Source organism: Lacrimispora sp. 210928-DFI.3.58 (assembly GCF_020554865.1).
Classification (GTDB): domain Bacteria; phylum Bacillota; class Clostridia; order Lachnospirales; family Lachnospiraceae; genus Enterocloster.
Map to the genome: position 1 here is coordinate 229,241 of NZ_JAJCIC010000001.1, position 54,657 is coordinate 283,897.

The 54,657-nt window shown below is 49.1% G+C and carries 52 protein-coding genes, 1 tRNA gene, 1 pseudogene and 1 riboswitch (1 of these 55 running past the window's edge); of the genes and pseudogenes, 31 read left to right on the forward strand and 23 right to left on the reverse strand.

Annotation, left to right across the window (positions count from 1 at the left end; all coding sequences use genetic code 11):
- The 3 genes from LIZ87_RS01105 to LIZ87_RS01115 all read left to right on the forward strand — a co-directional run.
- A protein-coding gene (locus LIZ87_RS01105; RefSeq protein ID WP_227144853.1) for an MBL fold metallo-hydrolase crosses the window boundary here: on the forward strand, positions 1-558 show its 3' portion. 489 nt of this gene lie to the left of the window's left edge; 558 of the gene's 1,047 nt are visible here — the last part of the coding sequence; its start codon lies off the left edge, out of view; it ends in the stop codon at positions 556-558.
- A gap of 208 nt (positions 559-766) precedes the next feature.
- Positions 767-878: riboswitch (THF riboswitch) on the forward strand.
- 61 nt (positions 879-939) lie between these two features.
- On the forward strand, positions 940-1,509 hold the full coding sequence (locus LIZ87_RS01110; protein ID WP_178317229.1) for a folate family ECF transporter S component: 570 nt from the start codon (positions 940-942) through the stop codon (positions 1,507-1,509).
- Between the two features lie 30 nt (positions 1,510-1,539).
- Positions 1,540-2,391, forward strand: a complete 852-nt coding sequence (locus LIZ87_RS01115) for a sugar phosphate isomerase/epimerase family protein (RefSeq protein WP_178317228.1) — start codon at positions 1,540-1,542, stop codon at positions 2,389-2,391.
- A 207-nt stretch (positions 2,392-2,598) separates the two neighbouring features.
- Here the strand turns inward: LIZ87_RS01115 and LIZ87_RS01120 are convergent, their stop codons facing one another.
- A complete protein-coding gene (locus LIZ87_RS01120; protein WP_227144855.1) occupies positions 2,599-3,969 on the reverse strand; it encodes an MATE family efflux transporter in 1,371 nt (456 codons plus the stop codon).
- Between the two features lie 221 nt (positions 3,970-4,190).
- Here LIZ87_RS01120 and LIZ87_RS22315 point away from each other — a divergent pair, with 221 nt between their 5' ends.
- From LIZ87_RS22315 to LIZ87_RS01130, 3 genes are read left to right on the forward strand one after another with little or no spacing between them, the layout of a single operon-like run.
- Positions 4,191-4,319, forward strand: coding sequence for a hypothetical protein (locus tag LIZ87_RS22315; protein WP_264467835.1), 129 nt, complete (start codon positions 4,191-4,193; stop codon positions 4,317-4,319).
- 33 nt (positions 4,320-4,352) lie between these two features.
- Complete coding sequence (locus tag LIZ87_RS01125) at positions 4,353-5,291, forward strand: DUF1848 domain-containing protein (protein WP_178316640.1); 939 nt, start codon at positions 4,353-4,355, stop codon at positions 5,289-5,291.
- A 15-nt stretch (positions 5,292-5,306) separates the two neighbouring features.
- Positions 5,307-6,131 (forward strand): Cof-type HAD-IIB family hydrolase, encoded by an 825-nt coding sequence (locus LIZ87_RS01130; protein WP_178316639.1) that lies wholly within the window; start codon positions 5,307-5,309, stop codon positions 6,129-6,131.
- On the opposite strand, the gene LIZ87_RS23035 is transcribed toward LIZ87_RS01130, so the two are convergent.
- The 5 genes from LIZ87_RS23035 to LIZ87_RS01155 all read right to left on the reverse strand — a co-directional run bounded on the left by LIZ87_RS23035 (position 6,077) and on the right by LIZ87_RS01155 (position 9,751).
- Entirely contained in the window at positions 6,077-6,331 is a 255-nt protein-coding gene (locus tag LIZ87_RS23035; RefSeq protein WP_178316638.1) for a helix-turn-helix domain-containing protein, read from the reverse strand. The two genes, LIZ87_RS01130 and LIZ87_RS23035, sit on opposite strands and share 55 nt — an antisense overlap.
- Positions 6,276-7,061, reverse strand: a complete 786-nt coding sequence (locus tag LIZ87_RS01140; protein ID WP_178316637.1) for a protein-ADP-ribose hydrolase — start codon at positions 7,059-7,061, stop codon at positions 6,276-6,278. Before LIZ87_RS01140 ends, LIZ87_RS23035 begins: the two co-directional genes overlap by 56 nt.
- Before the next feature lie 209 nt (positions 7,062-7,270).
- Positions 7,271-8,332, reverse strand: coding sequence for a Fic family protein (locus tag LIZ87_RS01145; protein WP_178316636.1), 1,062 nt, complete (start codon positions 8,330-8,332; stop codon positions 7,271-7,273).
- Positions 8,333-8,417: 85 nt separating this feature from the next.
- On the reverse strand, positions 8,418-9,272 hold the full coding sequence (locus tag LIZ87_RS01150) for an SIR2 family NAD-dependent protein deacylase (RefSeq protein WP_178316641.1): 855 nt from the start codon (positions 9,270-9,272) through the stop codon (positions 8,418-8,420).
- 77 nt (positions 9,273-9,349) lie between these two features.
- On the reverse strand, positions 9,350-9,751 hold the full coding sequence (locus LIZ87_RS01155) for a pyridoxamine 5'-phosphate oxidase family protein (RefSeq protein WP_178316635.1): 402 nt from the start codon (positions 9,749-9,751) through the stop codon (positions 9,350-9,352).
- Between the two features lie 473 nt (positions 9,752-10,224).
- Here LIZ87_RS01155 and LIZ87_RS01160 point away from each other — a divergent pair, with 473 nt between their 5' ends.
- Positions 10,225-10,572, forward strand: a complete 348-nt coding sequence (locus tag LIZ87_RS01160) for a winged helix-turn-helix transcriptional regulator (protein WP_178316634.1) — start codon at positions 10,225-10,227, stop codon at positions 10,570-10,572.
- Here the strand turns inward: LIZ87_RS01160 and LIZ87_RS01165 are convergent.
- From LIZ87_RS01165 to LIZ87_RS01175, 3 genes are read right to left on the reverse strand one after another with little or no spacing between them, the layout of a single operon-like run.
- The gene (locus LIZ87_RS01165; protein WP_227144859.1) at positions 10,492-10,920 is read right to left on the reverse strand and encodes a DUF2000 domain-containing protein; all 429 of its coding nucleotides are present in this window, start codon (positions 10,918-10,920) and stop codon (positions 10,492-10,494) included. The genes LIZ87_RS01160 and LIZ87_RS01165 overlap by 81 nt on opposite strands.
- The gene (locus LIZ87_RS01170; protein WP_227144861.1) at positions 10,904-11,815 is read right to left on the reverse strand and encodes a DMT family transporter; all 912 of its coding nucleotides are present in this window, start codon (positions 11,813-11,815) and stop codon (positions 10,904-10,906) included. The genes LIZ87_RS01165 and LIZ87_RS01170 overlap by 17 nt, the downstream gene beginning before the upstream one ends.
- On the reverse strand, positions 11,805-12,650 hold the full coding sequence (locus LIZ87_RS01175; RefSeq protein WP_227144863.1) for an AraC family transcriptional regulator: 846 nt from the start codon (positions 12,648-12,650) through the stop codon (positions 11,805-11,807). Before LIZ87_RS01175 ends, LIZ87_RS01170 begins: the two co-directional genes overlap by 11 nt.
- A gap of 326 nt (positions 12,651-12,976) precedes the next feature.
- Here LIZ87_RS01175 and LIZ87_RS01180 point away from each other — a divergent pair, with 326 nt between their 5' ends.
- The 4 genes from LIZ87_RS01180 (at position 12,977) to LIZ87_RS01195 (ending at position 19,000) form a co-directional block, all read left to right on the forward strand.
- A complete protein-coding gene (locus tag LIZ87_RS01180; protein ID WP_227144865.1) occupies positions 12,977-13,837 on the forward strand; it encodes an HAD family hydrolase in 861 nt (286 codons plus the stop codon).
- A 28-nt stretch (positions 13,838-13,865) separates the two neighbouring features.
- On the forward strand, positions 13,866-15,785 hold the full coding sequence (locus LIZ87_RS01185; RefSeq protein WP_227144868.1) for a PTS beta-glucoside transporter subunit IIBCA: 1,920 nt from the start codon (positions 13,866-13,868) through the stop codon (positions 15,783-15,785).
- A 19-nt stretch (positions 15,786-15,804) separates the two neighbouring features.
- On the forward strand, positions 15,805-17,664 hold the full coding sequence (locus tag LIZ87_RS01190; protein WP_334300988.1) for an amylosucrase: 1,860 nt from the start codon (positions 15,805-15,807) through the stop codon (positions 17,662-17,664).
- A 352-nt stretch (positions 17,665-18,016) separates the two neighbouring features.
- The gene (locus tag LIZ87_RS01195; protein ID WP_227144872.1) at positions 18,017-19,000 is read left to right on the forward strand and encodes a LacI family DNA-binding transcriptional regulator; all 984 of its coding nucleotides are present in this window, start codon (positions 18,017-18,019) and stop codon (positions 18,998-19,000) included.
- Between the two features lie 39 nt (positions 19,001-19,039).
- Here the strand turns inward: LIZ87_RS01195 and LIZ87_RS01200 are convergent, their stop codons facing one another.
- The gene (locus LIZ87_RS01200; RefSeq protein ID WP_227144874.1) at positions 19,040-20,587 is read right to left on the reverse strand and encodes a polysaccharide biosynthesis protein; all 1,548 of its coding nucleotides are present in this window, start codon (positions 20,585-20,587) and stop codon (positions 19,040-19,042) included.
- Between the two features lie 176 nt (positions 20,588-20,763).
- Between LIZ87_RS01200 and LIZ87_RS01205 the strand changes: the two genes are divergently transcribed.
- From LIZ87_RS01205 to LIZ87_RS01245, 9 genes are all read left to right on the forward strand, one after another.
- The gene (locus LIZ87_RS01205; RefSeq protein ID WP_178316131.1) at positions 20,764-21,276 is read left to right on the forward strand and encodes a ferritin; all 513 of its coding nucleotides are present in this window, start codon (positions 20,764-20,766) and stop codon (positions 21,274-21,276) included.
- A gap of 11 nt (positions 21,277-21,287) precedes the next feature.
- A complete protein-coding gene (locus LIZ87_RS01210) occupies positions 21,288-21,476 on the forward strand; it encodes a (2Fe-2S)-binding protein (RefSeq protein WP_178316132.1) in 189 nt (62 codons plus the stop codon).
- A 162-nt stretch (positions 21,477-21,638) separates the two neighbouring features.
- Complete coding sequence (locus tag LIZ87_RS01215) at positions 21,639-23,087, forward strand: SPFH domain-containing protein (RefSeq protein ID WP_227144876.1); 1,449 nt, start codon at positions 21,639-21,641, stop codon at positions 23,085-23,087.
- Between the two features lie 194 nt (positions 23,088-23,281).
- Positions 23,282-24,463, forward strand: a complete 1,182-nt coding sequence (gene nifS, locus LIZ87_RS01220; RefSeq protein ID WP_178313177.1) for a cysteine desulfurase NifS — start codon at positions 23,282-23,284, stop codon at positions 24,461-24,463.
- Positions 24,464-24,623: 160 nt separating this feature from the next.
- Positions 24,624-25,061, forward strand: coding sequence for a Fe-S cluster assembly scaffold protein NifU (nifU, locus tag LIZ87_RS01225; protein WP_227144878.1), 438 nt, complete (start codon positions 24,624-24,626; stop codon positions 25,059-25,061).
- On the forward strand, positions 25,058-26,134 hold the full coding sequence (mnmA, locus tag LIZ87_RS01230) for a tRNA 2-thiouridine(34) synthase MnmA (RefSeq protein ID WP_227144880.1): 1,077 nt from the start codon (positions 25,058-25,060) through the stop codon (positions 26,132-26,134). Before nifU ends, mnmA begins: the two co-directional genes overlap by 4 nt.
- Positions 26,131-27,441: an N-acetylmuramoyl-L-alanine amidase gene (locus LIZ87_RS01235; protein ID WP_330664509.1), complete on the forward strand. Its 1,311-nt coding sequence runs from the start codon at positions 26,131-26,133 to the stop codon at positions 27,439-27,441. The genes mnmA and LIZ87_RS01235 overlap by 4 nt, the downstream gene beginning before the upstream one ends.
- Positions 27,442-27,562: 121 nt before the next feature.
- On the forward strand, positions 27,563-28,378 hold the full coding sequence (locus tag LIZ87_RS01240; protein WP_178314810.1) for a DUF6612 family protein: 816 nt from the start codon (positions 27,563-27,565) through the stop codon (positions 28,376-28,378).
- Between the two features lie 76 nt (positions 28,379-28,454).
- Positions 28,455-28,543: transfer RNA gene (locus tag LIZ87_RS01245), tRNA-Ser, on the forward strand.
- Between the two features lie 70 nt (positions 28,544-28,613).
- On the opposite strand, the gene LIZ87_RS01250 is transcribed toward LIZ87_RS01245, so the two are convergent.
- Both LIZ87_RS01250 and LIZ87_RS01255 read right to left on the reverse strand, forming a co-directional pair.
- Positions 28,614-28,781 (reverse strand): hypothetical protein, encoded by a 168-nt coding sequence (locus LIZ87_RS01250; protein ID WP_178314812.1) that lies wholly within the window; start codon positions 28,779-28,781, stop codon positions 28,614-28,616.
- A gap of 5 nt (positions 28,782-28,786) precedes the next feature.
- A complete protein-coding gene (locus LIZ87_RS01255; protein WP_178314814.1) occupies positions 28,787-28,969 on the reverse strand; it encodes a hypothetical protein in 183 nt (60 codons plus the stop codon).
- 194 nt (positions 28,970-29,163) lie between these two features.
- Here LIZ87_RS01255 and LIZ87_RS01260 point away from each other — a divergent pair, with 194 nt between their 5' ends.
- Positions 29,164-30,051 carry a peptidoglycan recognition protein family protein gene (locus tag LIZ87_RS01260; protein WP_178314816.1) on the forward strand — a complete coding sequence of 296 codons (888 nt, stop codon included), beginning with the start codon at positions 29,164-29,166 and terminating at the stop codon, positions 30,049-30,051.
- A 117-nt stretch (positions 30,052-30,168) separates the two neighbouring features.
- Here LIZ87_RS01260 and LIZ87_RS01265 read toward each other — a convergent pair whose 3' ends face one another.
- On the reverse strand, positions 30,169-30,978 hold the full coding sequence (locus LIZ87_RS01265; protein WP_178314819.1) for a histidinol-phosphatase HisJ family protein: 810 nt from the start codon (positions 30,976-30,978) through the stop codon (positions 30,169-30,171).
- A 232-nt stretch (positions 30,979-31,210) separates the two neighbouring features.
- Between LIZ87_RS01265 and gap the strand changes: the two genes are divergently transcribed.
- From gap to gpmI, 4 genes are all read left to right on the forward strand, one after another.
- The gene (gene gap, locus LIZ87_RS01270) at positions 31,211-32,242 is read left to right on the forward strand and encodes a type I glyceraldehyde-3-phosphate dehydrogenase (RefSeq protein WP_178314821.1); all 1,032 of its coding nucleotides are present in this window, start codon (positions 31,211-31,213) and stop codon (positions 32,240-32,242) included.
- Between the two features lie 184 nt (positions 32,243-32,426).
- A complete protein-coding gene (locus tag LIZ87_RS01275) occupies positions 32,427-33,653 on the forward strand; it encodes a phosphoglycerate kinase (RefSeq protein ID WP_178314823.1) in 1,227 nt (408 codons plus the stop codon).
- Between the two features lie 241 nt (positions 33,654-33,894).
- Positions 33,895-34,647, forward strand: coding sequence for a triose-phosphate isomerase (gene tpiA, locus LIZ87_RS01280; RefSeq protein ID WP_227144883.1), 753 nt, complete (start codon positions 33,895-33,897; stop codon positions 34,645-34,647).
- A gap of 96 nt (positions 34,648-34,743) precedes the next feature.
- The gene (gpmI, locus tag LIZ87_RS01285) at positions 34,744-36,285 is read left to right on the forward strand and encodes a 2,3-bisphosphoglycerate-independent phosphoglycerate mutase (RefSeq protein WP_178314827.1); all 1,542 of its coding nucleotides are present in this window, start codon (positions 34,744-34,746) and stop codon (positions 36,283-36,285) included.
- Positions 36,286-36,400: 115 nt separating this feature from the next.
- Here gpmI and LIZ87_RS01290 read toward each other — a convergent pair whose 3' ends face one another.
- Positions 36,401-37,678: a cation:proton antiporter gene (locus tag LIZ87_RS01290; RefSeq protein WP_227144885.1), complete on the reverse strand. Its 1,278-nt coding sequence runs from the start codon at positions 37,676-37,678 to the stop codon at positions 36,401-36,403.
- Between the two features lie 119 nt (positions 37,679-37,797).
- On the opposite strand from LIZ87_RS01290, the gene LIZ87_RS01295 reads away from it, so the two are divergent.
- The 6 genes from LIZ87_RS01295 to LIZ87_RS01320 all read left to right on the forward strand — a co-directional run bounded on the left by LIZ87_RS01295 (position 37,798) and on the right by LIZ87_RS01320 (position 46,808).
- Entirely contained in the window at positions 37,798-38,688 is an 891-nt protein-coding gene (locus tag LIZ87_RS01295) for a LysR family transcriptional regulator (protein WP_178316262.1), read from the forward strand.
- 372 nt (positions 38,689-39,060) lie between these two features.
- On the forward strand, positions 39,061-40,836 hold the full coding sequence (locus LIZ87_RS01300; protein WP_178316261.1) for an ABC transporter ATP-binding protein: 1,776 nt from the start codon (positions 39,061-39,063) through the stop codon (positions 40,834-40,836).
- A 51-nt stretch (positions 40,837-40,887) separates the two neighbouring features.
- Positions 40,888-41,757 (forward strand): DegV family protein, encoded by an 870-nt coding sequence (locus tag LIZ87_RS01305; protein WP_227144887.1) that lies wholly within the window; start codon positions 40,888-40,890, stop codon positions 41,755-41,757.
- A gap of 18 nt (positions 41,758-41,775) precedes the next feature.
- The gene (locus LIZ87_RS01310; RefSeq protein WP_264467847.1) at positions 41,776-43,227 is read left to right on the forward strand and encodes a sensor histidine kinase; all 1,452 of its coding nucleotides are present in this window, start codon (positions 41,776-41,778) and stop codon (positions 43,225-43,227) included.
- Positions 43,224-44,183: a GerMN domain-containing protein gene (locus LIZ87_RS01315; RefSeq protein WP_178317309.1), complete on the forward strand. Its 960-nt coding sequence runs from the start codon at positions 43,224-43,226 to the stop codon at positions 44,181-44,183. Before LIZ87_RS01310 ends, LIZ87_RS01315 begins: the two co-directional genes overlap by 4 nt.
- 36 nt (positions 44,184-44,219) lie before the next feature.
- A complete protein-coding gene (locus LIZ87_RS01320; RefSeq protein WP_227144891.1) occupies positions 44,220-46,808 on the forward strand; it encodes a DNA internalization-related competence protein ComEC/Rec2 in 2,589 nt (862 codons plus the stop codon).
- Between the two features lie 35 nt (positions 46,809-46,843).
- Here LIZ87_RS01320 and LIZ87_RS01325 read toward each other — a convergent pair whose 3' ends face one another.
- The 9 genes and pseudogenes from LIZ87_RS01325 to LIZ87_RS01360 all read right to left on the reverse strand — a co-directional run.
- Positions 46,844-47,317: a low molecular weight protein-tyrosine-phosphatase gene (locus LIZ87_RS01325; protein ID WP_227144893.1), complete on the reverse strand. Its 474-nt coding sequence runs from the start codon at positions 47,315-47,317 to the stop codon at positions 46,844-46,846.
- A gap of 266 nt (positions 47,318-47,583) precedes the next feature.
- Positions 47,584-49,467, reverse strand: a complete 1,884-nt coding sequence (locus LIZ87_RS01330) for an AAA family ATPase (protein ID WP_227144895.1) — start codon at positions 49,465-49,467, stop codon at positions 47,584-47,586.
- Positions 49,468-49,542: 75 nt separating this feature from the next.
- Positions 49,543-50,382, reverse strand: coding sequence for a DUF6602 domain-containing protein (locus LIZ87_RS01335; RefSeq protein ID WP_227144897.1), 840 nt, complete (start codon positions 50,380-50,382; stop codon positions 49,543-49,545).
- 578 nt (positions 50,383-50,960) lie between these two features.
- Positions 50,961-52,214, reverse strand: a complete 1,254-nt coding sequence (locus LIZ87_RS01340) for an ATP-binding protein (protein WP_227144899.1) — start codon at positions 52,212-52,214, stop codon at positions 50,961-50,963.
- Positions 52,215-52,416: 202 nt separating this feature from the next.
- Positions 52,417-52,512 (reverse strand): annotated as a pseudogene (locus LIZ87_RS23040) (DUF7695 domain-containing protein); the annotation flags it as partial.
- A 162-nt stretch (positions 52,513-52,674) separates the two neighbouring features.
- A complete protein-coding gene (locus tag LIZ87_RS01345; RefSeq protein WP_227144901.1) occupies positions 52,675-52,992 on the reverse strand; it encodes a type II toxin-antitoxin system RelE/ParE family toxin in 318 nt (105 codons plus the stop codon).
- Positions 52,993-52,994: 2 nt separating this feature from the next.
- Entirely contained in the window at positions 52,995-53,273 is a 279-nt protein-coding gene (locus LIZ87_RS01350) for a type II toxin-antitoxin system Phd/YefM family antitoxin (RefSeq protein WP_227144902.1), read from the reverse strand.
- A gap of 151 nt (positions 53,274-53,424) precedes the next feature.
- Complete coding sequence (locus LIZ87_RS01355) at positions 53,425-53,598, reverse strand: hypothetical protein (RefSeq protein ID WP_227144904.1); 174 nt, start codon at positions 53,596-53,598, stop codon at positions 53,425-53,427.
- 348 nt (positions 53,599-53,946) lie between these two features.
- Positions 53,947-54,657, reverse strand: a 711-nt coding sequence (locus LIZ87_RS01360; RefSeq protein ID WP_227144906.1) for a DUF4143 domain-containing protein, incomplete at its 5' end; no start/stop codon positions are given.

Consider the following 54,657-nt stretch of genomic DNA (forward strand, 5'->3'; position numbering starts at 1 on the left):
CCCTATATGCCGGTGATGGAGGGGCAGGTTTTGAACTATGGGAATCTTACCTTTGAGGCAGTGCTCTTAAAGGGACATACCTATGGACAGATGGGGCTGTATGAGAGAAAGCACAGGATCTTATTCTGTGCAGACCAGGTCATTGATGGGATCGTCCCCATTGTGGGAACCACCTATCCGGATGAGCATCTTCTGGAAGGGTATTTTAAGTCCTTAGAGCGGTTTAAGCATGAATTTGCAGACTGCACGCTGTTTCCTGCCCACAGGGAGCCCATTACCGATGTCAAAAAGGTGGTAAACCGCATTATTTTTGCTTATCTTGACAAGACAGATATCATGAAGCATATCTTAGACAGGAGTAAGCGCCGGATGACCACAAAGGAGGTGGCCTGCCTGGCCTATGGCATGGAAAATATCCCGGAGGACACCAAGGAGTTTATCAAGCTCAAGATGGTGATGAGCAAGACCTTCTCCTGCCTGGAATATCTCAGGGATATGGATTTTGCCATCAGGACAGAGGAAAACGGCACCTACTACTGGCAGTCGCCGGAGCTTTAGGAGCATTTAAAAAAATAATCCTTGCATATTCGCAGAAAACGTGTATAGTAGAACTAACGTAACTATTCAGCAGGTCTGCGCACTTGCTGCGCTGACCGTAAGATAACTTGAGCCAGAAGGCAAAAATCCCATCGGCGAAGCCGATGTTAAATGGATTTTTGCTCGTAACTGTGAAGGTGCTGAACAGTTATGAACGAACAAAATAAAAAGCAGAGTAGGCTTATGTGCGTTAAGTGCCGGCTGAACAGGGAGTTGTCAGCTGGACGAAAGGGACAAGGGGGTCCTTGTTACCTGCGGTACATAGGCCGCATCCCGCTGCAACAGAGAGTATTATTATCTCCGATTGTGGTTTGAGAGGTCTGCAAAGGAGGTAATTTTTTTATGAAGAGATTAGCAACTTTGTTTACCTGTTCGTACAATGAGCTGAAGCAGGTAAGAACTGTCACTGTCTGCGCCATGCTGGGAGCACTGGCCATTGTCCTCGGCTCCTTCAGCATTCAGGTAACGGAGACCATCCGGGTAGGATTTTCAGGGATCCCGAATGAAATGGTCCATTATCTGTTCGGCCCCGTTGTGGGAAGCCTGTTTGCAGGGGCCCTTGATATCCTCAAGTACATGCTGAAGCCGGTGGGAGCATTTTTTCCTGGGCTGACCCTGGTGACCATGCTGGCAGGAGTGATCTACGGCAGCATTTTCTACAAAAAGCCCATCACCCTGGCACGGGTGCTGGCCGCCCATTTTATCGTGTCCCTGGTGTGCAATGTGATCCTTAACACATGGTGCCTTTCCATTCTCTACGGAAAGGGCTTTCTGATACTTCTGCCCCCCAGGATCATGAAGAATCTGATCATGTGGCCCATTGATTCCCTGATCTTTTTTAACATTGCAAAGCTTCTGGAGACAGCGGGGGTATTCCGTATCCTGGGAAAGGGAAGGACTGCGGCTTCATAAAAGGTATTTCCAATATAGGAGGATGGCAATATGAAACTGAACACAGGTATGAGGTGTCACGATTTGTGTCCGAAGATGGAGATGGAAAAGGTGTTTGCAGAGGCAAAGGCAAATAACATCCATCAGATACAGCTTGCCTTTGGCAAATCCATCAGCAACTATGATTTTTCCACCGGCCATTACAGCCCCGGTTTTGCCCGCTACATTGCCTCCGAGCTTCAGAAAAATGATGTTCATGTGGCAGTGCTGGGCTGTTATATCAACCCTACCAATCCCATTGAGGAAAAGCGGAAAGCGGCGGTTGCCCGCTTTATTGAGCATTTAAAATACGCCCGTATCATAGGGGCGGATATGGTGGGAACAGAGACAGGGCGGCTTGATCCTGATTTTAAGGTGACGGAGGAATCCTACACAGAGGATGCCTACCAGCTCCTCCTAAAGAGCATGAGGGAGATCGTGGCGGCAGCGGAGAAGCTGGGTGTGATCGTGGGCGTGGAAGGCGTGTTCAACCACACCCTGTACAGCCCTGCCAGAATGAAGCGTTTCCTGGAGGATATCGATTCTCCCAATGTGGAGGTCATCCTGGACGCAGTGAACCTGATCCATCCGGACGAGGTGGAGCCGGAGGCCCAGAAGCGGGTGATCGACAAGGCATTCTCCTATTACGGGGATAAGATCAGCGTGCTCCATGTAAAGGACTTTGTATTTGATGGCGAGGAGCAGCTGTTCCGCCATGTGGGCGACGGCCTGTTCCATTATGAGCCGTTAATGAAGCAGGTAAAGGAGAAAAAGCCCCGGATCACCATGCTTCTTGAAAATTCCAGCAGGGAGCGGTTCCACGGGGATGTGGCATTTTTGCAGGAGATCTATGACAGGGTGTAGAAAAGCTGCTGAAGACTGAGAGAGAATAGAAAACGTGTCCGAAAGACATCCGGTGGCCTTTGGAGCTCCGGATGGTCCGGGCACGTTTTTTGCTGCCAGGTATCCGGAAAAAACATGCCGTTGACGCGTTTTGCCGGATCATGCATCTGTGCGTGAAATGCAGCAGTATAAAGGCGTGAGCAGCAGCTTCTGGGAAGCGCTGCTGTACTAAGCTTTCGTCCGCTTCAGCTTTCGGAAGGAGGCTGTAAACAAGGTCACGGTGGTGCACACAGCCAGAGCATCTGCAACCGGCTCTGCCAGAAACACAGCGAATACCTTATCCCCAAAGAAATTTGGAAGGATATAGATAAGCGGAATCAGAAGGATGACCTTCCTCAAAAGGGCGAGAAACAGGGATGTCTTGCTGTTGCCCAGGGCAATAAAGGTCTGCTGGCAGGCGATCTGTGCCCCGAAGATCAGGGAGGCAGCCATATAAATGCGGATGGCCCATGTACTGAAGGCAGTGAGACCTGCGTCCTGGGTGAAGATAGCGATGAACAGTCCGGGAGCAAACATGCTCACTGCCCAGATCAGGGAGGAGAACCCCAGGCAGACAGCGAGGAGGATGCGGAAGGCGCGGTCCACCCTGCCGATCTTCCCGGCACCGAAGTTAAAGCTGATAATGGGCTGGGCTCCCTGGGTCATACCCTGGAGGGGCAGCATGGAAAACTGCATGACACTGCCTAAGATCGTCATGGCACCCACGGCTACATCGCCTCCGTATTTTAACAGGGACGTGTTAAAACAGATATTTAAAATGCTTTCCGTAAACTGCATCACAAAGGGAGCAGCCCCCAGGGCGATGGCCGGAGCCAGGATATCCCTCTGAGGCTTCATATACCTGGGCTTTATGTTCAGATAGCTCTTTCCGGAGAGGAGAAAGCAAACCACCCATACGGCAGAGATCCCCTGGGAAATAATAGTGGCCAATGCAGCGCCCCTGACGCCCATGTGGAAGCCGAACATGAGGATCGGGTCTAAGATGATATTGGATATGGCTCCGATCAGCACTGTGAGCATGCCTGTCTTGGCATAGCCCTGGGCGTTGATAAAGGCATTGAGCCCCAGGGAGAGCTGCACAAAAACAGTGCCCAGGGAGTAGATCTGCATGTAAGCCCAGCCGTATTCGATGGTATTGCCGCTGGCACCGAACATGAGAAGGATGGAGCGTCCAAATATCTGGAAGAACAGGGTCAGGGCAAACGCAACGATCAGAAGGGCCGCAGTGCAGTTGCCCAGGATGTGCTCTGCCTCCTCCTTCCTCCCTTTTCCCAACATGATAGAGGCTCTGGGAGCGCCTCCCATACTGACAAGGGCAGCAAAGGCGGAGATCGCCATAATGACCGGGAAGGTAACGCCTACGCCGGTGAGGGCATTGGCCCCCTCGCCCGGCAGATGGCCGATGTACATGCGGTCTACCATATTGTAGAGCACGTTGATGATCTGGGCCGTGATAGCGGGCAGGGCCAGCTTAAAAAGAAGCTTTCCCACACTGCCTGTACCAAGATCGATCTCTTTTGCCTGCTTTTTTATCTCCATGTCTGTTATTCCTTTCTAAACCTACATGCGTCCGGACGGCGGACGCGCCACCGCGCCGCGAAAGTCTGGTGGACGCATTTGACATACCTGAATACATGCCGCCTATCCGGCGGCAGGACTTTTATAGTAAAAGTCCAAGAGGGCCGTTTAATAACTATATCGCTCTTGGGGCGGAATGTCAATTGACACATTGGAGCTGGTTGTCATTTCCGATCTGCATTGTGTTTTGGCATTTTGTGCCGTGGCCGTCGGGAGGAGGGCTGGATGCTTTCGTTTTGGACGCAGGGACCTCTGTAGGTTTTGAACGCAGGGATATCCTGCTTGCAGAGAGCAGCAGCCAGGAGTTATAATAGGGAGAACGGAAAAGAAGAGGAGGCAGGCTGGTGGTCATCAACACGGGGAGCAGGACTGATATTCCCGCCTATTACAGCAGGTGGTTTTACAACAGGATAAGGGAGGGCTTTGTCCTCGTGAGAAATCCCTACAACCCGGAGCAGGTAACGCGCTACCGCTTAAACCCGGATGTGGTGGACTGCCTTGCCTTCTGTACGAAGAACCCGGAGCCTATGCTGGAGCGCCTGGGGGAGCTGAAGGGCTTTCGGCAGCTCTGGTTTGTGACGATCACGCCCTATGGAAAGGAGATCGAGCCCCATGTGCCGGATAAAGCGCGGGTGATGGAGGCCTTTAAGAGGCTGTCGAAAGCCGTGGGGCGGCAGGCTGTGGGATGGCGCTATGATCCCATTTTTATAGACAATACCTATTCCCTGGAGTTTCATCTGGAGAGGTTTGAACAGATGGCAGAAAAGCTTTCCGGGTATACGGACTACTGCATTATCAGCTTTATTGACCTGTACCAAAAGACAAAGCGGAATTTTCCCGGAGTAAGGGAGGTAACAAGGGAAGAACGGCAGGTGCTTGGCAGGGAGTTTGTGAGGATTGGAAAAAAATACCTCATTTCCATAAAAAGCTGCTGCGAGGGAGAGGATTTAAAGCCCTGGGGAGTGGACACCTCCGGATGTATGACAAAAGAAGTGATCGAACGGGCCACAGGCCTCACCTTAAGCCTGCCGGGCAGAAAGCAGCCGGCCAGAAAGGGCTGTGCCTGTCTTTTGGGAGATGACATCGGCGTTTACAATACCTGCGGACACGGCTGTCTCTACTGCTATGCCAATGAGGACCGGGAGCAGGCTGCCGCCAATTTAAGATACCACGATCCGGATTCGCCCCTTTTGGCAGGAAGACTCCTTCCAGGTGAGAAGGTGCGTGATGCAGAGCAGGTGTCCTGGGCAGACGGACAGATGCGGCTGCTGTTTGATATATAATACAAGGAGGATAGCATGGTAAAGGCTATATTTTTTGATATTGACGGTACACTTAGGGAATTTGACGGCGGCGGTATATGTGGGAGCACAAAGAGAGCTTTGGCCGAGGCAAGGAAGGCAGGTATACGGCTGTTTATTGCCACAGGACGCCATTATCTGGAGATAGAGGAAGAAAACCTGCTGGAGGATCTGGAATTTGACGGCTATGTGACCTTAAATGGCCAGTACTGCTTTCTGAAGGATCCGGGGAAAGAAGCACAGAGGGTAGTCTACAAAAATCCCATCTGCCAGGAGCAGGTAAAGCAGATCCTGGACCTGATTGAGGAGGATCCTTTCCCCTGCCTTTTCATGGAGGCCCACAGAATGTATATCAATTACGCGGATGAGCGGGTAGAGCGCGTGCAGAGGGGAATAGGAACAGCTATTCCACCTGTGTCGGACATCCAAAGAGCAGCCCGGCATGAAATATTCCAGATCATACCCTACATGGACAAGAAACGCATTGCAGAGCTGGTGGGAAAGCTCCCCTACTGCGATGCCTCCCTATGGCACGACGGAGATGCCGTAGACCTGATGCCAAAGGGAAGCAGCAAGGTCACAGGTATCCGGAAGATATTGTCCCATCTGGGTATCTCCCGTGAAGAAACAGCCGCCATCGGAGACGGCAGAAACGACATCACCATGCTCCGCTTTGCCGGAACCGGCATCGCCATGGGCAACGCCTTCCCGGAGACAAAGGAAGCCGCGGACTACGTGACGGGAGATATAAAAGAGGATGGGCTGGCTCAGGCAGTGAGGTGGCTGATGGAATTGTTTCCTTTCCGTACCTCCTCTAAATAGCTATAGACAGTTACACGGGAAATTCCTAATTTTTCTGCTACCCGGTCAACGGCTCCTTTCACTAGAAAAAGCCCTTTGCTGTCCATAAATGCAATAACATTCAGACGTCGCGGTAAGACCCCGATTTGATCATGTGGGGTATTTTCAACGGTTTGCCAGCAGCCGTTCATAGATGTCAAAATCTTTATCTGTAAAGACATTAAATATTACCTGGCGGATAGAGCTGTCTGTCTCCAGAAAATGGGCCACGGTTTCTGTTGCTATTTTTGCTGCTCTATCCTGGGGGAAGTGGAATACGCCAGTTGAGATACAGCAGAAGGCAATGGACTGGATCCCATTGGCAGCAGCCAATTCTAAACAGGAACGGTAGCAGCCTGCCAGCAGCTCACAATCCTTTCTGCGTAAGGGACCGGAAATGATCGGCCCAACTGTGTGGAGCACATAGTTACAGGGGAGATTGTAGCCTTTTGTGATTTTGGCGGTTCCGGCTGCCTCCGGATGCCCCTGGGCCTGCATGATTTCATTGCACTCGATCCGTAGCTGGATACCAGAATATGAGTGGATCATATTGTCGATGCAGGAATGGCAGGGCTGCCAGCATCCTAATAGGGCGCTGTTTGCGGCATTTACGATCGCATCACAGCGCAAGGTGGTAATGTCTCCCTGCCAGAGACAGATCCGGGGATCTGTGCCGGCCGGAGCCAGGGACTTACAATCTACAATACCGCGCTTTCTGATCTCCAGAGATAAATACTCATCCTGCATTTGGAGAAAGTCCAAAGATGCCGGATAAGGGGGACGGATATTAAAAAGAGAGCGCAATAATTGCCTCTGTCCTGATTCATTATCAGGAATTTCTGCGTTTTTGTACTGCGGCATTTCATCCAACAGTGCTTTGATCAAATAAAGCCGTCGTTCTTCCTGGTTCATTTTCTCCCTCCTTCTTTTATTATCATGGTAAACCTACATGCGCCCGGCAGCGGACGCGCCACCGCATTATGAAAGTCTGGTGGGCGTATTTGGCATACCTGAATGCAAGCCTCCTATTCGGCGGCAGGACTTTTATAGTAACGTACATGTCGCCTGCCGGTCAACACTTTCATAGTAATTTTTGAAATGCGGGAGATGGAGATAAAATTTTATATGCGGACATATCCGGTTGCAGGACCTGCGCCAACTTTTGCAATGTAGCCGCTTTTTACGAAAGCCGTCAGAGTGCGTTCCACCGTAATCTTACTGATATCCGGACAAAGCTCCATAATTTCTTTCTTCGTGATCTTACCGACCTTTTGATCGATTACTGCTTTAATCCGTTCGGGTTTGGAAAGGCCTCGATGTTTCAAATGCTCTACCCGGTTTTCAAACTCATTATAGGCCTTCAGGATAATTCCTAGGTAATATTTTACAAATGGCTCATAGCTGTTTGTGCATATATGCCAACCAGCTGAACTGGCCTGCAGCGCCTCATAGTAAGTCTCTTTCGTTTTTTCAATCAACGTTTCCATACTGATATATTTTCCTACAAGATATCCCGCTTTGTAAAATAGCAGTAGTGTCAGCAGCCGGCTCATACGCCCATTGCCATCGTTGAAGGGGTGGATACAAAGAAAATCAAGGATAAACATGGGAATAAGAAGCAATCTATCTATTTTATCGGCATTCCAGGCTTCCCAAAATCTGGTGCACATTTCTTCCATCGCATCTGCTGTCTGAAATGCAGAAACAGGAATAAATCTCGTATTTTGATGACCCTCGGCATCTATTTCTGCAATCACATTGTCTGCATTTTTGTAATTTCCGCCAGCAGTACCGTGCGAATAAGAATACAGATCCCTGTGAAGCTGTAAAATAAGGCTCGGTCTGGGGGTGATGTATTCGTAGCTTTCATGGATCGTGGCCAGCACTTCCCGATAACCGGCAATTTCCTGCTCGGAACGGTTACGGGGTTCAGCTTTCTGACTTACCAATTCTTTCAGACGCTTATCACTGGTGAAAATACCCTCGATTCTGTTAGACGCGCCGGTGCTCTGAATCAGCGCGACTTCCAGAAGAGCCTTCAATTCATCCGTGTTCGCCTCCAGAAATAATTCCTGCTTGCCTTTATGTTCGTGGATACTTCCTGTCATCTGAACAATTTCAGGTGTCAGCAGTTTCTCAGGAGTTTTTGTATAGTCGAATTCCCGCATAGTAATCTCCTTCATTTCAGTTTATCTCCATCATTATACCCTGGAATGATGGAGATTACAATAGCGATGATGGAGATAGGATGCCCGTTTTCCATATGTTTCATGTATTTTTGTCATCAGAACGGTTTATTTTTTTGAGTACCTCTCCAATGTCTCCGTCGATGCAGACAGAACGTTCCGCAATTTCTTCTAGCGTGCAGGCTTCCCCCAGGTTGACACAAGCGTATACTGCCTTTGGATTCTCTGCTGTCATTCTCCGGAAAGAAAATTTCACTATGCCTGGTGTATTGCTGCCGACGCCTAACTCAAGAAACAGCACATGGAGCTGGTCATGTCTGCGCAGAAATTCAGAATACCGTTCTGCCGCCCGGTGCCATCCCTCGTCTTCAACAAAGGTATTGTCAGTTCGGAGGTTCATAGTCATAGGCTTTCCGCAAACGGGACAATGGGGAATCAGCTCTTTTGGCACCCGCATATGTTTCTGCTCTGCTACCATCCGCCGCACTGCTTCCTCATTATCGTAGGTCTGCTGGTGACAGGGCTTCATACATTGCCATAAACCATAGTCGCCCTGCGTATAAAAGAGGCGGTGTTTATCAAAGCCAGCTTTCTGAAACTGGTGGTCTACGTTGGTGGTCAGGACAAAATAGTCCTTATCTGTTACCAGCTCCAGCAGGCTGGAGTATACTGGTTTAGGGGCGTCCACATAACGGTTATAGTAAATGTGGCGGCTCCACCATGCCCAATATTCTTCAAGGGAGTCAAAAGGATAAAACCCACCCGAATATATATCAGGGATATGGTACTTTTCAATGAAATCAGAAAAGTGCTGTTCAAATCGTTCTCCGGAGTAGGTCAGGCCTGCTGACGCAGACAGTCCTGAACCTGCACCGATGACAACTGCATCAGCAGTTTCTATTTGATGGGCAAGTCTTTGAAGTTGTCTTGTATCCAATGATATCGCCGCCTTTCCCGATTTTTCCACAGCCTTTACCGGACAGATGCCGTGTGCAGTCATCCTATACCTTTCTGCTACAGGCGGTATTCACGGGGAGGATTCCCGGAGAAGTCAGCGATGACGGCATGGGCATCTGCCAGATAGAATACCTCAAAAATGGGATTGTCAGCAGTCTGGTACTGGCCCTTGACGATGGGATTAGCGATACACATCTCTTTGACGGCCATGTTATTTTCAAATACGGCCCTGCCATTTAAGCGGATCCAGGCATAGGTAGGGCTGGATACGGAAATCTCCGTATAGGGATTGGCCTGGAGATCCTTATAGACGTCCTTTGTGCTGTTGGTACAGAACCACAGCCTGCCATCCTTTTCCCCGGCAAACATAAAGGGGCGGCATTTGGCTTTGCCGTCACGTCCTATGGTGGCTAAGTACTGTACAGGATTTTCATTCAGAAAGGTTACAACTTCGTTCATGGCAATACCTCCAATATAATTTAAAATAGCTTTTTTCAGGGTGAGTTCCCTTTGATGATTGGATTGTAACAGCACTTGCCTGACCTGAGAAGTACGCACAATATTGTGGCATAGTTACCTGGAGGTAACCAATAACTTGAGTTTCCGCATTTTGTGCCGTGGCTGCTGGGGAGACGGCTGGATGCTCCGGCTTCGGACATAAGAAGCACTAAGACACCTGATTATTTCTAAGAGCCAGAGCCACATCAAAGGAACTCGCTGCGCTCAAACATCCATTGATGTGGCTCTGAACGAAAAAAACAGCTGCCTAAGTGCTTCTAATGTCCTGCAAAGTCGCACCAGCCGTCTCCCCGGCAGCCACGGCACAAAATGTGGAAGCTCAAAAACCGATAATACTTGACATCTGTTTGCTCTGTACAATAATATAAAGCCATACATCCCTAAAAGGAACAAATACAAAAAGGAGGTATTATATGGCGTCTGAAGCAAAGGAGCTTCCGAACTGTCCGGTGGAGACTACCCTGACTATGATCAGCGATAAGTGGAAGGTGCTGATCCTGCGAGATCTGCTTGCAGGTACAAAGCGGTTCGGAGAGCTTAAAAAATCCATTGGACAGGTATCTCAGAAGGTACTCACGGCCCAACTGCGCGAGATGGAGGCAAACGGACTGCTTACGAGGACAGTCTATGCAGAGGTGCCTCCCAGGGTGGAGTACACATTAACGGAATTAGGATACAGTTTAAAACCGATCCTTGATGCCATGTGGAGCTGGGGAGAGGAGTACAAGGCCAGTAAAGCAATCCGCAATAATCGGGCCTGATTCCCTGTAAAATGCTGCAGGGAATTTCATCTTCTCTATAAATTCATTATAAGTCTTGCAGCCTTGGGCTAAATCAGAAAAATCGACCACCGTCAAATCCGAAAAATCCGGCTCATAAAGTTTTTCACGAATTGCCTTAATGCTTTCGAGGTTCCCTTTCAAGATAGGTACAGGAAATTCAATAATTCCTAAATGCTCATTTCCTGTTTTGTCGGTCACATCTGCGCCGACTACTTCCGGCATTTTCTTTCCCAGCGTAATACCCATGATAGCCGCTGTATTTGCGATAATTCCCAGCGGCAAGTGTCCATCAATTATCATGACGCATTTTTCATTCTGTAAATCCATTTTTGGCACCTTTCCTTTCTGGCTTGTACTCCGACAGGAATAACCCTATCAAAGTCAGGACTGTTCCTATTCCCGCTAATACAGTCAACTGTTCATGCAAAATCAGAACTGACGTAACGACAGTTATCACGGGAACCATATAAATATACACACTTGTCTTTACTGCGCCCAGCTTCTTTACTGCAAAATTCCATGTGACAAAGCAAAGAGCAGAGGCCCCTAATCCCAAATACAAAATATTGAACAGGTACGTCATATTTGCAAACCGGGACAAATCTAACCGAAAATCAAAGAAGAACAGCGCTGGTATCATAAACAAGATCCCGTAAAAAAACGTGCGGCGGGTTGAAAGAAGAACAGGATAGCCGAAGCTGCCGATTTTCCTTGTCAATATGGAATAGCAAGCCCACACAAGAGCCGCGGCAACTGCAAGTAAATCGCCCATAGGGTTAAGCTCTAATTTTGAACCATTAAAGCTGATTAAAATTATCCCTACCATTGCAACAACAAATCCAACGAAGAATTGTGCCCGCAATTTTTCTTCTGATTTCATAAACAAGTGCGACAGTATTGCTGTAAAGAATGGGGCGACGGATATAATCACGCCTACATTAGAAGCCAGCGTAAAGGTCAAAGCGATATTTTCCAGCAGATAATAGAAACATATTCCCCATAGTCCCGCAGCTGCAAAAGTCAATTCCTGCTTATGATCTGCGGTCTTTAATTGTTTCGGGTATGCCATAAGTAAAACGAGAAATCCCATAACAAAACGGAAAAATAAAATTTCTACGGGCGGAAAATCCACTAATAGGATTTTTGTGGAGATAAATGTAGTTCCCCATATCACGATCGTTAATAATGCCGCTAAATGTCCGGCGGTCTTTTTATGCTCCATATCGCTGCTCACCGTCCTTGCTCTTGTCAAAAAATATGTCACGATAAACGCCCGGGGCAAGTCCGATAAAGCTGTTGAAATAATTGGTAAAATGACTTTGGTCTGAAAATCCTGTCTGCATGGCAGCTTCTACGGGCTGCACACCTTTTCGCAACAATGCCTTTGCTTCATTGATACGGATCGTTTCTAAATATCGGTACGGGGTAACGCCCTTTGATTTTGTAAATGCCCGGAGCAGGGTGGATTTACTCAATCCGGCATAGCGGCATATCTGGTCTAAATAAATCCGCTCATTGAAATGCTGCCGGATAAATTCACAAGCCCTTTCTATTTTCTGTGGACACTCCGGCACACAACTTTCAAATGGCTGTCCATAATTCTGTATCAGTGTGGAGATAAGGAACAATAAAGTTTCCTCTTTTCCAAAATCAGAAATGCCGTTCATCACCATTTCGTGAAGTGGGCGCAAATAACAGGCAATTTCATCATCACGAATGACAGCTTTTGAAAAGCCGGGAAGCTGCCTCTTTCCAGTTACTTCTTCCGCTAAATCAAGCATGGTACTCTTGGAAATATGAAATCCACGATAATCAAAAGTTCCGTCGTCACTCTGAACGCAAGCATGATTATCCCCCGGATTAAAAAGAAGGATGTTTCCCCTCTCTATGCTGTATTCTCTGTTTTTACAGGATAGGCAGCGTTCCCCGTCCTCAACAAATCCTATCACATAATGCTCATGGAAATGGTTTGGGAATGGCTGCCGGGTCCCCTCAAAACGGTAGGCTTCAATACGCAGCTCATCATCATAGACTACCGTCCTTGTTTCTTTCTTCATGTATTTTTCACTCCTTTCCGCACATATTGTATCGCCGGAACATCAGAAAGTCTTGTAAAATATCTTCAAATTTTCGGAATAGTGCAGGCTGACTGCCTGCTCAACGGTTTTAAACACAACGTACACACTTCGTTACAGCATGAAAGAAGGATGATGCGATGGCTGGCGTTCTTTTCTTTCTACAAATGTGAAATCAATTTCATCATTATACACAATAAAGCACACGATAATCTATGAAAAATGCCAGTTTACAAAATAAAAATATGGATGTAATATAGTAAATGAAAGTGAGAACGATTTCACATAAAAAGAAAGGAGGATGCTTTATGAAGCAGCAAACGGTGAAAAGGATCGTTTTTCTGGATATCGATGGAACCTTGACAGAGCCGGGGAGTAATGAGCCGCCGGAATCTGCTGTTCAGGCGGTCCGCCGGGCCAGAGCACAGGGACATTACCTGTTTTTGTGTACGGGAAGAAACTACGATATGTTATCGCCCTTATTGAGATATGGATTTGATGGAGTCATTGCCAGCTCCGGAGGATATATCGAATGCCGGGGCGAGGTGATCTATGACTGCCCCATGACGGAAGGACAAAGACAGAGAGCCATGGAGGTCCTGAAGGAAAATGGAGTGTTCCGGACAGTGGAATGCATGGACGGCTCTTATACGGATGAAGGCTTTAAGGAATTTCTCCGTGCAAATGCCGGAAAAGGAAGCAACAGCGAGCTGCTTCGCTGGAGAGAGCAGATCGAGAAATCCCTAAACATCCTTCCGATGAAAGCGTACCGGGGGCAGCCGGTATATAAAATTGTATTTATGAGTCAGTCAAAAGAGCAGCTCATCCATCCTCAGAAAGAGCTGTCCTCTGATTTTGATTTCTGTATCCAGGGTGAAGATAAGCATGGCTTCATCAACGGCGAAGTGGTAAACAGGCAATTTGATAAGGGCAGAGCAGTAAAACGGGTATGTGACCATTTGCACATCCCACTCTGTGACTCGGTTGCGATCGGGGACAGCATGAACGACAGGGAAATGCTGGAAACGGCAGGGATCAGTATCTGCATGGAGAATGGCAGCGAGGAGTTGAAAAAGCTGGCAGATGATATCTGCCCATCCGTGCAGAAGGATGGGATCTTGCAGGCTTTTTTGAAATATCATTTAATTCCTTCATCAATGAAACAATGAACTAAAAATAATAAAAGGGGAAAAGAACATGGCTATGGATTATGGGAGATGTGCAAAAGAGATTTATGAGACATTGGGCGGAAGAGATAATCTGGTAAGCGCAGCACACTGTGCGACCAGGCTCCGTCTTGTTACGGTGGACAACAGTAAGATCGATATGAAAAAACTGGAAAACATTGACGGAGTAAAGGGGGTTTTCAGCAATAACGGACAGCTTCAGCTGATCATAGGCACAGGAACAGTCAACAAGGTATACGATGAATTTTTAAATATAAGCGGGATGACCGCAGCTACGAAGGAAGAGGTGAAGGCGGCAGCGGCTGCAAAGCAGCCATTTTTTAAGAGGATGATAAAGGCCCTCGGCGATGTCTTTGTCCCGATCCTTCCGGCTATTGTGGCATCCGGGCTGATGATGGGTCTGGTGGAAGCCCTCGGCAAGGCGATTCCCACGTTTGCGGGAAGCGATTGGTATGGTATCCTCGATCTGATGGCCAATACAGCCTTTACCTTCCTTCCGGTGCTGATCGCAGTATCAGCAGCAAGGGTGTTCGGCGGTAATATTTTCCTGGGCGCTGTGATCGGTATGATCATGATACATCCGGGCCTGGTCAATGCATGGGCTGTGAGTTCTATGGAGGCAGCAGAGATCCCGGTATGGCATCTGTTCGGTTTCCCGATCCGGCAGGTAGGATATCAGGGCCATGTGATCCCTGTAGTGATTGCCGTATGGATAATGTGCAGAGTGGAAAAATGGCTGCACGGGCATGTCCCGGAGATGATCGACCTGTTTGTGACTCCTCTTTGCACGGTGCTCATAACCGCGTTTGTGACTCTGGGTATCGTAGGACCGGTATTTTCAACAGCTGAAAGTTATGTCCTGGCGTTCGCAGGCTGGATCATCACCGTTGGATACGGAGTTGGGGCCATGATCATGGGTGCCCTGTACCCGCTTACCGTGGTATGCGGAATTCATCATATGTACAACGTTATTGAAGCAGGAATGCTCTCTGCAGCTGATGGGCTCAATATTTGGATGCCGATCGCATCCGCAGCCAATTTTGCACAGGGCGCAGCATGCCTGGCAGTTGGTTTAAAGGCAAAAAATGTAAAGACAAAATCAGTGGCGATCCCTTCTTCCATATCAGCAGCTCTGGGGATTACAGAGCCAGCTATTTTTGGTGTGAATCTGCGGTTTGTAAAGCCTTTGGTGTGCGGTATTATTGGAGGGGCAGTTGGAGCACTCCTTGGCTCCCTGTTTCATATTGGCGCTACCTCCTATGGCGTGACCGGACTGCCGGGATTTCTGATCACATTAGATTACACCCTGCAGTATGCGATCGTGCTGGCAGTATCCTTCGGCATTTCCTTTACTCTTACCTGGTTTACATGGAAGGAGGAGGCAGAGGATGGAAGCAGCTCCGGGAATACGAAAGCTGCGGCAAAGGAAAAGGCGGAGCCGGCAGAGACGGAAGGCCCGAAGGGAGCAGAGGGAGCAGGAAAGGCTGTGCTTGCGCCTTTGAAGGGGACTGTCATCGCCAGGGAGGAGATCCCGGATCCCACATTTGCATCCGGTATTCTCGGAGACGGCGCTGGAATCATCCCGGAGGTTGGCGAGGTCGTTGCACCCTTTGATGGCGAGATCGCCTCTGTTACAGATACCCGCCATGCCATAGGATTGACAGGCCCTGAAGGGATGGAGGTATTGATCCACGTAGGTATTGATACGGTAAAAATGAATGGTGACGGCTTTCAGCTGCTTGTCTCCCAGGGGGAAAAGGTAAAAGCAGGACAGAGACTGCTGACCTTTGATATTTCAAAGATCGAGAAGGCAGGTTACAGCACGGTAACGGCGGTGCTTATGGCAAACAGCGCCTGCTATCCGGACTTTAAGGTGGTAAAAACGGGAAAGACAGATCAAATGGAAAAATTGTTCACAATTGAAGGATGAAATACATATAACGGTGAGAATGATGGAAAAGGCAAATAGACATAAGGATGCAGATGTGATCTTTCTGAAAAGAATGGAGCGCCATCACGATGAGCTCCGCTGGCTGTATATGGAGTTATATGGAAATGATTCCATGTTTGCCGAGCTGTGTGATAATCTGAGGAGGTTCTACCTGGAGAGAAAGGAAGAACTGAAGGCAATGGACCGGAAGCGGGAGGCTGATCCGAACTGGTACAGGCAGAATGATATGCTGGGCATGATGTTTTACATTGATAATTTTGCAGGCAATATGAAGGGCGTGGAAGCCAAACTGGGTTATATTGAGCAGTGCAATGTCAACTATATCCATCTGATGCCGTTTCTTGATACCCCTGAAGGGCGCTCTGACGGCGGGTATGCAGTATCCGATTTCAGAAAGGTGCAGGAAAAGCTTGGTTCAATGGAGGATTTAGAAAGTCTGACAGCCGCCTGCCATAAAAAGGGTATCAACGTCTGCATGGATTTTGTGATGAATCATACATCAGAGGACCACGAATGGGCAAAAAGGGCGCGCCGGGGAGAGGGCGAGTATATGAGCCGTTACTTTTTCTATGACAATGCAGATGTGCCCTCCATGTACGAGAGGACCGTACCCCAGGTGTTCCCCACAACAGCGCCGGGCAATTTCACATGGCTTCCCGATGCCGGCCATTTCGTAATGACCACATTTTACCCCTACCAGTGGGATCTCAATTACAAAAACCCGCGGGTGTTCAATGAGATGATGTATCATTTCCTCTATCTGACAAATAAGGGGATCGATATCATCCGCATTGATGCGGTTCCCTATATATGGAAGGAGCTGGGGACACAGTGCAGGAACCTGCCCCAGGTACACACCATTGTGCGCATGATGCGCATGATCAGCGAGATCGTATGCCCCGGTGTTCTGCTGCTGGGCGAGGTGGTCATGGAGCCGGAGAAGGTGGTGCCTTATTTTGGCACAGTAGAAAAGCCGGAGTGCCATATGCTGTACAATGTTACGACCATGGCGACCACATGGCATACCGTAGCCACAAGGGATGTCAGGCTGCTGAAAAAACAGCTTGACATTGTAAACTCCCTGCCAAAGGATTACGTATTTCTGAATTACCTGCGCTGTCATGATGATATCGGATGGGGACTGGACTATGGTACTCTGCTGGCAGACGGCATGGAGGAACGTTCTCATAAGCAATATCTGAATGATTATTTCCAGGGATATGCAGGAGGAAGCAACAGCCGGGGCGAACTATACAATGCAGACCCAGTCACAGGTGACGCCAGATTCTGCGGAACGACGGCATCCATGTGCGGTATCGAGAAGGCAGGTTTTACTCAGGACGGTCTGGCGATGGAAAAAGCCATCAAGTTTGATGTGATGCTCCATGCCTATATGTTCATGCAGTCGGGCATTCCCGTTTTATACAGCGGGGATGAGATCGGGCAGGTGAACGATTATACTTACAAGGATGATCCCAATAAGGCAGCAGACTCCAGATATATCCACCGCGGGGCCATGAACTGGGAGCTGGCAGGGAATATATCAGACCCGGATACGGTGGAGGGAAAACTGTTTCACAGGCTGGGACAGCTGGAGCAGATCCGGAAAACAGAGAAGGTATTTGTGTCAAATGCAGATACCTGGACCATTGAAACCTGGGATCCGTCCGTACTATGTATCGGCAGATACTTTGAGGGAGAGAAGCTCATAGGCCTGTTCAATTTCAGTGAATTTGACAAAACGGCGTGGATCAATGAAACAGATGGAGACTATGTGGAACTGATCACAGGAGCAGAGATGAAGCCGATAGGGGTGAATATCCCGGCATATGGATTTTATTACCTGAAGAAGAAATGATATGTTCTTCTGCACCGTAGCCGTCCTCCCGGCAGCCCCAGCACAAAATGCGGAAACTCAAGAACAGATGTCTGGAAAAAACCAGCCGACCATGCTATAATGTGAGAAGGATTTCATAATAAACCTACATGCGCCCAGCAGCGGACGCACTACCACACCATAAAAGTCTGGTGGGCGCATTTGGCATACCTGAATACATGCCGCCTGTCGGCGGCAGGACTTTTATAGTAAACCTACATGCGCCCGGCAGCGGACGCACTACTACACCATAAAAGTCTGGTGGGCGTATTTGGCATACCTGAATACATGCCGTCTGTCGGCGGCAGGACTTTCATAGTAAGGAGAAGCAGGAATGAATATCACAGATATCGCGAAAATGGCAGGCGTATCCAGAGCAGCCGTTTCCCGCTATTTTAATAATGGATATATTTCAGAGGAAAAGCGCGAGGCAATTCGGAAGGTAGTGGAGGAAAGCGGATACCGTCCTTCTCCCCAGGCTCAGACGCTGCGGACAAAAAAGACAAAGATGGTAGGGGTGATCGTACCTAAGATCGCCTCTGCTTCCATCGGAAGAGTGGTGGAAGGGATCCTTTCCGTATTAAATGCCAATGGCTACCAGATGCTTCTGGCAGTTACCCAAAATGATCCGGGAAAGGAGCTGGAGTACCTGTCTGCTTTTGATGACAGGCAGGTGGATGGAGTGGTCCTGGTTGCCACTATATTTAACGCAGAGTACAAACGCGCGCTTAAAAGCCTGACAGTTCCGCTGGTGATCGTAGGTCAGCAGCTGCCGGGCTATTGCTGTGTATTTCATGATGATTATCATGCGGCCTATGATCTCACAAGCCTGCTTTTGGAAAAGGGAAGAAGAAAACTGGGCTATATCAGCGCCATCCAGCAGGACAAGGCCGTGGGCGCAGAGCGGTACCGCGGTTTTAAGGATGCTGTCTGTGATATGGGACTGGGGGAGCTTGCTGAAAATGTTGTCACTGCGGCGTTTACGGTTGCCTCCGGCTATGAAAAGGCAGGAGAGCTGCTGGAAAAATGCGGACTCTTGGATGGGCTGATCTGTGCCACTGATTCCATGGCAGCCGGTGCTGTACAGTATTTGCGGGAAAAGGGAATCAAGGTTCCAGGGGAGATCCTGGTGGCCGGGCAGGGAGATTCGGACATGGCAAAAGTTATGGATCCCCCCCTTGTGACAGTTCACTACTCCTATGAGAAAAGCGGGGAGCTGGCTGTCCGGATGCTGATGGAGATATTGGAAGAAAAAGATACTGCAGTGAGGGAAGTGAAGCTGGGGTATCATATCGTTGATAAGGCTGTAACCCATTGATTTTCAGGTTACAGCCCTTGTCGTATATGAGGCTCTGGTTCATGGCAAAGGCCTCCTGCGGTGAAAAAGCAGCAGAAGTCCCATATAACACAGCGAGATCACCCCAATGTGGCAGGAGGTCTCCACAAATACGGGCAGGGCCCTTAAAAACCCCAGCCACTGGGACGCAGCCAGCCAGATGCCGATGGATAGGAGCAGCAGCAGGGCAGGCTTCACCACCATCTGCATGGTATCCCACCGGAAAGGCACCAGCCGCTTGACGGAGAGAAAGCACATAAGAGCCAGGGAGAGCTCGCTGACGAGCATCCCCCAGAGATATCCCATGATCCCAAATCTGGGGATGGCAAAGAGCACGAAGGCCAGGCGCACGGCCATGGCAAAGATATTCTGCAAAAAAGTGGTGGAGGTGCGTCCAAGGCCGTTTAATATACTTCCCATGGTAGTGGCAAGGTACATAAACGGGCAGAGCCAGGATAAAATAGCAATAAAAGCACCGGCGCTGCCATCGTGGAACACGCCGGTTCCCAGCTGCTCCCCGAACATGGTGAAAATACCGATGCAGAGGATCCCCATATAACAGCTGTAGCGCAGGGACATGGATATCATGGAGGAGATACGCCCCTCATTTCCTTCCGCCTGGGCCTCAGCCACAGAGGGCAGAAGGAGAACTGCCATGGAATTGGTAATGGCGGAGGGGAACATCACGAAAGGCAGCGCCATACTCGTGAGTACGCCGTACACGGACAATGCCTCCGGCCCCGTAAGGCCAAAGGCCGTGAGCCTGTTGGGAATCCAGATGGACTCGGCGCTTCCCATGACATTGAGTATCAGGCGGTTTCCCATAAGGGGGAGAGCCAAAGCCATGAGTGCTTTGGCTGCCCCCGAAAAGGCCAGGTTCGCCCCCTCTGTCCTGCCGGGATTTGGCGGGAAAAACCCCATACAGAACATGGTAAAGCCGGCAGAGGCCATTTCCCCGATCAGATGTCCATAGACGGCCAGATCCACAGAGAGCTCCCTGCCGGCTGCCATCCAGATATCAGCGATGAGGAACACGGCTCCCATCCGTATCACCTGCTCCGCCACCTGGGAAAATGCAGGCACTTTTGATTTCTGCATCCCATAATAATACCCGTTGATGCAGGCATGAAGGGCGGCAAAGGGCACAGACAGGGCGATGGCCGGCAGGAAGGGGGCGCACCTGGGCTCCAAAAGGATATGCTCTGCCAGAAAGTCTGCCTGGGAGTAAATCCCCCAGGACAGGATCCCGGAAAGCCCCAGGGCGATGACAAGGCCTGTGCGGAAGACGACCCTCCCATTTTCCTGGTGGGCCGCTATGTACTGGGACAGGGCAGTCTGTATGGAGCCTGCACACACTGCAAAGCAGATAGAAAACAGAGGATGCACCATATTGTAGATGCCCAGCCCCTCCGCCCCAATGGCTCTGGACATGAAGATGCGGTAAAAAAATCCCAGGATGCGGCAGAGAAAACCGGTAGAGGTGAGAAGCAGAGTCCCGGTGATAAACGCCATTTTCCTGGGAGAAAGGCGGCCTGCGCCGTGAAATGCTGCTGTTGTGGGTCCTTTCATGAGTGCTCCCGGACTGGAAAATTATTATAATGTATGAGGAGAAAAAGTGGGTTAGAACGTTGCTGTGATCATCCGGCCATCCTGAATTTAAGACAGTAAAACAGGGATGACATTTCTATGAAAAAATGTTACAATACTTCCATATAAATTCATACACAATCAGGAGGTAAAAGGAAATGTTGGATGCAAGGGTTGCAGAATTATTAAATGTACAGGTGAATAAGGAATTTTACTCTGCCTATCTGTACCTGGATATTTCAAATTATTACGTGGATCAGGGGCTGGACGGCTTTGCCAACTGGTATAAGATCCAAGCTCAGGAGGAGCGGGACCATGCCATGCTGTTCATGCAGTATCTGCAGAACAACGGATGTAAGGTGACGCTGGATGCCATTGACAAGCCGGATAAGGTATTTGACTCCTTCGGAGCGCCTCTCCATGTGGGATATGAGCATGAGCAGTATGTTACCAGCCTGATACATAACATCTATGATGCTGCCAACGCAGTGAAGGATTTCCGCACCATGCAGTTCTTAGACTGGTTCGTAAAGGAACAGGGAGAGGAGGAGACCAATGCAGAGGGCCTGATCAAGAAATACGAGCTCTTTGGTTCCGATCCCCGCGCTCTCTACATGCTGGACAGCGAGCTGGGCGCAAGAGTTTACAGCGCTCCGTCTCTGGTTCTCTAAGTCTTCTGCCTATGAACAGAAAAAAAGTGATCTGCTCCTGTTACGGCATAACGAAAGGTGATATTGCGGATGCTGTAGAACAGGGAGCTGCCAGATTCCGGGAAGTGAAAAAGCAGACAAAGGCCGGAAAGGCCTGCGGCCACTGCAAAAAGAAGGTAAAGAAGCTGATCAAGAAACTGGCAGTCAGCCAAAGCCATTAAGCCTGCATGCGCCCGGAGGGCGGATGCACCACCGTACCACGAAAGTCCGGCGGGCGCACTTGGCATACCTGAATTTAGTGCCGCCTTGCGGCGGCGAAGTTTTCATAGTAAATCTGCATGCGCCCGGCGGGCGGAACTTTCATAGTAACAGGAGGATGATATATGGGAATAATAAAGGTGGGATTTGGGGCTGCCGAAAGCGTGCTGGCGGACCAGTGGCGTGAATATATTTACTGCTCCTCATTGGAGGCAGATGTACTTGTGAAAAAGGGAGAAAACAGACGGTCCCAGCGCAGCTACAACACAAAGGGAAGCTCTCATCTGATCACAAACGGTTCTATTATTGCAGTTAATGAAGGACAGTGCATGATGATCGTGGACCAGGGAGCCGTGGTGGAGGTCTGCGCCGAGGCAGGAGAGTTTGTCTATGATTCCTCCACAGAGCCCAGTATTTTTTACGGCGGCCTGGGAAAGGGCATATTGGACAGCTTTAAGCAGTTCGGACGGCGCGTTACCATGGGCGGAGATACGGGAAAGGACCAGCGCGTGTATTTCTTCAATACAAAAGAAATCATGGGCAACAAGTACGGTACAGCCAATCCCGTTCCCTTCCGCGTGGTAGACCAGAACATCGGACTGGACATTGATATCTCCATCCGCTGCCATGGCGAGTACGCCTACAAGATCGCAGACCCGATCCTGTTCTATAAAAATGTCTGCGGCAATGTGGAGGATGAGTTTACCAGGGATAAGATCGATTCCCAGCTAAAGAGCGAGCTGCTCACAGCACTTCAGCCGGCCTTTGCAAAGGTCTCCGACATGGGCATCCGCTACAGCGCCCTGCCGGGTCATGCAGATGACCTGGCTGACGCATTAAACGAGATCCTGTCTGAAAAATGGGGCGGGCGCTATGGAATCGTTATCAGCAGTGTGGGAGTCAACTCCGTAAAGGCGCCGGAGGAAGATGAAAAGATGATCAAGGAGCTGCAGCGCAATGCAGCCTTCCGCAATCCTACCATGGCTGCAGCCCATATGGTAAGCGCCCAGGCAGATGCCATGAAGGCAGCCGCCTCCAACGAGAGCACAGGCCCCATGATGGCATTTGCAGGGATGAATATGGCGTCTGGCATGGGCGGCATGAATGCGTCCGATCTCTTTGCAATGGGCCGGCAGCAGGCTGGTCAGCCGGGCATGGATCAGTACAAAGTCCAGGCCGGACAGCCGGGAATTGCCCGGCCGGGAGCCGGGGCAGCAGGCACCTTTGGGGCCGGACAGACAGCTTTCGGTCAGGAAACTTCCGGCCAGCCATCCGCAGGTTTGGCAGGCACAGCAGATCCGGGCTGGAGCTGCAGCTGCGGCAAAGAAGGGAACAAGGGCAAGTTCTGTACGGAATGCGGTCGTCCGAGGCCGGCAGAGGACGCCTTTTGGACCTGCAGCTGTGGAACCCGCAACAAAGGAAAATTCTGTTCTGAGTGCGGCAGGCCAAAGCCTGCAGGTATCCCACAGTACAAGTGCGACAAGTGCGGCTGGGAGCCGGAGGATCCTCATCACCCGCCGAAGTTCTGTCCGGAGTGCGGAGATCCCTTTGACGATGGAGATATAAAAAAATAGTAAGCGGCTGATATACAGGGCAGACCTGGAGATCCGAGAGGAGCAGGCCTGCCCTGTTCGCGTGGCATTTTGCCACAGCTTGTGCTTTCCGCAAAAATCAGGTATTCCTATTGAATTTGTAGGAATACTATGATATAGTAAGGAATGTAGATGAAGCTTTTAACTTCAGGATTACAGAAAGGCGGATTTTAATTATGAAACAATTGATTTATCTGGATAACGCGGCTACCACAAAGACGAGGCCGGAGGTTGTGGAGGCCATGCTTCCGTATTTTACAGAGTATTATGGCAATCCTTCCTCTATTTATGAGTTCTCCGCAGAGAGCAAAAGGGCAGTAAACCATGCAAGAGAGACCATTGCCAATGCCCTGGGAGCAAAGACCAATGAAATATATTTTACGGCAGGAGGCAGCGAGTCCGACAACTGGGCGTTGGTTGCCACGGCAGAAGCCTATGGAAATAAAGGAAAGCACATCATCACCAGCAAGATCGAGCACCATGCCATCCTCCACACCTGCCAGTATCTGGAAAAGAGAGGGTATGAGGTGACATACCTGGATGTAGATGAAAATGGAGTGGTGAAGCTGGATGAGTTGAAGAAGGCCATCCGTCCTGACACCATTCTGATCTCTATCATGTTTGCAAACAACGAGATCGGAACCATCGAGCCCATCCGCGAGATCGGCGAGATCGCAAAGGAGCACAACATCCTGTTCCACACAGACGCTGTCCAGGCCTTTGGCCACGTGCCGATCAACGTGGATGAATACCATATTGACATGTTAAGCTCCAGCGGTCACAAGCTGAACGGCCCCAAGGGCATCGGCTTCCTCTACATCCGCACCGGAGTGAAGATCCGTTCCTTTATCCACGGCGGAGCACAGGAGCGCAAGCGCCGTGCGGGCACGGAAAATGTGACTGGTATCGTGGGCTACGGCAAGGCAGTGGAGCTTGCCATGGCAGAGATGGAGGAGAGAGTTGCAAAGGAGACAGAGCTTCGCGATTACCTGATAGGGAGAGTCACAGATGAGGTTCCCTTTACCAGGGTAAATGGCTCCCGTACCAACCGCCTTCCCAATAATGTAAACTTTGCCTTCCAGTTCATTGAGGGCGAGTCCCTTCTCATTAAGCTGGATATGGCTGGTATCTGCGGTTCCAGCGGATCTGCCTGCACCTCAGGCTCCTTAGACCCGTCTCATGTGCTCCTTGCCATCGGCCTTCCTCACGAGATCGCCCACGGCTCCCTGCGCCTGACCTTAAGCGAGGAGAACACGAAGGAGGAGATGGACTACGTGGCAGACCAGATCAAGGAGATCGTGGCATACCTGCGCGGAATGTCCCCGCTGTATGAGGATTTTATCAAAAAGAACAGATAGTAAATAGCATAGGACAAACAGACAGTACGGCAAACCTGCATGCGCCCGGCTGTCGGACGCGCCGCCGCACCGCGAAAGTCTGGCGGGCGCATTGGGCATACCTGAATACAAGCCGCCTATCCGGCGGCAGGATTTTCATAGTAATACAGGAGGAACTGATATGTACACAGAAAAAGTAATGGACCATTTTGAGCATCCCAGAAATGTAGGAGAGATAGAGAACCCCAGCGGCATGGGAACTGTAGGAAATCCCAAATGCGGCGACATCATGCGTATTTATCTGGATATCGATGACAACCAGGTGATCCGCGATGTAAAATTCAAAACCTTTGGCTGCGGAGCAGCAGTGGCAACCAGCAGCATGGCAACAGAGCTCGTAAAGGGAAAGACAGTCCAGGAAGCCATGGCAGTCACCAACAAGGCTGTTATGGAGGCACTTGACGGACTGCCACCTGTTAAGGTACACTGCTCCCTGCTGGCAGAGGAGGCCATCCACGCCGCTCTCTGGGATTATGCACAGAAAAAGGGGATTACCATTGAGGGCCTTGAGAAGCCAAAGGATAATATCGGCGAAGAGGAAGAAGAGGAAGACTATTGAGAAAGAAGGTTGTAGTAGGCATGTCAGGAGGAGTAGACTCCTCCGTGGCTGCCTGGCTGTTAAAAGAGCAGGGTTACGATGTGATCGGAGTAACCATGCAGATATGGCAGGATGAGGATACCGAGGTCCAGGAAGCAGAGGGGGGCTGCTGCGGCTTAAGCGCTGTGGAGGATGCCCGCCGGGTTGCCATGGACCTGGGTATTCCTTATTATGTCATGAATTTTAAGCAGGAATTTAAGGAAAATGTGATGGACTATTTTGCAGCGGAATACATGGCAGGCAGGACGCCCAATCCCTGCATCGCCTGCAACCGCTTTGTAAAATGGGAGTCCCTTCTGCGCCGCAGCATGGCGATCGGGGCTGACTATATTGCAACGGGCCACTATGCCCGCATTGAAAAGCTGCCAAATGGCCGTTATGCCCTCCGCCAGTCCGTGACGGCTGCAAAGGATCAGACATATGCCCTTTATAACCTGACTCAGGAGCAGCTCTCCCGCACACTGATGCCGGTGGGCGCTTACTGTAAGGAGGAGATACGCGCAATAGCGGAACAATTAAATCTTCCCGTTGCCCACAAGCGGGACAGCCAGGAGATCTGCTTTATTCCGGATCACGATTATGCCTCCTTCATCGGCCAGTACACAGGGGAGGAGATGCCCCCCGGCAATTTCGTGGATCTGGAGGGGACGATTCTGGGCCGTCACAAGGGAATCTCCCACTACACCATAGGCCAGAGAAAGGGACTGAATCTGTCCATGGGCCATCCCGTGTTCGTGGTGGAAATACGCCCTGAGACAAACGAGGTCGTCATCGGAAATGGGGATGACGTGTTTACGGATGTGGTAACATGCAATAAGCTGAACTGGATGGCGGTGGAGGGCCTGGATGGCGGTGAGCTGGAGGTAATTGGAAAGATCCGCTACAGCCATCGGGGAGCCCCCTGTACCATACGCCAGACAGGAGAGGATGAGGTGGAATGCAAGTTCCACGAGCCTGTGAGAGCCGCAACCCCCGGACAGGCAGTGGTATTTTATAAGGATGATTACGTAGTGGGCGGAGGTACGATCTTATGAGGAACAGGAAAATGGAAAGCAGGAGAAGAGAAGGCAGGAGGAGGCATAGCGCTGCGGCCGCCATGGCTGCGGCAGCTATGGCGGCACTCCTTATGTGCTCCGCCCTGTCAGGCTGCAGCAGCTATGCCTCCAGCGCAGAGCTTAAGAGCCAGGCGGAGGCGGCAAAGCTGGAAGCTACCGGATCCGGGAGCCTTCTGCCGGAAAACGCCGGAGAGCTCCCTCAGGCGGACGCCATTGCCCTGGAAAGCCAGCTCACCCAGGCAGCTCCTGTTCCTGAATTTGAGGCGGTCTCAGACGAAGTGTATGTAAAAACCTCCGACGGCTCTGCTGTGCGGGTCCGCTCCGCCTGTGACACCTCCGATCCCTCCAACATTATCGGCTATGCCCCGGATAAGACCGCACTAAAGCGCACAGGCAGGCATGACCAGTGGACCAGGATCGAATATCACGGGGGAACGGCTTACATTGCCTCCGCCTACATTACAGAGGAAGCACCTGCCGCAGGGGCAGAAGAGCAGCAGGCAGCAGGCAGCGGCTCATCCCAGGCCTCCTTTGACAGCTCCATCTCCCTTGACCCATCCTGGAAGTACGCGGAATTTTCCAAGATCAATTCCGGTTCAGCCACCCTGTACCGATCCCAGGCCTCCTCAAAAAAGAACATCACCATCTGCGTCAACGCAGGCCACGGCACAGCTGGGGGCTCCTCCGTGAAGACGCTGTGCCATCCGGACGGAACGCCGAAGGTGACAGGCGGGACCACGGGAGCCGGAGCCACCTCGGCAGTGGCTGTTTCCGGCGGCATGACCTTTGCAGACGGAACCGCGGAGAGCAAGGTAACGCTTTCCATGGCTCTTATCCTGAAGGATAAGCTTCTGGCGGCTGGGTACGATGTATTGATGATAAGGGAAAGCGATGATGTTCAGCTGGACAATGTGGCCCGCACGGTCATTGCCAACAATGCAAGCGACTGTCATATTGCCCTTCACTGGGATTCCACTGCAAATGACAAGGGTGCCTTTTACATGAGTGTCCCCAATGTGGATTCCTACCGGAATATGGAGCCTGTGAAATCCAACTGGGAGAAGCATAATGCACTGGGAGAGAGTCTGGTGGCGGGCCTTAAGGGAGCGGGAGTAAAGATCTTTTCCGGCGGCTCCATGGCAATGGATCTGACCCAGACCTCTTATTCCACTGTCCCCTCTGTGGACATTGAGCTGGGAGACAAGGCCTCGGATCACGGAAAAGCGGCGCTGTCCCTGCTGGCTGACGGCCTGGTGGCAGGCATCAACCAGTATTTTGGACAGTAGGGTGGGGAGTTTGGCCTCCTTCACGAAAATGTAAGAAAAAATGTGGCATTTATAAAAGGCGCTTATGGTATAATTTTTACGTGACACAGACATCATGTTTTCCATAAAAAGGAGGTATTTTATGAAACGGTTAAAAGGATTTCTGGCAGCTGTTCTAAGTGCAGCGCTTTTATGTCCCGCTACAGCCTACGCAGCTCCATCTCAGGAGGCTTTGGCCCTTTATAAAGAGATCGAGGCAGAGCAGGCGGCAATGACGGATATGAATGCATTTTACGATTTCAATGTCCACATGTCCGGCAGTATGCTGGAGGCCCAGGGACCTATGGACATGAGGATCGAGATGAACGTGATGATGAACCATATCACAGAGCCCGGCGCGCTGGGGTATATGGCATACACCCGCATCACCCAGCCGGGAAACCAGCAGAGTACAAGCGCCATGTATTACCAGAACGGCTACTGCTACATAGAGGCAGGAGGCATGAAGATCAAATATCCCATGGCTCTTGAACAGATGATGCAGCAGACCATAGCCTCCTCAAAGGCATTCCAGATGCCTGGAGATCTGATGGAGGATATGAGCCTTCGCATGGAAGGAGAAAACAGAGTGCTCAGCTATAAGATACAGGATGACAAGATGAATGATTACATTCAGATGGTCCTGGGCTCCACAGGCTTAAGCGGAATGATGGGCGATATGACCATCAGCCTGGGAAATGTAGAAGGCGAGTATGTGGTGAATCCCGCAGGCCAGTGTGTCAAGATGCGGCTTAAGATGGATCTGGATATGACAGCCAACGGTCAGAGCCTGTCCATGACAATAGACGGGGATATCGGAATCGCAAATCCGGGAGAGCCGGTGGAGATCCCCTATCCGGATCTCACACAGTATCAGGAACTGTCAACAGAGGCCCTGACAGCAGGCTCTGCCCAGTAACAAAAAATTTTATGCCAACTACTACACAAAACACGATTTTTAGTGTATAATGCAGTAGTTGGCTATCCAAATATAAGGAGGAATACCCAAGTGGCTGAAGGGTCTGGCTTCGAACACCAGTAGGTCGGTAGCACCGGCGCAAGGGTTCAAATCCCTTTTCCTCCGTTTAAAAAGACGCTGGCTGCGGTCAATATTTTGCAGCCAGCGTCTTTTCATGCCGTAGATCCTGTGTCTGTCAGCGTGCTCCCAAGCTTCTGGAGGGGCATTCCTCCGGGATAGAAGGGGTAGCGTTCGCTGCTCCCGGAAGGTCGATCTCAGGGACATCCCCGTCTCCATAGGCATCGCTGTTTTTTCCGGGAAGCTCCATGGGCGTTAAAGGGCCCTTTGTCTGCTGTCCATCCATGTGCCTCATCCTTTCATTTCTATGCTTTCTACATAGCTTCGCATTTCATCTCTGCTGCTTACATTTTTTGCGCCCTCCACAATGGAGTCCTGTTCTGCCTTAGACAGCCCGGAAAAATGGTTCAGGGCATCGGGATGCATGGCAAGCTCCATAGTAAAGCCAATGGGCAGCTCCTCTCGTTCGATCATTTTCATCACCTCATTGCTTATTATGAGGAGGAGAGAGGAAAACTATACAGATATCCGGCTATTTGCCTGAAAATTCTCCGGTCACGCTTCCTCCTTTCCGTTTGTTCTGCAGATCAGACAATTGTATTTTAAGGCAAACAATGCTATATTGGTGGGGAGACATTTGAACGACATACAAAGAAAGGCTTTTACATATGGAAGAAGGAAAGAGACATACATTCCCGGAAGAGGAATACGAAGAGATCAGCCAGGTGCCTTTGGAAGAGGAAGGGGCTGGTGAGCGCAGGCCGAGAAGCCGCAGAAAAGGCAGCAGGCCGACGGGACGGACGGCAGGCCGGGCGAGGCCTAAGGGCACGTCCTATGCTCCGGAAGAGCTTCATGGGGCAAAGGAGAAGAAAAGGGAGGAGCACAGAAGAGGACAGCAGGGCGGCAGAGGCTCCCTTCTGGCAGTGGTGCTGGCGCTGATCCTGGGAGCAGGCTGCGGACTGGGAGGCGGATACTGGATGTGGGGCTATGAGCGCGCCAATACCGTGGATCTGAAGGCAGTAGAGGTGCCTAAGTGGGTAAAGCAGGAATTTATAAGGAAGAATATCTTCTCCAGGCCGGATGTGAGCCGCCGGGAGGTATCAAACATTGTCATCCACTACGTTGCGAATCCAGGCTCCACGGCGGCTCAGAACAGAGCTTATTTCGACAGCCTGGCAGACCAGGATCCGGGAGGAGCGGGAGCTTCTGCCAGCGCACATTTTGTGGTGGGGCTTGAGGGAGAGGTGATACAGTGCATTCCCGTGACAGAGATCGCTTATGCAAATGCACCCCGTAACAACGATACCATATCCATTGAGACCTGCCACCCTGATGAGAGCGGAAAATTCAATGAGGCGACCTATGATTCCCTGGTAAAGCTCACAGCCTGCCTGTGCAGGGAACTAAAGCTGACCTCCAAGGATGTTATACGCCACTATGATGTAAATGAAAAGAACTGCCCCAAGTATTACGTAGAACACGAGGATGCCTGGGAACAGTTCAAAAAGGATGTGGATAAGGCCATAAAGGTGCGCTCCTGGGAGCAGGGAGCATAGGACAGTCTCACAGGAAGAGGCTCTGACGCAAATGCCTGGCGTCAGCTGGGAAGGCCGGGCGCAGTGCAGGAGAGCCGGTGTCATACGGGAAGGCCGGGCACGGCACGGAAGCCTGGATTACAGAGGGATCATACAGGCCTTCCTGCCCCGGAACACCGTATAATACCGGAATCCGCAGGCCAGGAGCATTTCCCTGCACCTGTCAAAGCCGGAGCCGATATATTCCGGTGTGTGGGCGTCGGAACCAACTGTGATGAGCTCCCCGCCAAGCTCATGGTAGCGTTTCAGGATATCTGTGCAGGGATTGGGCTGGGACATGCCGTATTTGAAGGCGCCTGTATTGCATTCCAGGGCCTTTCCGTGCTGGATCAGTACCTTTAAAAGCGGATCAATCCACTGGATATATTCCTTATAAGAGTAATACTGCTCCCCGTGAGGCGCATAGCGCACAACATAGTCTAGGTGGCCATAGGAGTCAAAGGCCCAGTAAAGCTTCTGTACCCGCTCCAGTGAGACCTGGAAAAATTTCTCCAGGCCCTCCTTCTCGCCGTGGCTTTCCCAATATTCCGGGTAATAGGGGTCGGTCCTGTCCACAAAATGGCTGGAGCCGATCACATAGTCAAAGGAGGAACCGTAGTTTTCTGAAAACTGGCGCAGGTACTCCGCAATATGATTCTGGAGTCCAAGCTCAATGCCAATGTTGATGCGTATGCTGCCTTTATACTCCTCCTGTATCTGCCTTAAGGCGGGCAGATAGGCCGGGATATCCAATTCAAAATTATCTTCACAGAAGCAGGAGTCATAATCATGGTGGTCAGTAATGCACATCTCCTCCATTCCCAGTGTAATGGCCCGTTGGACCTGCTGCCTCACAGGAGTGTCAGAATCGCCGGAAAAGCAGGTGTGCAGATGGCAGTCGTATATCATATAAGAAGCCTCCTTACAGGTGTTTCTCCCGACATTATAAGCGCAAATAGACGGAAAGACAAGATTTCGTTCATTTTAAGCGAATAAATTGGTGATTTCTCCAGAATACTAGGATTCAGGGCAAAAAATGAAAAAAGGGCTTGCCATTTCATGAGAAATTGATTACAATGGAAGCAAGGTTGATTATTATTTAACAATAATATATTTTTAACAAACTAGGAGGAATTGAATCATGGCAGTAAAAGTTGCAATTAATGGTTTTGGACGTATTGGACGTCTGGCATTCCGTCAGATGTTCGGAGCTGAGGGTTACGATGTAGTAGCTATCAACGACTTAACTGATCCTAAGATGTTAGCTCACCTGTTAAAGTATGATACAGCCCAGGGCGGATATGCAGGCCACATCGGCGAGGGCAAGCACACTGTAGAGGCTGGAGAGAACTCCATCATCGTTGACGGCAAGGAGATCACCATCTACAAGGAGCCAAAGGCTGCTGACCTTCCATGGGGCGAGATCGGTGTAGATGTAGTATTAGAGTGCACAGGCTTCTACTGCTCTAAGGACAAGGCACAGGCTCACATCGATGCCGGCGCTAAGAAGGTTGTTATCTCTGCTCCTGCAGGCAACGACTTAAAGACCATCGTATTCAGCGTAAATGAGAAGACTCTGACAGCTGAGGATACCATCATTTCCGCAGCTTCCTGTACAACAAACTGCTTAGCTCCTATGGCTAAGGCTCTGAATGACTACGCTCCGATCCAGAGCGGTATCATGAGCACCATCCACGCTTACACCGGCGACCAGATGATCCTTGACGGACCACACAGAAAGGGCGATTTGAGAAGAGCACGTGCAGGCGCTGCTAACATCGTTCCGAACTCCACCGGTGCTGCTAAGGCTATCGGCCTGGTTATCCCAGAGCTGAACGGCAAGCTGATCGGCTCCGCACAGCGTGTTCCTGTACCAACCGGTTCCACCACGATCTTAACAGCTGTTGTTAAGAAGGCTGGCGTTACCAAGGAAGACATCAACGCTGCTATGAAGGCTGCTGCTTCCGAGTCCTTTGGTTACAACGAGGATCCGATCGTTTCTTCCGATGTTATCGGCATGAAGTACGGCTCCCTGTTCGATGCAACTCAGACCATGGTAGCTCAGATCGCAGATGACCTGTACGAGGTTCAGGTTGTTTCATGGTATGACAACGAGAACTCCTACACCAGCCAGATGGTAAGGACAATCAAATACTTTGCTGAATTAGCTTAAGCATTGAGCACTTAACGAGGTCTTTTCGAGTTTCGTGCGAAAGCCGTTCCCGAAGCTTAGCGAGGTCTTTTCGAGCTTAGTTGAGTGGAACATACCTTGAATCGACTCATCGGGGTCCGGTCGTTTGGACCGGGCCCCTTTTTCCGTTCCGTTTGGAACAGGCACATAAAAAGGAGAATGAACCATGTTAAATAAGAAGACAGTTGACGATTTAAAGGATTTACAGGGCAAGAGAGTGCTGGTGCGCTGCGATTTTAACGTACCGTTAAAGAATGGCGAGATCACTGACGAGACACGTATCGTAGCAGCTCTTCCAACGATCCAGAAGCTGATCGGCGAGGGTGCAAAGGTTATCCTGTGCTCCCACTTAGGCAAGGTAAAGAATGGCCCCAACGAGGGTGAGTCCCTGGCTCCTGTTGCAAAGCGTCTTTCCGAGAAGCTGGGCAAGGAGGTTGTATTTGTTGCTGATTACAACGTAACAGGCGAGGCAGCTACCAATGCAGTAGCAGCTATGAAGGACGGCGATGTCGTTCTGCTTCAGAATACACGTTTCCGCGGCAAGGAAGAGACAAAGAACGGCGAGGAGTTCAGCAAGGAGTTAGCTGATCTGGCTGACGACTATGTATGCGACGCATTCGGTTCCTCCCATAGAGCACATGCATCTGTAGAGGGCGTTACAAAGTTCATCTCCGCAAAGGGCGGCACCAACGCAGTTGGCTATCTGATGCAGAAGGAGATCGACTTCCTGGGCAATGCAGTGGAGGATCCGGTCAGACCATTCGTTGCAATCCTGGGCGGCGCAAAGGTTGCTGACAAGCTGAACGTAATCTCCAACCTTCTTGAGAAGTGCGATACCCTGATCATCGGCGGCGGCATGGCATTTACCTTCTTAAAGGCACAGGGCAAGGGCATTGGCAACTCCCTGGTAGACGATACAAAGCTTGATTACTGCAAGGAGATGATGGAGAAGGCCGAGAAGCTGGACAAGAAGCTCCTTCTTCCTGTTGACACCACCATCGCAGCAGCATTCCCGAACCCGATCGACGGACCTGTTGATGTAAAGGTTGTTTCTGTTGATGAGATCCCGGCTGACATGGAAGGCCTGGATATCGGTACAGAGACTGCAAAGCTGTACGCTGAGGCTGTAAAGTCTGCAAAGACCGTTGTTTGGAACGGACCAATGGGCGTATTTGAAAACCCAACTCTGGCAGCAGGCACCATCGCTGTAGCAAAGGCTCTGGCTGAGACAGAGGCTACCACCATCATCGGCGGCGGCGATTCCGCAGCAGCAGTAAATCAGCTGGGCTTCGCTGACAAGATGAGCCACATCTCCACAGGCGGCGGCGCTTCCCTGGAGTTCTTAGAGGGCAAGGAGCTGCCGGGCGTTGCAGCTGCTGACGACAGGCTGTAAGCACTTAGTGAGGTTTCTTCAAGCTTAGCCGAGTGAACGATCCGAGATATTTCTATAAAAAGTCCGCCGCCTGATAGGCGGCATGCATTCAGGTATGCCCAATGCGCGCGGTGATGCGCTGGCTGCCGGGTGCATGAAGGTTTGATGAAAAATCATAACGGCCCTGAGCTGGTTTACCCCGGCTCAGGGCGGTCTGGGTTTCCTGCAGAGCGGGGAACCTGTAATGGGAAGGAGAACAATCATGGCAAGAAAGAAAATTATCGCAGGCAACTGGAAGATGAATATGACACCTTCAGAGGCCGTTGCTCTGGTAAATGAGTTAAAGCCGCTGGTAGTAAATGAGGATGTGGACGTGGTATTCTGTGTGCCGGCCATTGACATTATCCCGGCAATGGAAGCAGCAAAGGGGACCAATATCAACATTGGCGCAGAGAACATGTATTTTGAGGAAAAGGGCGCTTACACAGGCGAGATTTCCCCGAACATGCTGGTAGACGCAGGTGTGAAATACGTGATCATCGGTCATTCTGAGCGCCGTGAGTACTTTGCAGAGACAGACGAGACTGTTAACAAGAAGGTATTAAAGGCCTTCGAGCACGGCATCACTCCGATCATCTGCTGCGGCGAGTCCCTGACTCAGAGAGAGCAGGGCATCACCATTGACTGGATCCGCCAGCAGATCAAGATCGCCTTCTTAAATGTAACAGCAGATCAGGCCAAGACAGCAGTGATCGCTTACGAGCCAATCTGGGCAATCGGCACAGGCAAGGTTGCAACTACAGAGCAGGCAGAAGAGGTTTGCGCAGCTATCCGCGCTTGCATCGGCGAGATCTACGATGAGGCAACTGCAGAAGCGATCCGCATCCAGTACGGCGGCTCCGTATCTGCTTCCTCTGCACCGGAGCTGTTCGCACAGGCTGACATTGACGGCGGCCTGGTAGGCGGCGCTTCTTTAAAGCCGGATTTTGGAAAGATCGTAAACTACAATAAATAAGCATAGACAGAACAGTGCCCTGTGGCCCTGGAGCGCGTATGCCTCCAGTACGGCGGCAGGGCATTTAAGATATCAATTAGAAGGAGATAAGCAGATATGAGCAAGAGACCAACAGTATTAATGATCCTGGACGGCTACGGCTTGAACAGTAACTGTGAGCACAACGCTGTATGCGAGGGCAAGACACCTGTAATGGACCAGCTGATGAGCCAGTGCCCCTTTGTGAAGGGCGAGGCAAGCGGCATGGCAGTGGGTCTTCCTGAGGGACAGATGGGCAACTCTGAGGTAGGCCATCTGAATATGGGCGCTGGCCGTATTGTGTACCAGGAGCTGACAAGAATTACCAAATCCATCCAGGACGGAGATTTCTTCCAGGTTCCGGAGTTTTTGACCGCAGTGGAGAACTGCAAGAAAAATGATTCCGCACTTCACATGTTCGGACTGGTGTCCGACGGAGGCGTTCACAGCCACATTACCCACATTTACGGCCTGCTGGAGCTGGCTAAGCGGAACGGCCTGAAAAAGGTTTACGTACACTGCTTCTTAGACGGACGTGACACACCGCCGGAATCCGGCAAAGACTTCGTGGCTCAGCTGGAAGCAAAGATGGCAGAGCTGGGCGTAGGCGAGGTGGCATCCGTTATGGGACGTTATTACGCAATGGACCGTGACAAGAGATGGGACCGCGTGGAGCTGGCTTACAAGGTTCTCACAAAGGGTGAGGGCAAGGAAGCAGACAGCGCCACCGCAGGCATCCAGGCATCCTATGACGATGGAAAGGCAGATGAGTTCGTTGTTCCGTTTGCAGTGATGAAGGACGGAAAGCCAACCGCTACCATCCAGGATAAGGATTCCGTGATCTTCTACAACTTCCGTCCGGATCGTGCAAGAGAGATCACCCATGCATTCTGCGATGACGAGTTTAACGGCTTTGCAAGGGAGAAAAAGCTGGATCTGGTATATGTTTGCTTTACGGACTACGATGAGACCATTGTAAATAAGCTGGTTGCATTTAAGAAGGAGAGCATCACCAACACCTTTGGCGAGTTCCTGGCAGCCAACGGCAAGACCCAGGTAAGGATCGCTGAGACAGAGAAGTATGCCCACGTGACCTTCTTCTTTAACGGCGGCGTGGAGGAGCCAAACGAGGGCGAGGACCGCATCCTGGTTCCCTCTCCAAAGGAAGTTGCCACCTACGACTTAAAGCCGGAGATGAGTGCAAACGGTGTTTGCGACAAGCTGGTTGAGGCCATCAAGTCCGGCAAATACGATGTTGTCATCATCAACTTTGCTAACCCGGATATGGTTGGACACACCGGCGTGGAGTCCGCAGCTATCAAGGCCATTGAGACCGTAGATGCCTGCGTTGGCCGCGCTGTGGAAGCCATCAAGGAAGTGGACGGCGTGATGTTCATCTGCGCTGACCACGGAAATGCAGAGCAGCTGGTGGACTATGAGACAGGCGAGCCATTTACCGCCCACACCACCAACCCTGTTCCCTTTATCCTGGTAAATGCAGACCCATCCTACAAGCTCCGGGAGGGCGGCGCCCTGTGCGACATCATTCCGACTCTGATCGAGCTTATGGGAATGGAGCAGCCTAAGGAGATGACGGGTAAGTCCCTGCTGGTGAAATAGAAGGATCCTAGAAACAGATAAACAGGCCGCCCGGTATGCTGCAGCTTTCAGCAAATGCCGGGCGGTTTCCCTGCCTTTTCTATGTTTTCCCAATTCGTATTTTCGGTCCCGTTTGTTAGGCTATTACAGGGGGCTCTTTTATTTTTCCGGTCTTTTCGGCTTTTTCCTTTTTCCGTTCTTTTTTCTTTTCCTTCTCTTTGGAGCCTGGAATACTTCCGGACATTCTGATCGCCCATTTTGAGCAGGCAGGCCCTACCATCTCGTATAGAAGGCCGCTGGAGAGAATAATGGTGGAGAGCATTTCACCGCTCTGGCCCGGCAGCATGCGCTGGCCCAGAACAGCAAGGCCGATGGATACTCCTGCCTGGGGGATCAAGGCAAGGCCGAAATAGCGCCGTATCTCAGGTGAGGCATGGATCACGGCAGCGCCTAAGGAAGCGCCCGCGTATTTTCCCAATATCCGTACTAAAAAGTAGATCACGCCGATCATCCCGGCTTGTGCCAGGCTGGGCAGGGACAGGCGCATTCCGGACAATACAAAGAACATGACAAGGAGCGGCGGGGTGAACTGGTTCAGCTGCTTAAACAGATGCTTATTGCCGCAGGAATTTACATAAGCCGTGCCGCAGGCCATACAGGCCAGCAAGGGAGATACATTTAAAGCTGTGCACAGACCTGCAGTTGCCATGATGACAACACAGGCCAGCACCAGGCTGTGGTCCTTGCTCCTGCGCTTGTGGATCAGGCGGCTTAACAGGATGCCGGAAAAGAGGCCTGCTCCCAGAGACAGAAGGTTTAAGGCCACAGGCAGGAGCACCTGGGAAAGGGTCATACTGCCCGCAGTACCGCTTGCCTGGACAATGGCTGTGCAGATGCTGAAGGCGATCAAAGCCACAGCATCATCCAAAGCCACCACCTGGAGGATGGTGTCAATAAAGGGGCCTTTGGCCTTGTACTGGCGGATCGTCATAATGGTGGAGGCAGGCGCAGTGGCGCAGCCGATGGCGCCCAAAAGAAGGCTGAAGGGCATAGACAGACCCAAAAGGAGCATGGCTGCAGTGATAAGGATGCCTGCGGTGAGCGACTCAAAAAGGGTCAGCACCACCATGCGCATTCCGTTGGCCTTCAGGGAGCTTAAACGGAAATATTTTCCTACTCCGAAGGCGATAAAGGCCAGGGCCAGGTCTGTAATGAAATCCATGTGCTTGATATATTCCTGCGGGATCAGGTTCAGGCACCAGGGGCCGATGGCCACCCCTGCAAGGATATATCCGGTCACGTTGGGAAGATGAAGCTTTTTTGTAGCGCGTGTAAAGAGAAAAGCGGATGCCAGCATAATGGTGATGGCCAGGATCACACCTGCTGTTCCGAGATCTGATAAAAATAATGCCATATCACAGCACCCCTTTCAAACATTTTGATTGATTATATGCACATTTGGTGATAAAATCAAATGATAATATTTAATCAGCCTATAAAAATAATTTATAATTCTAAAAAGGGGGAATGGTGATGTTCGATGGAAAGGCAAGTACATTGCTTGCAGTAGTGGAGACAGGGAGCTATACAAAGGCCGCCCAGAAGATGAACCTGACCCAGCCTGCTGTCAGCCACCAGATACGCCTGCTGGAAAGCGAATTTGACATCAAGCTGTTCTACAGGGCAAAAAACAAGCTGAAATTGACGCCCCAGGGGAAGATCCTGGTCCAATATGCCAGAAGGGCAGCGGCTGTCTATGCCAATGCATGTCAGGCCATTGAGGACAGTAAGACAGAGACCAGCCATCTGAATGTGGGGATCACCCCTACGGCAGGCGAGACCATTATCCCTCAGGTGCTTGCAACTCTTTGCAATGAAAATCCGGGGATACATATAAATATTTGTATGAATACCATTCAAAAAATTTATACCCGTCTGAAGGCTTATGAGCTTGACTTTGCGGTGGTGGAGGGGGCTGTGCCCTCGAATGATATCATATCCACGGCTCTGGACACGGATTACCTGTGTCTGGCTGTTTCACCGATCCACAGACTGGCCAGGGCCAGGACCGTATCCTTAGAGGACATACGCCATGAGAAGCTGATACTGCGGACCAGGAGTGCAGGAACCAGGCAGCTGTTTGAGAAGCACCTGACAGCAAGGGGAATGGATCTGTCAGAATTCAATGTGATGATGGAGCTGGACAATGTTGCTATGATAAAGGAGCTTGTGAGCATGGATCTGGGGATCACTATTATTGCAAAGAGCGCCTGCAGGGATGAATGCGCCGGAGGCCGCCTGGCAGCGATCCCCATTGAAAATTCATCCATGGTGCGCCAGATCGACATTGTATATCTGAAGGATTTTATGCATATGGAGGTCATAGAGACCATGCGTGAAATTTATGATAAGATGGGGAACTAGTGCACGTGCCAGCACACTAGTGCAACATGCGAAACTCAGGTACGGGGGGCTTCCATTTTCCGGGTAAATGGGATAAAATAAAAAATAGTTGAGCGCCAGGGCGCGAAACTATTTGCTACGCAAACAGAGCGAAGCGGAGTTTGCGGTTCCCGTACGTTTTTATGAAGCGAGGAACGAGTGTAATAAAAAATAGTTGAGCGCCGGAGCGCGAAACTATTTGCTGCGCAAACGAAGCGAAGCGGAGTTCGCGGTTCCCGTACGTTTTTATGAAGCGAGGGACGAGCGTAATAAAAAATAGTTGAGCGCTCTTAAGGGGAGTGCAGAAAAACAGCCCGGCCTATGGATCCGGGTGGGAATACAGGAGTATGGATTTTGAACGAGAAAAAGAGAATGAAAACTGGGAAGCTGTTAAAACGATTTCTTCCTTATTATGGAAAGTACAAGGGGGTCCTGTTCTTCGACCTGTTTTGTGCAGCGCTGACGACCATAGGAGAGCTGGTGCTTCCGCTGATGCTGCGCTATATCACGAACCAGGGGATGCGGGATCTGGCATCTCTCACAGTGGGGACGGTTGTGCGCATAGGAGCATTGTATCTGGTTCTGCGGATCATTGATTCCCTGGCAGCCTACTACATGGCTTATACGGGCCACGTGATGGGTGTTTATATCGAGACCGATATGCGCCAGGATATGTTTGAACATTTACAGATGCTGTCTGACAGCTATTACAGCAACACAAAGGTGGGCCAGATCATGTCCAGGATCACCAGCGACCTGTTTGATGTGACGGAGTTTGCCCATCACTGTCCGGAGGAGTTTTTTATTGCTGTTTTGAAGGGCGTGGTATCCTTTGTGATCCTTTCCGGCATTAACCTGGAGCTGACCCTTCTTATTTTTGTCATGATACCGGTCATGATCCTTTCATGTACCTGGTTCAATATGAAGGTAAAGGAGGCCTTCCGCAAGCAGAGAAACCAGATCGGTGAGCTGAATGCCCAGATCGAGGATTCCCTGCTGGGAAACCGCGTTGTGCGTGCCTTTGCAAATGAGCCTGTGGAGATCGAGAAGTTTGGAAAAGGCAACCAGGCCTTTATGAAGATCAAGAAGCATACCTACCGTTATATGGCGGCCTTTCAGATCACCACCCGTTCCTTTGACGGTTTGATGTATGTGATCGTCATTGTGGCAGGAGGCATTTTCATGCTCAAGGGAAAGATCGCTCCCGGCGACCTGGTAGCGTATACGCTTTATGTTACCACCCTTCTCACCACCATCCGCCGGATCATTGAGTTTGCGGAGCAGTTCCAGCGGGGCATGACGGGAATTGAGCGTTTCCAGGAAATTATGGAAGTGATGCCTGATATTAAGGATAAAAAGGGAGCAAAGCCCCTGGAGGATGTGAAGGGGGCCATCGAATTTGAGCATGTGAGCTTTGAATATCCCGATGACCACAATCCGGTGCTGCAGGACATCAACCTGAAGGTAAGGCCTGGGGAGCGCATTGCCCTGGTAGGCCCCTCCGGCGGCGGCAAGACAACGCTGTGCAACCTCCTTCCCAGGTTCTATGACACTACAGAGGGAACCATCCGGATCGACGGAAAGGACATAAGGGATGTGACCCTGCGCAGCCTGCGGGGGAGCATCGGTGTGGTGCAGCAGGATGTATACCTGTTTTCCGGCTCTGTGTATGAAAATATCAGCTATGGACGTCCGGGAGCTTCCAGGGATGAGGTGATGGAGGCTGCGAAGCTGGCAGGAGCCCATGAATTTATTATGGAGTTAAAGGACGGCTACGATACCTATGTGGGAGAGAGAGGCGTAAAGCTTTCAGGAGGACAGAAGCAGCGCATCAGTATTGCCAGGGTATTTTTAAAGAATCCGGCTGTCCTCATACTGGATGAAGCCACCTCGGCTCTTGACAATGAAAGCGAATACCTGGTGTCCCAGTCTCTTGATAAGCTGGCAGTGGGGCGCACTACGCTGACCATTGCCCACCGCCTTACCACCATACAGGGCGCAGACCGGATCCTGGTGCTTTCCGGCAACCAGATCGTGGAGGAAGGAAACCACAGGGAGCTTCTGGAAAAGAAGGGAATGTACTATCAGTTGTATGCCACAGCCAACAGGCTGGATCATGGACTGGAATAGGAAAGCCGGGAATTTATAGAAAATAATTGGGAGAAGCTACAAGGAGGCAATATGAAGATAGCAGTAGTGACAGACAGCAACAGCGGCATTACACAAAAGGAAGCAGAGAAGCTGGGGATCATCGTTCTCCCGATGCCCTTTATGATAAATGAGCAGGTGTTTTTTGAGGATATTGATCTGAGCCAGGAGGCATTTTACAAGCGCATGGCAGAGGGAGCAGATATTACTACCTCCCAGCCGGCGCCAAAGGATGTGCTGGAGCTCTGGGACAAGCTGCTGAGGGAGTACGATGAGATCGTGCATATCCCCATGTCCAGCGGCTTAAGCGGCTCCTGCCAGACAGCCATGATGCTGGCAGAGGATTACGGGGGCAGAGTTCAGGTGGTGAACAATCAGCGCATTTCCGTGACCCAGAGGCAGTCTGCCCTGGATGCAAGGGACCTGGCTGCCAAGGGATATGATGGGGCTGCCATTAAGGAGATATTGGAACGCACCAAATTTGACAGTACGATCTACATTACCGTGGATACCCTGAAATACCTGAAAAAGGGCGGAAGGGTCACTCCGGCTGCGGCAGCGCTGGGAACGCTTCTGAGGATAAAGCCGGTGCTTACGATCCAGGGAGAAAAGCTGGATGCATTTTCAAAGGCCAGGACCATGAAGCAGGCCAAAACCATGATGCTCACAGCTCTTTCAAAGGATCTGGAGGGACGTCTGGGAGATCCTAAGGGTGAGGACACCTGGATCCAGATCGCCCATACCTGCAATGAGGAGGCGGCAGAGGAGTTCAAAAAAGAAGTGGAAGCCATGTATCCTTCAGCGCCGGTCCATGTGGACCCTCTGTCACTGAGCATTGCCTGCCACATTGGTCCCGGTTCTCTTGCAGTAGCCTGCTGCAGGAAATTAAAGGAGCTGAAATAAGTGAAAAAGAATCGTTTCATGGAAATGCTGCGGGCGCGTGGACTGAGCATGAAGCTGGTGTTGTCTTTTACAATGGTCACGGCAGCCCTGGTGCCCCTGATCCTCCAGGCAGCCCTGATGCTGGGCTCCTTCCAGCAGAACCAGCTGGATGGCAGGAGTATGGAGATCCAGAACCAGTGTGCGATCTTAAGCAACCGCATGACCCGGTCCGGATACATGACAGCGGAAAAAAAGAACAATACGGCTCTGGATGCCCAGATGCAGACAATTTCCGATCTCTATAATGGAAGGATCGTGATCGTAAGCAGCAATTTCAAGATCATAGCAGATACCTTTAACCTGTCTGTGGGAAAATACTATATATCGGAGGAGGTCATCAAATGCTTCAGAGGAGAGGCCGCCTCCCATTATAACAAGGAAATGCAGTATTTTGCCCAGGCGACCCCTGTCTATGATCCGGCAAATGAGAAGACTGTCAACGGGGTCCTTGTGCTGACTGCCTCAACGGAGAACATCATTTCTCTGACAGATAAGATATCCGGCAGTGCCCACCTTTTTCTTATGAGCATGCTTTTGGTGCTGGCAGCAGTTTCCGTCATGGCCGTTCATCTGCTCATGGCTCCCTTTGGGAAGCTGCAGCTGGCCTTTGACCGGGTGGCTCAGGGAGATCTGGATGCAGATATTATGGTGGATACATACAGGGAGACAAAGCAGCTGTCGGAGTCTGTCCAAAAGTCCTTGGGCAAGCTGCGGGCAGTGGACCAGTCGCGCCAGGAGTTCGTATCCAATGTGTCTCATGAGCTGAAAACTCCTATTACCTCCATCCGTGTGCTGGCTGACTCCCTTATGGGGATGGAAGATGTGCCTGTGGAGCTTTACAGGGAGTTTATGACAGATATTTCCGATGAGATCGACCGGGAAAACCAGATTATCGAGGATCTTCTTATGCTGGTAAAAATGGACAAGTCAGCGGAGAGCCAGATGAATTTAGAGCAGGTGAGCATTAACGGGGAATTAGAGCAGGTCTTAAAGCGCTTAAGGCCCATTGCAAAGAGAAAAAATGTAGAACTGATCCTGGAGAGCTTCCGGGAGGTAACGGCGGACGTGGACCGGGTGAAAATGTCCTTGGCCATTACCAATCTGGTGGAGAATGCTGTCAAGTACAATGTGGATTCCGGCTGGGTACGGGTGACCCTGGATGCAGACCACAAGTTTTTCTACATTACAGTGGCGGACTCCGGTATCGGTATTCCTGAGGACTGCATTGACCATATTTTTGAGAGGTTCTTCAGGGTGGACAAGGCGCGTTCCAGAGAGGTAGGAGGAACAGGACTGGGGCTTTCCATCACGAAAAATGTGATCAGGATGCATCATGGCGTTATTGATGTGGAAAGCCAGCCGGGAGAGGGAACGGTATTCCATGTACGGATTCCCTTAAATTATGTGCCGAGACAGGAGGGGAGGACATGAGAGAGTTCATAAATGGAAAAAAGCGTGCTTTCAAATGTCTGGTGCTTCTGGTGACGGCGTCTCTCTGCTGTCTGCTTTCTGCCTGCAGGGAGTCCCTGGAGCCGACAGCCTCCGTATCTGAGGGAAAATACCTGGTGTACTATCTCAATGCCTCTACGACCAAGCTGGTCCCCCAGGTCTATGAGCCGGAGAGTACGGCTCCAAAAGAGCTGGTGGAGGAGCTGATGGACCAGTTCATCCATGTGCCGAAGGATCTGGACTGTCAATCAGCCCTGAGTGATAAGGTTGCTTATCAGGGAATGCGCCTGGAAGGACAGGTTCTGTACGTCTATTTTGACATCAACTACTCCTCCATGAAGCCGGAACAGGAGATCCTGTGCAGGGCGGGCCTTACGAGAACACTGACTCAGGTGGAGGGAGTGGACTATGTTTCCGTCTACTGCGGGGACCAGCCTTTGATAGACCGTCTGGGCAGTCCGGTGGGAGCACTGTCTGCCAACGATTTTATTCTCAACACCAGCAACGTGAATGCCTACGAGAAGACAGAGCTGACCCTGTATTTTGCAGATGAAACAGGGAATAAGCTGATCGCGGAGAAGCGGGAGGTGGTGCACAATATCAATACCTCCTTAGAGCAGCTGATCGTAGAACAGCTGATCGCAGGGCCAAGCCAGGCAGGACGGTATCCCACCCTGCCGTCAGACTGTAAAGTCCTGAGCATTTCCGTGACAGACAATGTGTGCTATATCAATTTTGACGCTGCATTTTTAAACACGGCCCTGACAGTGGGTGAGTATATCCCGATATATTCCATTGTGGATTCCCTGTCTGAGATGACACCTGTCACCAGGGTGCAGATCATGGTAAATGGCTCCCAGGATGTGATGTTTCGGGATGTGGTTTCCCTGAACACCACCTTTGAGCGGAGCCAGGATTATATTGGAGGAGTCCAATAGAAAGGATAGGGAAAATTGAATATCAAACGGCCGCTTATGGTAATAGCTGCAGGATTCGTATTTGGAGAGGTGCTGATCTTAAGCTGCAGGGCGGTTTGGCTGTGGATTCTGCTCCTTATGGCAATGGCTGTGGGGGCAGGGGGATTTCAGGCGCATTTGGAAAAATGGAAAGGAATGGGCCGGAATACAGTCAGAAAGAGACAGGGCAGGAGTGCCATATGGAGGACATTCCTGCTCCTTTTTTTTCTGCTGGCTGCTGTGCTTGCCGGGTATGAGAGGGGTGCTGCGGTGAAACGGCGTTTGGATTTGGAGGAGGAGCAGGCCGTTAGGCTGGGAGAGGGCAAGGTGACGGTATGTGGGAGGATTGGTTCTGTGGAGGAGAAGGAGGGGAGTGTCAGACTGGTATTGGAGGGGGCAGTGGTCCGGGATACATCAGACCGGGAGACAGTGGCTGGGGAGGTGAGGTTTGGAAAAATATGGGTTTACCTTGCTGGAGAGGAGGAAGAAAATGAGGAAACCTATCATGTACCGGAGAATGGGAACGAATACGGCGGAGAAAAAGAAAGGGAGAAAAATAGCAGTGGTCCCAGGGCTGGGAACAATGAGAGCAGCCAGGGGCCCGGGAAAGAGAAGGCGGCAAAGCTTGTGGCCGGGAAGCGTGCAGCAATAACAGGAGAGCTGGAAGCCATAGAGGGGCCGCGCAATCCGGGAGAGTTTGATTTCCGGGGATATTACCGCGCAAAGGGGATAGGATGCCGGCTTTTCGCTGACTGTGTGGAGATGGTGGAAGGGGAGGCTTCGCCATATTTCCGGTTCCTGGACATTGTGAAAAGCAGGTGCAGGACCGTGCTGGAGGAAGTCTGTCAGGAAGCAGACAGCATGATATATAAGGCGGTGCTGTTGGGAGAACGTACATCCATGGATATAGAAGTGAAAACCATGTACCAGAGGGCAGGAATTACCCATCTTCTGGCCATTAGCGGACAGCATCTTACGATCATCGGGGGAGGGATATATCTGATTCTGCGCCGGATCGGTCTGGGATATAAGAAGGCTGGAGCAATAGGAGCTGTGCTGGTGGTGAGCTATGGTGTTCTTACAGGGGGCTCCGGCTCGGCTTTGCGTGCGGTCATTATGATCCTGTGCCTGTGGATGGCTGCTGCCTGCGGCAGGACCTATGATACGCTGTCAGCCTTAAGCCTGTCGGCAATGCTGCTCTTGTGGGAATCTCCCTATCTGCTGTTTCAAAGCGGCTTTCAGCTTTCCTTTGGTGCTGTGTATGCCATAGGAGGAATCGGAAGCTTTCTCTGCACTTCCCTGAAGGCAGAGAAGGCCTGGCAAAAAACACTCCTTATCAGCCTCTGCGTCCAGCTGGCCCTTGCCCCTGTGATGCTGTGGCATTATTACCAGTATCCCCTGTATGGGATCCTTATGAACCTTCTGGTGCTTCCCCTTGTTCCGATGCTCATGTATTCCGGCCTGCTCGCCATTGGGATCGGAAGCTTCTTTAGGGCAGGGGGAGTGGCAGCAGTGGGAGCAGGACATTATATTATGGAGTATTACAGCCGTCTTTGCGGCCTGGCAGAGCAGCTTCCGGGGTACTGCCTGGTGCTGGGAAGGCCGGGATTGGGGCAGGTGGGAGGCTATTATATCTGTGTGGCGGTGCTCCTGAGGGGGATCGCGGTTCTATCCGCCGGAAATACGCCTGCTCGTTCCTCTGAACTTGTACATCCGGCCAGGCGGCTTTTCTGTTTCCCCGCAGTCTGCGCCGTATTTGCCCTCAGCTTTCTGCTTCTGCTTCCCCGTCCCGTAAAAGGGCTTGAGATCCTCTGCATGGATGTGGGACAGGGAGACGGGTTTGTCCTTATGACAGGAAGGCATGCCGTGCTGATTGACGGAGGAAGCAGCAGTGAGAAAAAGCTGGGGAGTATGAGTCTGGAGCCATATCTGAAAAGCCGTGGAGTGACCTCCATTGATTATGCCATTGTAAGCCATGGGGATAACGACCACATAAGCGGTCTCCGTTATCTTTTAGAGGAGTCGGAGGACATAAAAATAAAGACCTTAGTTTTACCATCCAAAGGCCAGGAAGAAGAAATCTATTGTGAATTAGGGGAGCTTCAACAGAAAAATGGTGGAAAAGTGGTACATATGGAAACCGGAAGCACGATAAGGGCAGGAAATCTTCAGCTTTTCTGCCTGTACGCCGGAGAAGGCAGTCCATCTGCGGACCGCAACAGCCATTCCCTGGTCCTGTGTGCGGATTATGAAGGCTTTCATATGCTGTTCACAGGAGATATGGGGACAGAAGAGGAGAGCGTCCTTCTGGAGCTGGCAGAAAGGTCACCATTTCAAAGAGAGCACCTGAACCATGTCCAGGTACTGAAGCTGGCCCACCACGGTTCCGCAGGCTCCTCCAGCCAGCCATTTGTAGAGCAGATGCCCCTAAGGCTTGCCATCGTTTCCTACGGAAAAGGCAATTCCTACGGCCACCCATCCCAAAAGGTAATGGAATCCATGCAGGCCTCCAAGATCCCGGTCATGGAAACGGGAAAAGGCGGCGCCGTTCTGCTGAAAACAGATGGCATCCGCCTGAACGCGCATTACATATTTCATCAAAAATAACAGAGAAGGAGGCCTCCTGAAAATCAACCTAAAAATTAATGGCCTTCAGGCCTCCTGCCCTTTAAAATGTGATCCAGAAGCGCAGTGCACCCCTGATTTACATCCCTCCAGGTAGCATCAAAATCCCCTGTATACCAGGGATCCGCCACATCCCGCCCGCTCCCCGCAAAATCCAGCAGCTTAAAGATCTTGCCATCTGGATCTCCGCCGGCAATGGCCTTCATATTCCGTATATTCCAGGAATCCATCCCAATGAGATAATCAAAAGCCCCATAATCCGCCTTCCTCATCTGTTTCGCATGATGCCCCTCACAGCTGATCCCAGCCCTCCGAAGCTTCTCCCTTGTTCCCCGGTGAACCGGATTGCCGATCTCCTCTGTGGAGGTGGCGGCAGAGTCAATAAAGAAGAGGTCAGAGAGGCCCTTTTCGTTGACGAGGTTTTGGAAAAAATAGTGGCACATGGGGCTGCGGCAGATGTTGCCGTGGCAAATAAATAATACTTTTATCATAAACGAAAATCCTCCTAAAATGCCGTATTCTGCCTCGATTTGCCGCAGTTTGCCGAGCATAAATTTCGCCCTGAGATTGTTAAATTTGTCACAGAATAAGCAAAATGCAGCAAAACGAGGCGAGTTGAGAACATGAAACGTAGTCAAAACGTAGTAAGAATCAGGGTGTTTTACTACTGCGAATATTCTACCATAGGTTGCTGGATTTTGGGAGTAAGAAATAAAGAATAAACTAATAAAGGTTAGTGCCTTTCGTCTTTGCCTTCTTAACAAAGCTCAATAATTTTTCTTATAGTCTGAAATATCTGACTGAAATGTGAAAAATCAAAATTCTCTGCAAAATCCGAACCATCATAAATCAGCTGTGCATAGTCGTTCTTGGATAAAGCAATATTTCTTTTTTGCTCTGGGTCTTGCTCAGCATCATATACTTTTTCGTCAATCACGCCGTTAATTTTTACCTTATTCTGTATTCCGCTGAATTTAGTTTGATATTTTCTATCTTTGCTATTTCCTGATTCGTAGAACTCAGAACCAAGAAAGAGTCTTCGCCCGTTTACATCCTCTTTCAGCAGATCATCCTTAATATAGTAATGTTCTATTGATGTATAACTACCATATTGGTCCTCGTTTACAACAGGAATTGCAAATGCATATATGTTAGCACCCAAAGAATGGAATTCATTATCCCTAACTTCAGAATTATCTTTCAAAAATGAATCGTTGTCCCTATCAAATATTCCGATGATTTTTCTTGTGCTGTTTAAGCACACAAAATCCTTAAGCATTTGCATTAGATTTTTATCGCCAATGGTACCTTCGTATTCATGGAAAATAACATCAATATCCGTGATGTTCAGCGCTTTCATTGCTGCCTTGATGTGTTTCCAATCAGTTTTTCCTTCGGTAATAATAAGGGGCTTATTATCGGATTCAATCTGACTGCTTAATTCTTTATATTTATCTGCGAAACGGTCATTTTCTGCAACCATCATTTGGTATACTTCTTGATAGAGATCATTGTTTTCCACTTCACATCGACAGCCGTTTCGATCCATATCAAAAATTGCACATTTAATGATTTGGTTGTTTTCAGCAAGACCAAGTGATAGAAATGGCGCATGCGAAGTTACAACAAACTGCACATTCGGAAACTTTGCAAACAACAACGGCAAAATCTCTTTTTGAAGGCGAATATGTAAATGCTTGTCCACTTCATCAATCAGCACAATGCCGGAAATGTCATGGATAGGCTTTCTTAATGTATCGGCTTGTTTTAATAATTCAACAAATTCAGCAACCAGAGCCATTTCTCCCGATGACATTAGAAAAATGCTCGGATACATTACTGAATCGTCTTTAGTAGACATTACAGCAATACGTTCTGCGCCTTCGTATCTTTGACCGATTCCTAATCGAACATCTTGCTTGGTTTTCGAACGGAGAATTAAGCTAATAATCGAATTGACATACCTAAACACCTCAGAGGACTTTCCTTTATATAGGTAGCTATCCAATACAACATCCATCATCCAGTTGGCAATTTTCGGAAAATCAGAGGTTACTTCAATAGGATTTTTTAAATATCCAGCAAACCCCATATCTATACTAAACTCAAGCTCAGGTTTATAAGGGGTGTTCAAATAATAGGGTTGCTCATAGCGGTAGGCAGGAAAATATGTCATTAGTTCAGCAGAAAATATTTCCCTACTATCTTTTTCTGAATGGTTTCTCCAATATTTCAAATTGTTGTTTTTCTCTAAATCATTAGAGATGTTAGAAAAAGGAATAGGATTATCGATCCCTAATGCGGCACAATATTCTTCCTCTGTGATATTTCCGTGAATATCAATATAGTCATTCTCTTTACCATCTTTTGTAATAAACCTTAGGTATACAATCGAAAATGCTTGTCTATTAAGTGAGTACAACACAGAAGACACTCTGTAATACTTGTTAAAGTTGTTTTCGAATTCGTTGTAATACCCCTTTTTCGCTAATTCATAAAAAGCATCAACAATATATGATAGTATCGTAGTTTTTCCTTTTCCGTTAATACCGGACAAAAGGAAAACATTACTATCATCAAAATCCAATTCTAATTTATCGAACGGAGCACGATTGATAAATAGCGCTTTCTTTAATCTCATTTTTCTACCTCATTTCAACTTTTTACACAGCGGCAGTAAATTACTCCAATTTGCTGTTTAGCATAATTTTCTCTGTTAGTTTTCTTCGTTATGCTGTGTATTGAATTTGACGACAGGCTGCGTTCCCATTGTATGAAGGAACTTATCTATTTGCACATTAAGCATATCGTCTGTATCTGCAATTTTAAGTCGAGTATCTCTGGTCCTACTCAGAATATACGATAGAAAAATCGGCAGTGTGTCATCTTCGCAAGGCAGTGTTATGAACCCTTGATATGTATTGCTTGTCGTAACATAAAACTTTTCGCCCTCATAGAATAATCGAAAAATAATTGTTTTCTTTTTTAGAAGGACGACCATATCGGGCATTAAAGAAGGATTCAATGGCTTTATTTCATGGAAATAGTTTAATACCGTTTTAGGTTCCACGCTGTCGTATGCAAAAACAACACCAAACGGCTTTGTAAATCCGGTTTTATTCCATTTGACACCGTTAATTTCTATTGCAAGATTGGGAAGAACTTGGCAATCCTCCGGAGTTTCTTTGATGAGTGATTTGAAGGATGCTATATTGTCAATACTCTCAAAAAATGCTTTTCTATTCAACATGGACTTTACTTCTATTTCGCCGTATGCAGATTCAAATGGCATCATATAATAATCTCCCATGGGCACAGCATACGAAAATAAATCATCATAAACTATAACATCAAGCTGTTTGCTCACTCCATCGTGCGAATCAAAGCATTCCCCGTTGCATAAACCATATCTTTTTGGAAGAAATGGTCTGATAATTTCTTTGAGTAAGAATTCTCTCAAAGCACCTTTACTTGCGGAGTGATTCACGATTTTGCTCATGTTATACTCTGCCTCTAACTTTGGCACTGCAGTCTTTATCACATCATATAAAGTCATCTGTCTTTTCACCTCATTTCAACCGTCCACACAGCGGCAAAAGTTCTTCAATCTTAGCAACGATGTGTTTTTGCTCTATAGAAGAAAACAACATGTTTCACTACAATCTTCCTCATTCTTTTCTTGTGTATACATAATCCTTCTTATGTTCATCTGCGTGTATACACGTTGCTACTACATACAATTACATATATCAGTGCCAAACTTCGTATATGTTATTTCATGCCCCCAGTCATGAGTATCTTCGTCTGGCCATCGATGCATTAAATCTATTTCTTTTAATGGACGAACTCCTTTTATATAAATTCAACAATCATGATTATTGTTTGTTTGATAAATTGAGAAAACAGCTATTTTTAAGGTCAAAACCAAAAATCTCAATTTCTTTTCAATACATTTATCTGCGATTTCTACCGTTTCAACACAATTTACAGACCTTATCACGCCGCATTGTTTATTAAATTTATCACTGAGCAAACAAAATACGGCAAACTGGAGCAAGTTGAAGCCGTCAATCGTAGTAAGAATCGGGGGATTTTACTGCCAACCAACTGGGAGCATTTTTTCTTTTCCATCAATTAATTATCCAAACTGTCCTCATTCAGCAGGAAATCATAGACACTCATAACCAGCACCCCACTGTCATTGTAATACGGTGCAGGTGCATCTTTGGTGATGATAATCTTTTTGAAGAAATCGCCGGTCAGCATCAGGGAACGCTGCTCCTGTTCCATCTTTGCCTGGTCTGGAATCGCATAAGCTGACTGGATATAGTAACGCTTAGATCCTTTATTGCAAACAAAGTCAATTTCCAACTGCTTGCGAATTCCGTGACCTTTTTCATTGGTTTTATTCTGAGTAATAACGCCCACATCCACATTGAATCCCCGTATCTTCAATTCATTGAAAATGATATTTTCCATAGCATGAGTTCCTTCCAGTTGACGGAAATTGAGACGGGCATTGCGCAGTCCCAAATCAGTAAAATAATATTTGACTGGTGTGTCAATATACTTCTTCCCCTTAATGTCATATCGGACAGCACTGTCAATCAGGAAGGAATCACAAAGATAGTCGATATACCTTTTGATGGTGGTGTTGCTGATGGTTTTCTGCTTGACACTTTTGAAGGTAGCCGACAACTTTGTCGGGTTTGTAAGCGAACCGATTGCAGATGAGAGAATATTCAGAAGTTCCTCCAATTCTGCCCGGTTGCGTACATTATGCCTTCCTATAATATCTGAAATATAGGTTTCCTCGAACAGCGACTTCAGGAAATTGATCTTTTCTTCCGGACTTGAAATATTCATGATAGGAGGCAGTCCGCCGTAAAGCATATATTCATTCCAGCCGTCCTGTTTCGTCCCCGGATAGACGGACATAAATTCAGCAAAACTGAGGGGATACATATGAACTTCATCTCCCCGACCCCGAAATTCGGTGATCACATCTTTAGACAAAAACCGGGCATTGCTTCCTGTCACATATACATCCACATTTTTCATACGGATTAGGCTGTTTAATACGGATTCAAACTCTCCCAAAAGCTGCACCTCGTCCAGCAGCACATAGTACATTCCATCATCTTTAATCTGCTCCTTGAGATAGGGATACAGAACCTCCGGATCGCGAAAACGCTTGTTCTCAAAGGAATCAAACGCAATTTCTATAATGTGCTGTTCATCCGTTCCTTCTGCCAGTAAATGATCCTTGAACAGATTAAACAACAAGTAGGACTTTCCACAGCGGTGGATACCAGTTACCACCTTGATAAGTCCATTATGCTTTTTATTTATGAGCTTATTCAAATAGATGTCTCTCTTAATTTCCATATCATAACCCCTTTTTCTACTGAAAGTTTTTGCGAGTTATCGCAAAATTCTTCATTAGTATTATATCCCGTCCAGATTGATTTTACAACTCCTAATGAAAATTCTTGCGAGTCATCGCAATTTCATGCACTCTTTCTATAAAAATCAAAATTTTCTGTTTGCATGTCCATGATTTTCTTCTCTTTGATCATTATTTTTATCATCAGCAATAAAAGTGAGCGCCAGCATATCTTCCTTTTGAGGTTGTATAACATCTTCTCAAATAATCTTTGCCACCATCAACAGAAACTGCACCACATGCTTAAATGATTGACTTTATCAAAACAACTGCATCCATAGGTGAGGCGATTATTTTTTGCAATCATGTGAGCAAGGCCGACAATAGCGGCAATTATTTCAAAAAATAAGGACTACCAATTTTCTGATAGTCCTGTTTTATTCTTCATACAATATTTTACAATCAAAGACCGCGAATAATATTCAGGTAATCCTGTCTCTGGTCTACCACCGCATAGATGATAACTTCTTTGTTTACCTCATCAATCTTATAAAATACCAAGTCTTTTTCTAGCATCAAGACCTTATATTTTTGTCTCTTTAATACAGGATATTTAGGGTCTGTTCCCATATAAGGATTGTCTGCCAAATGATTGATTCTGATTTCTATTTCATCAAGTTTTTCCAGTGCTACTTCTTTTCCAAAGTTCTGAGCTACATATAATATTATTTTCCTGATGCCTGCATCTGCGGTATCAGTCCTGACAATCTTGTATCCCAAAATCAATCCTCCTGCAAGATGGAGCGTAAATTATCAAAGGTATCACTTATCGGAGCAACACGCCCGTTTTTTACATCATCCTCCGCTTCAGCAAGAATTTCCAATAATTCTATACGAGACTTCATGTTCTTATATGTTTCGTAAGAAAGAGAAACTGTATCTCCTCGTCCATTTACAGTAATGATAACCGCTTCACGGCCCTCCCTGCACTGTTTGGAAATTTCATTGTAATGATTTCTCAGGTCTGCAGAAGGTCTTATTGTTTCCTGTAATGTCATCATACAATCCACCTCCAGATATATTATATGCAAATTATATCTTAATATGTCTACAGAGTCAATGAAAATTATAATAGCAGAGAAATTCTTCAAGCTGGAAGTTTTTCTATATTATTATGCGTCCTATCATATATGATTCCATATGTAAGGGCCGCTATAAACCTTTCAAAGCCCGGACAACGCTCATAAGAACTTTGCGTTTTTCCGCATCTAAGTTGTTCCTTGCTTCGACAATTTCTTCCTGATCAACTGTCAGCTTCAGATTTCCGTACTCTTTCCCGAAAAAAACTGCCAGTGATATTCCAAATGCGCTGCAGATTTTTTCCAAGGTCAGAAGTGTTGGCAGACTTCCCCGTTCCGTAATGTCTCCTATTGTGGATTGCCCTACGCAAGTGCATCATAGCTCCTTACCATTTATAACCCCTTGAGTTCACTATTTTTGTAGGCCTTAATTAATTCTTCAAGTCTGCATTCAGTAACTGCCAAACATTTAGCACTGGTCTCTTGAGATACTGTTTCACACCCAATTTTCATTACTCTTACAGATACTTTCAAATCGTCTAAATACATTAAGAATGGGAGACAGCCATTAAAAGTCTCCCCATATACTGTTCACTTTTCCGTCTTATTCCAGGCAAAACACTTCTATAGGCTCATACTTCAGCCACATAGTATGCTAAACTTGGCGCTGCTTCAGCGCCAGGCCAATCAGTCGGTCCGCTTGGTCAGCCATGAACAAAGGAATATTCAGAACGTCATCATCCAGCTTCAAATTATTCAGAGAGAACCGAATACGAAGTTTAACTTGATCCGGGAACAGTTCTTTAAATTTCTTCAGGCTCTTACTATTCGTGTTGGCTTCAGATTTAACTTCCACAGGAAAAATATCATTTTCCCACTGAATGAGAAAATCGACTTCATAAGGCGGATTATTCTGGCTCCAATAGTGGGGGACCACTTCTAACTGCGTAATCAAGGTCTGAAGTACAAAATTCTCAGTAAGTGCGCCCTTAAACTCAGTGAACAAACGGTTGCCTTCACCAAAAGCCGTAGGAGCCAACTGAGCCAGACGACGGAGCAATCCCACATCTACCAGATAAATCTTAAATGCAGACAAATCATCGTAAGCAACGATTGGCAAACCTGGAGCACTGCTTCGATAGATTTTATGCACCAGCCTGGCATCCACCAGCCACTGCAGGGCATCCTCATATTCACGGGCCCTCGCGCCTTCTTTGACAACCCTGTAGATAAACTTCCTATTCTCTCTTGCCAACTGGGACGGTATAGACTTCCAAATCATAGAAATCTTCGGAAACTCACTGATATTTGGTATATGGTAAATAACCAGTCCTCCGGACAAAATAATGCCAGCCCAAAGGCTGGC

Coding starts and splice junctions, on each gene's coding strand:
- LIZ87_RS01110 (WP_178317229.1), top strand. CDS start 940: ATGAAGAGATTAGCAACTTTGTTTACCTGTTCGTACAATGAGCTGAAG.
- LIZ87_RS01115 (WP_178317228.1), top strand. CDS start 1,540: ATGAAACTGAACACAGGTATGAGGTGTCACGATTTGTGTCCGAAGATG.
- LIZ87_RS01120 (WP_227144855.1), bottom strand. CDS start 3,969: ATGGAGATAAAAAAGCAGGCAAAAGAGATCGATCTTGGTACAGGCAGT.
- LIZ87_RS01130 (WP_178316639.1), top strand. CDS start 5,307: ATGGTAAAGGCTATATTTTTTGATATTGACGGTACACTTAGGGAATTT.
- LIZ87_RS23035 (WP_178316638.1), bottom strand. CDS start 6,331: ATGTCTTTACAGATAAAGATTTTGACATCTATGAACGGCTGCTGGCAA.
- LIZ87_RS01140 (WP_178316637.1), bottom strand. CDS start 7,061: ATGAACCAGGAAGAACGACGGCTTTATTTGATCAAAGCACTGTTGGAT.
- LIZ87_RS01145 (WP_178316636.1), bottom strand. CDS start 8,332: ATGAAGGAGATTACTATGCGGGAATTCGACTATACAAAAACTCCTGAG.
- LIZ87_RS01155 (WP_178316635.1), bottom strand. CDS start 9,751: ATGAACGAAGTTGTAACCTTTCTGAATGAAAATCCTGTACAGTACTTA.
- LIZ87_RS01160 (WP_178316634.1), top strand. CDS start 10,225: ATGGCGTCTGAAGCAAAGGAGCTTCCGAACTGTCCGGTGGAGACTACC.
- LIZ87_RS01165 (WP_227144859.1), bottom strand. CDS start 10,920: ATGGATTTACAGAATGAAAAATGCGTCATGATAATTGATGGACACTTG.
- LIZ87_RS01170 (WP_227144861.1), bottom strand. CDS start 11,815: ATGGAGCATAAAAAGACCGCCGGACATTTAGCGGCATTATTAACGATC.
- LIZ87_RS01175 (WP_227144863.1), bottom strand. CDS start 12,650: ATGAAGAAAGAAACAAGGACGGTAGTCTATGATGATGAGCTGCGTATT.
- LIZ87_RS01180 (WP_227144865.1), top strand. CDS start 12,977: ATGAAGCAGCAAACGGTGAAAAGGATCGTTTTTCTGGATATCGATGGA.
- LIZ87_RS01185 (WP_227144868.1), top strand. CDS start 13,866: ATGGCTATGGATTATGGGAGATGTGCAAAAGAGATTTATGAGACATTG.
- LIZ87_RS01190 (WP_334300988.1), top strand. CDS start 15,805: ATGATGGAAAAGGCAAATAGACATAAGGATGCAGATGTGATCTTTCTG.
- LIZ87_RS01195 (WP_227144872.1), top strand. CDS start 18,017: ATGAATATCACAGATATCGCGAAAATGGCAGGCGTATCCAGAGCAGCC.
- LIZ87_RS01200 (WP_227144874.1), bottom strand. CDS start 20,587: ATGAAAGGACCCACAACAGCAGCATTTCACGGCGCAGGCCGCCTTTCT.
- LIZ87_RS01205 (WP_178316131.1), top strand. CDS start 20,764: ATGTTGGATGCAAGGGTTGCAGAATTATTAAATGTACAGGTGAATAAG.
- LIZ87_RS01210 (WP_178316132.1), top strand. CDS start 21,288: ATGAACAGAAAAAAAGTGATCTGCTCCTGTTACGGCATAACGAAAGGT.
- LIZ87_RS01215 (WP_227144876.1), top strand. CDS start 21,639: ATGGGAATAATAAAGGTGGGATTTGGGGCTGCCGAAAGCGTGCTGGCG.
- nifS (WP_178313177.1), top strand. CDS start 23,282: ATGAAACAATTGATTTATCTGGATAACGCGGCTACCACAAAGACGAGG.
- nifU (WP_227144878.1), top strand. CDS start 24,624: ATGTACACAGAAAAAGTAATGGACCATTTTGAGCATCCCAGAAATGTA.
- LIZ87_RS01235 (WP_330664509.1), top strand. CDS start 26,131: ATGAGGAACAGGAAAATGGAAAGCAGGAGAAGAGAAGGCAGGAGGAGG.
- LIZ87_RS01240 (WP_178314810.1), top strand. CDS start 27,563: ATGAAACGGTTAAAAGGATTTCTGGCAGCTGTTCTAAGTGCAGCGCTT.
- LIZ87_RS01250 (WP_178314812.1), bottom strand. CDS start 28,781: ATGGATGGACAGCAGACAAAGGGCCCTTTAACGCCCATGGAGCTTCCC.
- LIZ87_RS01255 (WP_178314814.1), bottom strand. CDS start 28,969: ATGATCGAACGAGAGGAGCTGCCCATTGGCTTTACTATGGAGCTTGCC.
- LIZ87_RS01260 (WP_178314816.1), top strand. CDS start 29,164: ATGGAAGAAGGAAAGAGACATACATTCCCGGAAGAGGAATACGAAGAG.
- LIZ87_RS01265 (WP_178314819.1), bottom strand. CDS start 30,978: ATGATATACGACTGCCATCTGCACACCTGCTTTTCCGGCGATTCTGAC.
- gap (WP_178314821.1), top strand. CDS start 31,211: ATGGCAGTAAAAGTTGCAATTAATGGTTTTGGACGTATTGGACGTCTG.
- LIZ87_RS01275 (WP_178314823.1), top strand. CDS start 32,427: ATGTTAAATAAGAAGACAGTTGACGATTTAAAGGATTTACAGGGCAAG.
- tpiA (WP_227144883.1), top strand. CDS start 33,895: ATGGCAAGAAAGAAAATTATCGCAGGCAACTGGAAGATGAATATGACA.
- gpmI (WP_178314827.1), top strand. CDS start 34,744: ATGAGCAAGAGACCAACAGTATTAATGATCCTGGACGGCTACGGCTTG.
- LIZ87_RS01290 (WP_227144885.1), bottom strand. CDS start 37,678: ATGGCATTATTTTTATCAGATCTCGGAACAGCAGGTGTGATCCTGGCC.
- LIZ87_RS01295 (WP_178316262.1), top strand. CDS start 37,798: ATGTTCGATGGAAAGGCAAGTACATTGCTTGCAGTAGTGGAGACAGGG.
- LIZ87_RS01305 (WP_227144887.1), top strand. CDS start 40,888: ATGAAGATAGCAGTAGTGACAGACAGCAACAGCGGCATTACACAAAAG.
- LIZ87_RS01310 (WP_264467847.1), top strand. CDS start 41,776: ATGGAAATGCTGCGGGCGCGTGGACTGAGCATGAAGCTGGTGTTGTCT.
- LIZ87_RS01315 (WP_178317309.1), top strand. CDS start 43,224: ATGAGAGAGTTCATAAATGGAAAAAAGCGTGCTTTCAAATGTCTGGTG.
- LIZ87_RS01320 (WP_227144891.1), top strand. CDS start 44,220: ATGGTAATAGCTGCAGGATTCGTATTTGGAGAGGTGCTGATCTTAAGC.
- LIZ87_RS01325 (WP_227144893.1), bottom strand. CDS start 47,317: ATGATAAAAGTATTATTTATTTGCCACGGCAACATCTGCCGCAGCCCC.
- LIZ87_RS01330 (WP_227144895.1), bottom strand. CDS start 49,467: ATGAGATTAAAGAAAGCGCTATTTATCAATCGTGCTCCGTTCGATAAA.
- LIZ87_RS01335 (WP_227144897.1), bottom strand. CDS start 50,382: ATGACTTTATATGATGTGATAAAGACTGCAGTGCCAAAGTTAGAGGCA.
- LIZ87_RS01340 (WP_227144899.1), bottom strand. CDS start 52,214: ATGGAAATTAAGAGAGACATCTATTTGAATAAGCTCATAAATAAAAAG.
- LIZ87_RS01350 (WP_227144902.1), bottom strand. CDS start 53,273: ATGATGACATTACAGGAAACAATAAGACCTTCTGCAGACCTGAGAAAT.